Annotated in this window: 51 protein-coding genes and 1 pseudogene (2 of these 52 running past the window's edge); 23 read left to right on the plus strand and 29 right to left on the minus strand. The window is 53.3% G+C overall.

Annotated elements, in window-relative coordinates:
• Positions 1 to 617, plus strand: the 3' portion of a protein-coding gene (hemW, locus tag IPM28_13510; GenBank protein MBK9174000.1) for a radical SAM family heme chaperone HemW. 550 nt of this gene lie to the left of the window's left edge; 617 of the gene's 1,167 nt are visible here — the last part of the coding sequence; its start codon lies off the left edge, out of view; it ends in the stop codon at positions 615 to 617.
• Here hemW and IPM28_13515 read toward each other — a convergent pair.
• Together IPM28_13515 and IPM28_13520 are read right to left on the minus strand one after the other, a co-directional pair.
• Positions 614 to 2,137, minus strand: a complete 1,524-nt coding sequence (locus tag IPM28_13515; GenBank protein ID MBK9174001.1) for a bifunctional metallophosphatase/5'-nucleotidase — start codon at positions 2,135 to 2,137, stop codon at positions 614 to 616. The two genes, hemW and IPM28_13515, sit on opposite strands and share 4 nt — an antisense overlap.
• Entirely contained in the window at positions 2,130 to 2,936 is an 807-nt protein-coding gene (locus IPM28_13520; GenBank protein MBK9174002.1) for a tryptophan 2,3-dioxygenase, read from the minus strand. The genes IPM28_13515 and IPM28_13520 overlap by 8 nt, the downstream gene beginning before the upstream one ends.
• Positions 2,937 to 3,279: 343 nt before the next feature.
• Here IPM28_13520 and IPM28_13525 point away from each other — a divergent pair, with 343 nt between their 5' ends.
• Positions 3,280 to 3,489, plus strand: coding sequence for a cold-shock protein (locus IPM28_13525; protein MBK9174003.1), 210 nt, complete (start codon positions 3,280 to 3,282; stop codon positions 3,487 to 3,489).
• Positions 3,490 to 3,577: 88 nt separating this feature from the next.
• Here the strand turns inward: IPM28_13525 and IPM28_13530 are convergent, their stop codons facing one another.
• On the minus strand, positions 3,578 to 3,898 hold the full coding sequence (locus tag IPM28_13530; protein MBK9174004.1) for a hypothetical protein: 321 nt from the start codon (positions 3,896 to 3,898) through the stop codon (positions 3,578 to 3,580).
• Between the two features lie 107 nt (positions 3,899 to 4,005).
• Between IPM28_13530 and IPM28_13535 the strand changes: the two genes are divergently transcribed.
• Positions 4,006 to 5,439 carry an L-seryl-tRNA(Sec) selenium transferase gene (locus IPM28_13535; protein ID MBK9174005.1) on the plus strand — a complete coding sequence of 478 codons (1,434 nt, stop codon included), beginning with the start codon at positions 4,006 to 4,008 and terminating at the stop codon, positions 5,437 to 5,439.
• Between the two features lie 26 nt (positions 5,440 to 5,465).
• Here IPM28_13535 and serC read toward each other — a convergent pair whose 3' ends face one another.
• A complete protein-coding gene (gene serC, locus IPM28_13540) occupies positions 5,466 to 6,554 on the minus strand; it encodes a 3-phosphoserine/phosphohydroxythreonine transaminase (protein ID MBK9174006.1) in 1,089 nt (362 codons plus the stop codon).
• Positions 6,555 to 6,783: 229 nt separating this feature from the next.
• Here serC and IPM28_13545 point away from each other — a divergent pair, with 229 nt between their 5' ends.
• The 3 genes from IPM28_13545 (at position 6,784) to IPM28_13555 (ending at position 10,967) form a co-directional block, all read left to right on the plus strand.
• Positions 6,784 to 8,088 (plus strand): hypothetical protein, encoded by a 1,305-nt coding sequence (locus tag IPM28_13545; protein MBK9174007.1) that lies wholly within the window; start codon positions 6,784 to 6,786, stop codon positions 8,086 to 8,088.
• A 162-nt stretch (positions 8,089 to 8,250) separates the two neighbouring features.
• Positions 8,251 to 9,126 carry a hypothetical protein gene (locus IPM28_13550; GenBank protein MBK9174008.1) on the plus strand — a complete coding sequence of 292 codons (876 nt, stop codon included), beginning with the start codon at positions 8,251 to 8,253 and terminating at the stop codon, positions 9,124 to 9,126.
• Positions 9,127 to 9,275: 149 nt separating this feature from the next.
• Positions 9,276 to 10,967 (plus strand): polysaccharide-degrading enzyme, encoded by a 1,692-nt coding sequence (locus IPM28_13555; GenBank protein ID MBK9174009.1) that lies wholly within the window; start codon positions 9,276 to 9,278, stop codon positions 10,965 to 10,967.
• A 10-nt stretch (positions 10,968 to 10,977) separates the two neighbouring features.
• Here the strand turns inward: IPM28_13555 and IPM28_13560 are convergent, their stop codons facing one another.
• A complete protein-coding gene (locus IPM28_13560) occupies positions 10,978 to 11,634 on the minus strand; it encodes a YceH family protein (protein MBK9174010.1) in 657 nt (218 codons plus the stop codon).
• Between the two features lie 114 nt (positions 11,635 to 11,748).
• Here IPM28_13560 and IPM28_13565 point away from each other — a divergent pair, with 114 nt between their 5' ends.
• Complete coding sequence (locus IPM28_13565) at positions 11,749 to 12,354, plus strand: hypothetical protein (protein ID MBK9174011.1); 606 nt, start codon at positions 11,749 to 11,751, stop codon at positions 12,352 to 12,354.
• Here IPM28_13565 and IPM28_13570 read toward each other — a convergent pair.
• Positions 12,342 to 12,827 carry a PaaI family thioesterase gene (locus IPM28_13570; GenBank protein ID MBK9174012.1) on the minus strand — a complete coding sequence of 162 codons (486 nt, stop codon included), beginning with the start codon at positions 12,825 to 12,827 and terminating at the stop codon, positions 12,342 to 12,344. The two genes, IPM28_13565 and IPM28_13570, sit on opposite strands and share 13 nt — an antisense overlap.
• A 27-nt stretch (positions 12,828 to 12,854) precedes the next feature.
• Positions 12,855 to 13,886 carry a TerC family protein gene (locus IPM28_13575; protein ID MBK9174013.1) on the minus strand — a complete coding sequence of 344 codons (1,032 nt, stop codon included), beginning with the start codon at positions 13,884 to 13,886 and terminating at the stop codon, positions 12,855 to 12,857.
• A gap of 287 nt (positions 13,887 to 14,173) precedes the next feature.
• Here IPM28_13575 and IPM28_13580 point away from each other — a divergent pair, with 287 nt between their 5' ends.
• On the plus strand, positions 14,174 to 15,874 hold the full coding sequence (locus IPM28_13580; protein MBK9174014.1) for a carbon starvation protein A: 1,701 nt from the start codon (positions 14,174 to 14,176) through the stop codon (positions 15,872 to 15,874).
• A 68-nt stretch (positions 15,875 to 15,942) separates the two neighbouring features.
• Entirely contained in the window at positions 15,943 to 16,674 is a 732-nt protein-coding gene (locus tag IPM28_13585) for an MBL fold metallo-hydrolase (protein MBK9174015.1), read from the plus strand.
• Here the strand turns inward: IPM28_13585 and IPM28_13590 are convergent.
• The 10 genes from IPM28_13590 to IPM28_13635 all read right to left on the minus strand — a co-directional run bounded on the left by IPM28_13590 (position 16,671) and on the right by IPM28_13635 (position 24,725).
• Positions 16,671 to 17,132, minus strand: a complete 462-nt coding sequence (locus IPM28_13590) for a zinc ribbon domain-containing protein (GenBank protein MBK9174016.1) — start codon at positions 17,130 to 17,132, stop codon at positions 16,671 to 16,673. The genes IPM28_13585 and IPM28_13590 overlap by 4 nt on opposite strands.
• A gap of 6 nt (positions 17,133 to 17,138) precedes the next feature.
• Positions 17,139 to 17,489, minus strand: a complete 351-nt coding sequence (locus IPM28_13595; GenBank protein MBK9174017.1) for a hypothetical protein — start codon at positions 17,487 to 17,489, stop codon at positions 17,139 to 17,141.
• Positions 17,490 to 17,609: 120 nt separating this feature from the next.
• The gene (locus tag IPM28_13600; GenBank protein ID MBK9174018.1) at positions 17,610 to 18,248 is read right to left on the minus strand and encodes a hypothetical protein; all 639 of its coding nucleotides are present in this window, start codon (positions 18,246 to 18,248) and stop codon (positions 17,610 to 17,612) included.
• A gap of 130 nt (positions 18,249 to 18,378) precedes the next feature.
• On the minus strand, positions 18,379 to 20,247 hold the full coding sequence (gene aspS / locus IPM28_13605) for an aspartate--tRNA ligase (GenBank protein MBK9174019.1): 1,869 nt from the start codon (positions 20,245 to 20,247) through the stop codon (positions 18,379 to 18,381).
• A 109-nt stretch (positions 20,248 to 20,356) separates the two neighbouring features.
• Complete coding sequence (locus tag IPM28_13610) at positions 20,357 to 21,196, minus strand: phosphatidate cytidylyltransferase (protein ID MBK9174020.1); 840 nt, start codon at positions 21,194 to 21,196, stop codon at positions 20,357 to 20,359.
• 2 nt (positions 21,197 to 21,198) lie between these two features.
• Positions 21,199 to 21,966: an isoprenyl transferase gene (locus IPM28_13615; protein MBK9174021.1), complete on the minus strand. Its 768-nt coding sequence runs from the start codon at positions 21,964 to 21,966 to the stop codon at positions 21,199 to 21,201.
• A 25-nt stretch (positions 21,967 to 21,991) separates the two neighbouring features.
• Positions 21,992 to 22,330 carry a DUF952 domain-containing protein gene (locus IPM28_13620; protein ID MBK9174022.1) on the minus strand — a complete coding sequence of 113 codons (339 nt, stop codon included), beginning with the start codon at positions 22,328 to 22,330 and terminating at the stop codon, positions 21,992 to 21,994.
• A gap of 213 nt (positions 22,331 to 22,543) precedes the next feature.
• The gene (gene truA / locus IPM28_13625; protein MBK9174023.1) at positions 22,544 to 23,293 is read right to left on the minus strand and encodes a tRNA pseudouridine(38-40) synthase TruA; all 750 of its coding nucleotides are present in this window, start codon (positions 23,291 to 23,293) and stop codon (positions 22,544 to 22,546) included.
• Positions 23,283 to 24,140, minus strand: a complete 858-nt coding sequence (locus tag IPM28_13630; GenBank protein ID MBK9174024.1) for a hypothetical protein — start codon at positions 24,138 to 24,140, stop codon at positions 23,283 to 23,285. The genes truA and IPM28_13630 overlap by 11 nt, the downstream gene beginning before the upstream one ends.
• Positions 24,141 to 24,143: 3 nt before the next feature.
• The gene (locus tag IPM28_13635) at positions 24,144 to 24,725 is read right to left on the minus strand and encodes an orotate phosphoribosyltransferase (GenBank protein ID MBK9174025.1); all 582 of its coding nucleotides are present in this window, start codon (positions 24,723 to 24,725) and stop codon (positions 24,144 to 24,146) included.
• Positions 24,726 to 24,901: 176 nt separating this feature from the next.
• Between IPM28_13635 and IPM28_13640 the strand changes: the two genes are divergently transcribed.
• Together IPM28_13640 and queF are read left to right on the plus strand one after the other, a co-directional pair.
• A complete protein-coding gene (locus IPM28_13640; GenBank protein ID MBK9174026.1) occupies positions 24,902 to 25,723 on the plus strand; it encodes a 3'-5' exoribonuclease in 822 nt (273 codons plus the stop codon).
• Positions 25,717 to 26,136, plus strand: coding sequence for an NADPH-dependent 7-cyano-7-deazaguanine reductase QueF (gene queF / locus IPM28_13645; GenBank protein MBK9174027.1), 420 nt, complete (start codon positions 25,717 to 25,719; stop codon positions 26,134 to 26,136). The genes IPM28_13640 and queF overlap by 7 nt, the downstream gene beginning before the upstream one ends.
• Positions 26,137 to 26,141: 5 nt before the next feature.
• Here queF and IPM28_13650 read toward each other — a convergent pair whose 3' ends face one another.
• The 4 genes from IPM28_13650 to IPM28_13665 all read right to left on the minus strand — a co-directional run bounded on the left by IPM28_13650 (position 26,142) and on the right by IPM28_13665 (position 29,264).
• Positions 26,142 to 26,678: a CarD family transcriptional regulator gene (locus IPM28_13650; GenBank protein ID MBK9174028.1), complete on the minus strand. Its 537-nt coding sequence runs from the start codon at positions 26,676 to 26,678 to the stop codon at positions 26,142 to 26,144.
• Between the two features lie 135 nt (positions 26,679 to 26,813).
• The gene (locus tag IPM28_13655; GenBank protein MBK9174029.1) at positions 26,814 to 27,899 is read right to left on the minus strand and encodes a PAS domain-containing protein; all 1,086 of its coding nucleotides are present in this window, start codon (positions 27,897 to 27,899) and stop codon (positions 26,814 to 26,816) included.
• Complete coding sequence (locus IPM28_13660) at positions 27,896 to 28,582, minus strand: response regulator transcription factor (protein MBK9174030.1); 687 nt, start codon at positions 28,580 to 28,582, stop codon at positions 27,896 to 27,898. The genes IPM28_13655 and IPM28_13660 overlap by 4 nt, the downstream gene beginning before the upstream one ends.
• 136 nt (positions 28,583 to 28,718) lie before the next feature.
• A complete protein-coding gene (locus IPM28_13665; GenBank protein MBK9174031.1) occupies positions 28,719 to 29,264 on the minus strand; it encodes a histidine phosphatase family protein in 546 nt (181 codons plus the stop codon).
• 97 nt (positions 29,265 to 29,361) lie between these two features.
• On the opposite strand from IPM28_13665, the gene IPM28_13670 reads away from it, so the two are divergent.
• The 5 genes from IPM28_13670 to IPM28_13690 all read left to right on the plus strand — a co-directional run bounded on the left by IPM28_13670 (position 29,362) and on the right by IPM28_13690 (position 35,929).
• Entirely contained in the window at positions 29,362 to 31,260 is a 1,899-nt protein-coding gene (locus IPM28_13670; protein ID MBK9174032.1) for a histidine kinase, read from the plus strand.
• On the plus strand, positions 31,257 to 32,036 hold the full coding sequence (locus IPM28_13675) for a response regulator transcription factor (GenBank protein MBK9174033.1): 780 nt from the start codon (positions 31,257 to 31,259) through the stop codon (positions 32,034 to 32,036). Before IPM28_13670 ends, IPM28_13675 begins: the two co-directional genes overlap by 4 nt.
• 129 nt (positions 32,037 to 32,165) lie before the next feature.
• Positions 32,166 to 34,406, plus strand: coding sequence for a TonB-dependent receptor (locus tag IPM28_13680; GenBank protein MBK9174034.1), 2,241 nt, complete (start codon positions 32,166 to 32,168; stop codon positions 34,404 to 34,406).
• Positions 34,407 to 34,507: 101 nt separating this feature from the next.
• A complete protein-coding gene (locus IPM28_13685; protein ID MBK9174035.1) occupies positions 34,508 to 35,173 on the plus strand; it encodes a dienelactone hydrolase family protein in 666 nt (221 codons plus the stop codon).
• 60 nt (positions 35,174 to 35,233) lie between these two features.
• On the plus strand, positions 35,234 to 35,929 hold the full coding sequence (locus tag IPM28_13690) for a hypothetical protein (GenBank protein ID MBK9174036.1): 696 nt from the start codon (positions 35,234 to 35,236) through the stop codon (positions 35,927 to 35,929).
• Between the two features lie 64 nt (positions 35,930 to 35,993).
• Here the strand turns inward: IPM28_13690 and IPM28_13695 are convergent, their stop codons facing one another.
• Positions 35,994 to 37,214 (minus strand): GGDEF domain-containing protein, encoded by a 1,221-nt coding sequence (locus tag IPM28_13695; protein MBK9174037.1) that lies wholly within the window; start codon positions 37,212 to 37,214, stop codon positions 35,994 to 35,996.
• 239 nt (positions 37,215 to 37,453) lie between these two features.
• Positions 37,454 to 38,392 (minus strand): carbohydrate kinase family protein, encoded by a 939-nt coding sequence (locus tag IPM28_13700; GenBank protein MBK9174038.1) that lies wholly within the window; start codon positions 38,390 to 38,392, stop codon positions 37,454 to 37,456.
• A gap of 164 nt (positions 38,393 to 38,556) precedes the next feature.
• Between IPM28_13700 and IPM28_13705 the strand changes: the two genes are divergently transcribed.
• Positions 38,557 to 38,772 carry a hypothetical protein gene (locus IPM28_13705; protein ID MBK9174039.1) on the plus strand — a complete coding sequence of 72 codons (216 nt, stop codon included), beginning with the start codon at positions 38,557 to 38,559 and terminating at the stop codon, positions 38,770 to 38,772.
• Positions 38,773 to 38,790: 18 nt separating this feature from the next.
• Here the strand turns inward: IPM28_13705 and IPM28_13710 are convergent, their stop codons facing one another.
• The gene (locus tag IPM28_13710; GenBank protein ID MBK9174040.1) at positions 38,791 to 39,759 is read right to left on the minus strand and encodes a VWA domain-containing protein; all 969 of its coding nucleotides are present in this window, start codon (positions 39,757 to 39,759) and stop codon (positions 38,791 to 38,793) included.
• A gap of 290 nt (positions 39,760 to 40,049) precedes the next feature.
• Here IPM28_13710 and IPM28_13715 point away from each other — a divergent pair, with 290 nt between their 5' ends.
• Positions 40,050 to 42,638 (plus strand): diguanylate cyclase, encoded by a 2,589-nt coding sequence (locus tag IPM28_13715; protein ID MBK9174041.1) that lies wholly within the window; start codon positions 40,050 to 40,052, stop codon positions 42,636 to 42,638.
• Positions 42,639 to 42,668: 30 nt separating this feature from the next.
• Here the strand turns inward: IPM28_13715 and IPM28_13720 are convergent, their stop codons facing one another.
• The 3 genes from IPM28_13720 to ribB all read right to left on the minus strand — a co-directional run bounded on the left by IPM28_13720 (position 42,669) and on the right by ribB (position 52,312).
• On the minus strand, positions 42,669 to 45,902 hold the full coding sequence (locus IPM28_13720) for a BamA/TamA family outer membrane protein (GenBank protein MBK9174042.1): 3,234 nt from the start codon (positions 45,900 to 45,902) through the stop codon (positions 42,669 to 42,671).
• A gap of 138 nt (positions 45,903 to 46,040) precedes the next feature.
• A complete protein-coding gene (locus tag IPM28_13725; GenBank protein ID MBK9174043.1) occupies positions 46,041 to 51,158 on the minus strand; it encodes a translocation/assembly module TamB domain-containing protein in 5,118 nt (1,705 codons plus the stop codon).
• Between the two features lie 26 nt (positions 51,159 to 51,184).
• Entirely contained in the window at positions 51,185 to 52,312 is a 1,128-nt protein-coding gene (ribB, locus tag IPM28_13730; protein MBK9174044.1) for a 3,4-dihydroxy-2-butanone-4-phosphate synthase, read from the minus strand.
• A gap of 124 nt (positions 52,313 to 52,436) precedes the next feature.
• Between ribB and IPM28_13735 the strand changes: the two genes are divergently transcribed.
• Positions 52,437 to 53,585, plus strand: a complete 1,149-nt coding sequence (locus IPM28_13735) for an ABC transporter permease (GenBank protein MBK9174045.1) — start codon at positions 52,437 to 52,439, stop codon at positions 53,583 to 53,585.
• A gap of 4 nt (positions 53,586 to 53,589) precedes the next feature.
• Here IPM28_13735 and galU read toward each other — a convergent pair whose 3' ends face one another.
• Positions 53,590 to 54,462 carry a UTP--glucose-1-phosphate uridylyltransferase GalU gene (gene galU / locus IPM28_13740; GenBank protein MBK9174046.1) on the minus strand — a complete coding sequence of 291 codons (873 nt, stop codon included), beginning with the start codon at positions 54,460 to 54,462 and terminating at the stop codon, positions 53,590 to 53,592.
• Between the two features lie 99 nt (positions 54,463 to 54,561).
• On the opposite strand from galU, the pseudogene serS reads away from it, so the two are divergent.
• The 3 genes and pseudogenes from serS (at position 54,562) to IPM28_13755 (ending at position 56,459) form a co-directional block, all read left to right on the plus strand.
• Positions 54,562 to 55,844: pseudogene (gene serS, locus IPM28_13745) on the plus strand (serine--tRNA ligase).
• Positions 55,845 to 55,896: 52 nt separating this feature from the next.
• Complete coding sequence (locus IPM28_13750) at positions 55,897 to 56,145, plus strand: AbrB/MazE/SpoVT family DNA-binding domain-containing protein (protein ID MBK9174047.1); 249 nt, start codon at positions 55,897 to 55,899, stop codon at positions 56,143 to 56,145.
• The gene (locus tag IPM28_13755) at positions 56,139 to 56,459 is read left to right on the plus strand and encodes a type II toxin-antitoxin system PemK/MazF family toxin (protein ID MBK9174048.1); all 321 of its coding nucleotides are present in this window, start codon (positions 56,139 to 56,141) and stop codon (positions 56,457 to 56,459) included. The genes IPM28_13750 and IPM28_13755 overlap by 7 nt, the downstream gene beginning before the upstream one ends.
• Here IPM28_13755 and mazG read toward each other — a convergent pair.
• Complete coding sequence (gene mazG, locus IPM28_13760; GenBank protein MBK9174049.1) at positions 56,456 to 57,268, minus strand: nucleoside triphosphate pyrophosphohydrolase; 813 nt, start codon at positions 57,266 to 57,268, stop codon at positions 56,456 to 56,458. The genes IPM28_13755 and mazG overlap by 4 nt on opposite strands.
• A 172-nt stretch (positions 57,269 to 57,440) precedes the next feature.
• Between mazG and IPM28_13765 the strand changes: the two genes are divergently transcribed.
• A protein-coding gene (locus IPM28_13765; protein MBK9174050.1) for a DUF1844 domain-containing protein crosses the window boundary here: on the plus strand, positions 57,441 to 57,671 show its beginning. Its footprint extends 342 nt past the window's final position; 231 of the gene's 573 nt are visible here — the first part of the coding sequence; it begins with the start codon at positions 57,441 to 57,443; the stop codon falls past the right edge of the window.

Consider the following 57,671-nt stretch of genomic DNA (forward strand, 5'->3'; position numbering starts at 1 on the left):
GACAAACAATTGAGGATTGGTCGCGAAATCTCGATGAAGCGATAGCGATGGAGCCCGAACATCTCTCACTATATTTGCTCGAAATTCACGAAGGCACGCCGCTGGCCGAGCAGGTCCGCAGCGGCCGCCGGACACCGATCGACGACGAACTCGCCGCCGAAATGTACGAGATGATGCTCGACCGGCTCGCCGCAGCGGGTTACGAACAATACGAGATCTCAAATTTTGCAAAGCCCGGATTTGAATCGCGGCACAATACGAAATACTGGCGGCTCGATCCGGTATACGGCTTTGGCGTCTCGGCCCATTCATTCGATGGGCGCGAACGCTATGCCAACGAACGTGATACTGCGAAATACGTCTCGTCGATCGAAGAGGAAGGCTCTGCTGAAGTTTTCCGGGAAATCGTGAATATCGGTTCGGAAACTGCGTTCCTGGGCTTGCGGCTTAATGAGGGTGTCGACATCGAAGCGTACGAAAGGCGCTTTGGAGCGGAACTAAGCCTAAAGTCGTCTGAGCTGATTGAAAGAGGCCTCGTAGAGTCAGCCGACGGCCGTCTCCGTCTGACTCGCAAGGGCATGCTGTTCTCCAACGAGGTTTTTGCTGAGTTTGTTTAATTCAGTCTTCTGATCCGGCCTTCTACCCGCGGCGAGATCGTTGCATTTGGCGATTCTTTGATCGCTTTCTCAAAAACCTCAGAGTCCTTCGGTGCCTTGTCCGCGGCGATAAGCAATTTTGCGTCTTTGAACATCGTGTAGCCATCGCCTCCGCGTGAGACGAGAAAATCGGACGTCGCAACGGTATAGTTCGATCCAGGGTCGATAGGTTTACCGCCGACCATAGCCTCGACGATCCGCTGGCCGGGCAGCTTGCTTGCGTCGAATGTGAACCTCAGTCCCGATACTTGCGGGAAACGGCCGGGCTCGTTGTCTTCGCGGCTTCGGGCAACAGAATGCTCCAATATATCCAAAAGCAGCTTTCCTGAAACTTCGACCTTTACGATCGGGTTGTTGAATGGCAGCATCGAAAGTACATCGCGCTTCGTCAACGGGCCTGGATTGTATGACAGGTCTGCACGTATCGAACCACCGTTCACGAAACCAATGTCCGCGCCGACGGCGTTGCGATATGCGTCCGCAATGAAGTTGCCGATATCGGTCTCCTTCGTCCGAACCGAATATGAAAGCGCGTCAAGCGGGACGGCGGTCGCACCGACGCGAACCTCGAGCTGGTCAAGCAGCGATCTGTATTTCGAAACGGCAGGAGCGAACTCCGGAGCGTCCGGAATCTGATCGGTAACGCGGATGATCTGCCAATCCATGCTGGCCAGCTTCCCGCTCTTCGTATCGATATAGAGATCGAATTTGCCGACCTCGCGAGCGTCGGCCCACATTTTGAAGATCGGTGTACCATTTGCCGACGACTGCAGCAGCGTGTGTTCATGGCCGCCGAGGATAAGATCGAATTTCTCGCATCCCGCGAGTTTCTTGTCCTGAGCCATGAAAAGATGCGTCAGTCCGATGATGACATTCGCCCCTTTTGCCCGCATTTTAGGGACCAGCTCTTTTGCGGTTTCGCAGAAGTCCGTGACCTTCAGTGATTCTTCGATGGACGACGTTTCCTTCGTTTCGGGAAGCAGAAAGCCGACGAACCCGATCTTAACCCCGCCAAATTCGCGGATGATGTAGGGCGGAAGGTCAGCGAATATCTTTCCGGTCCTTGAATCGATGACATTCGAGCCAAGCCAGGTGAATTTTGATTCCTTTATACGGTCGATCAGTTCTGGCGTCTTAATGTCGAACTCGTGGTTGCCGAGTACTGAATAATCGAGTCCGACAGCGTTCCACGCATCGATCATCTGCGCTCCGCGATAGGTTCGTGTCTCGACTGACGGCGAAACCGTGTCACCGCCGAGGGTCATCAGGGTGTTCGGATTGTCCTTCAGGGCATTTTTCTTAAGCGTCATCACGCGTGCCAGACCGCCGTATTTTCCGCCGTCGACCGGTGTGAACTGATAAGTGTCGTTAAGGTGAAGGATCGTGACCCGGACCGTTTCGCGCGTTTGCCCGAATGCCGCCGCGGGCCACAACACGACGATGAACAGGAACAGCAGCCTTGCCGACACTCTTTCAAGCATTTTCATTGCGAATATCCTCGATCTTCAGATGCGTACGGGCCTCCCAGAGTTCGGGAAAGAATTTCTTTGTCAATGTCGATGTCAGGTACCCGACGCCTTCCGAGCCGCCGGTGCCGCGTTTCATCCCGAGCATGCGTTCGACCATCTGAATGTGGTTGTATCGCCATGCGATGATCAACTCATCGTGTTCGATGAGCAGGTCCTGCATATTGTAGAGTTCAGCGTATTTCTCAGGATGGGCCAGCATCTCGACAGTCGCTTCGATCCGTTCGTCGTGGCTTGCAGCGGCCAGACCGCTCCTTCCAACGAGTTCCCAGAAACAGTCCGCGAGGGACGGTGAATCAAATCGCACCTTAAGTCGCGCATGAGCGAATTCGTCCTGTTCGAACGAGGCGAGTATCTTTTCGTCTTTGGCTCCGGAGGAAAATTCGAGCTCGCGGAACTGCATAGATTGGAAACCGCTGGCGGGGTTCAGCTTGTCGCGAAATTCGAGGAAGCCGATGGGCGCCATCGATTCGAGGATGTGGATCTGCGTCACCAATATTCGCTCGATCGATATCACACCGCGGAGCGAGTGGTTGGCGCGAAACAAGCGGCCCTCGTTCATCCATCCGATGCACGCGTCTAATTCGTGCAATATCTGCTTGAACCAAAGTTCGTACGTTTGATGAATGATTATGAATAGCAGTTCATCGTGGCTTTGAGGTTCAGATAGAGGGCGTTGAAGATCGATGAGCCTGCTCACCTGCAGATATTCGTTGTACGAGAGCGGCGGTTCTTCCCCGTATTCATTTGCCATTTATTATGTGAAATCGACGGCCCAATTTAACCCAATCATCGTTCATGAGGCTATTTATGTCAATTTTCAAAAAAATAGCTCAAAAGGCCCAAATAGTTCTTGACAGTGGCCGTAAATATAAGTAAATTCTCATTCGTCAATCAAAACGCACACACGATAGTTTCTAATAATCTTGCAGTTTAAGATTTGATATTTGGCTTTGGTTGTTGTCTCCGACTCAGGTTAGGGCTACACCTGCGCCCGCCCCATTTTTTTGCGGCGGAACTGTTTCCCTCAAAGGTCGATCGACAGATTGTATTTTAGATTCAGGGATCTTTTTGAAGTTGTAGGAGGAATTCGCAAAATGTCTAAAACTGTAGGTATGGTCAAATGGTTTAACAACGCCAAAGGGTATGGCTTTATCGAGCAACCCGGCGAGCAGGATATTTTCGTGCATTACAGCGCGATCACCGGAGATGGCTACAAGACCCTAATTCAGGGTCAGGAAGTCGAGTTTGAGGTCACCAATGGTCCAAAGGGGCCGCAGGCCGAAAACGTGATGAAAGTGGCCTGACTGTTATTCCAATTGTACCGTCTTCGATTCTCCTACAGAGTCGGTAAACACGAAAAAGCGAATCCGGACTTGGATTCGCTTTTTGATTTTAGACAAGTTCCTCGCCTCTGGCTCTGAGCGTCCGCCGCCATAACTCGCGGTACGACGTGAATCGTGAGATCAGCCCGTTAAGCTGATATCGCTGAGCGAATGTCAGCGTGCGAATGTCAGAGAGCCGCTTGATGTTGGCCTCGAGCCTCGCTCGGGCCTCGAGCGGCGGACGACGAACCGCACCATTGAAGAAAATATCGAATTCGATCTTCAGCCTTCTGATCGAGTCTTCTAAACGCGATAGTTCCTGATCGATCGCAACCGTAGCTTCTATGCGGGATGAGGTTTTTCTTTCGAACGAATTTCCAAGTGGACGCATTGTTGTAATATTGAGTCGGAAGGTATAGAGGGTGGAAGCCCACCAATAAATAAATAGGCAATAATGCCGTCGTTTCAGAAACGGCGTGCGGAAGTTGGAAGGATGCGATGAGCAAGCCTGGTGAGCGGTCAATGAAGGATGTACTTGTGAATCTGCCGTCCGTTGACGAGGTCTACAGGACTGCTGTAGGAAATGGGGCATTGGCGTCGGTCGGTTCGACCCTTGGAGCTGCTTTGGTCCGCAGGGTCATCGCCGATGTCAGGGATGAAATGCTTGAGAATCGCGAACAGGGAAAGGACGGTCAGCAAAAATACGATCGCGATTCATTAAAGGAGCTGATAATCGGGCGTCTTGATCGGGAGATCAGGTCAGAAATGGAGCCAAGTGTTCGTCGGGTCATCAACGCGACCGGCGTTGTTATTCACACCAACCTCGGCCGGGCGCCGTTGAGCGTGGAAGCATCTGAAGCCGTCGATGCGGCCTCAAGATATTGCACGCTCGAGTACGATATCGGTACCGGAAAACGCGGAAGACGGGCAGCCGCCGCGGAGCGGATGATCTGTTCGATAACCGGTGCCAACGCATCTCTGATAGTCAATAACTGTGCGGCAGCCGCTTTATTGGTGCTCACGGTTTTCGGCAAAGGGAAAGAGGTAATCGTTTCACGAGGCGAACTTGTCGAGATCGGAGGTGATTTTCGCGTTCCTGATGTGCTCGAACAATCGGGGGCGATCCTTCGAGAAGTTGGAACAACGAATCGAACGAAAGCAGCCGATTACGAGAGAGCGATAGGGGCCGATACATCGATGTTCCTTCGCGTACATCCGTCCAACTACGTGATCCAGGGATTTACGTCTGCACCCTCGGTCGAAGAATTGGTCGCGATCGCTAATAAACACCAGATCTTGTTTGTTGAAGACCAGGGTTCGGGTGCGCTGGTCGACCTGAAGGAATTCGGATTGGGAGGCGAGCCGCTCGTCGGCCGATCGATCGCAGCCGGTGCCGATCTGGTCACCTTCAGCGGCGATAAGCTTCTCGGTGGACCTCAGTCGGGGATAATCGCCGGAAAGACCGAACATATAGAAAAGCTGCGTAAACACCCGCTCTATCGAGCCTTGCGTCCAGGAAAGCTTGTTTACGCCGGGCTCGAGGCTACCCTCGCAGCATATTTGCGTGAAACACATTTTCGCGAGATACCTGTATTACAGATGCTATCGATGTCGGCCAGCGAGATCGAGGACCGCGTGCTCCGATTCGCCGAAACACTTTCTCATTCGCTCCCAGCGGACACGAAAATTCGCATTGAAGTGATTCGCGGCTCGTCGGTCATCGGCGGCGGTTCCTCTCCGGGTATCGATCACGATACGAGCCTTATCGCACTAGACAGCGATGAGATGTCGGCGTCAAAGATCGAAAGCCGCCTGCGGCGATCCGAGTTTCCGGTAATAGCACGCATAGAGGATGAGAGGGTATTGATAGATCTGCGAACCGTGGCTATTGACGAAGAACCAAGCCTGGCAGCGGCGATCTGCGCGTTCTAGTCCGAGACGGATCCCGAAGAGGCATGTCAGCCATTCCTGGAAGTGAAGTCCTGCATGAACTCTGACAGCAGGTCGGCGCCTTCTGTCGGGAATGCATTGTAGATCGAAGCTCTGATTCCGCCAACCGAGCGATGTCCTCTTAGGCCGTCCATTCCCATTTTTTCGGCTTCGGAAGCGAAGCGCTCTTCGAGCTCCTGATCCCGCAGCCGAAAGGTCACGTTCATCAGCGACCGGGCGGCTCGTTCGGCGTGCCCGGTATAAAATCCATCGCTCGCATCGATCGCGGCGTAGATCTTCGCCGCCTTTGCCCGGTTCCGCTCCGCAATTGCGTCGAGTCCGCCTTCATTCATCAGCCATTCACAAACCAGGCCAATAAGGTAAATTCCCCACGTGTTCGGCGTGTTCGGCATCGAATCGGCGTCTGCAAAGGTGCGGTAATCGAGCAATGATGGAAGGCCCTGAGGCCGGCGCTCGAGAAGATCGTCACGTATGATCACGACCGTCAAACCGCTTGGGCCTATATTCTTTTGTGCGCCGGCATAGATCAATGCATATTTGTCGACCTCTATCGGTTTCGAAAGTATGTTCGACGAGGCGTCGCAAACGACCGGTATTCCGCCGGCGTCAAGATCGCGTCCGAACTCGACGCCTTCGATCGTCTCGTTCGATGTGTAGTGAACATACGCGGCGTCGCGGCTAAAGGTCAGTGATTCGATATCCGGAACGCTGCGGTAACCTTCTTCGCGCGTCGAAATCACGGTGTTTGTCCGACCAAACTTGCTCGCCTCAGCCAGAGCCTTTTCGCCCCATGCGCCGGTGATGACGTAATCTGCGACATTGTCACGATCCAACAGGTTCATAGGAACCATCGAGAACTGCAACGAGGCACCGCCCTGAAGAAAAAGAACACGATAGTTACCCGGAATACCAAGAAGTCGTCGCAGGCCGGACTCTGCGTTGTGTAGCACACGCTCAAAGTGCGACGATCTATGGCTGATCTCCATTACACTCATTCCGAGGCCATTCAAAGAGAGGATCTCGTCGCGAGCCCGCTCCAATACGGGCAGAGGCAACATCGCCGGCCCTGAACTGAAATTGAAGATCCGATCGCTCATAGCGCTTTAGACGTTTATCCGGCCCCTAGGCCGAAGTTGCTAAATTAGCACACACAAGCGGGTATTTTCATGCCTTAACGTAAGAAATTCCGGTCCGATCAGGCAGGTGAACTTCGGAAATCCAGCCTACTTGAGATAAAATGGCAGAAAGTAAATAAACGCCGGCCGAAAATATTGCATCATAGGAAATCGTTCGGCAATGTCTCGGCAGACGTTCGGAGGTAGAGTTATGAATCGAAACAAGATTTTTGCGGCAGTCGGCGGGCTGTGTCTTTTGTTGGTCTTCGGGTCGGTCGCTTTTTCGCAGACTGCGATCGTTCGAGGCGTGGTCAAGGCAAAGCAGGCTGACGGAACTGAAGTGCCCGTCGCCGGAGCCCTTGTTGAGCCTTACCGCGTTGATGTTCAGAGCGGTAGAGCCCCGTCCACAAAGACAAATCGCCGAGGCGAATTTAACTTTGTCGGATTCGGGCTCGCTTACAAATATGTGCTTGCGGTAAGCGGCGAGGGAATTGCTCCGACGGTCTACCAGAACGTTCGTGCCGGGATGGAGGATATCTCCATTCTGGTTGTCGCTGGTGATGGCAAGGTATATACCGAGGCCGAGGTGCGAAGCCTGGCGTCGCAGACGGCACCTTCGTTGGATGGTAAGAACGCCGAGCAGTTGAAGAAAGAAGAAGAGGAATATCAGAAACAGCTTGAAAAATATAATGCCGAAAAGGCGAAAGCAGAAAATGTGAACAAGATCGTGAACGCAGCCCTGAAAGACGGTGACGCGGCATTCAAGTCGAAGAATTACGATCTTGCGATATCAAAGTTTGACGAGGGCATAAATGCCGATCCGGAGTTCGAGGGTAGTGCACCGGTATTGCTCAATTACAAAGGGGCAGCATTGCGAACACGCGGTTTCGAGGCGTACGAACGCTCGGCAAAAGGCGATCCGGCCAACAAAGCAACGGAAATGGCAAAAGCGAAGGCCGACTTCCTTGGCGCGATCGAAGCTTTCGAGCGTGGGCTGACGGTAATAAAGAATGCGAAAACCACCGATGCGGCCGTATTGGCGAATCTGGAAGCAAATCGCCGAAATATCCTGGCGAATGCGGTCGAGACGTATCGACTCGTCGTTAGGACAAAGGCAGATGTGACGAAAGCGATGGATGCGATCCCGATCTACGATCAGTATTTCATAGTCGAAAAAGATCCGGCATTGGCGCTCAAAGCAAGAGTCAACCTAGGCGACATCCTGCGCGAGGCTGGTGAATCTGAACCATCGATCGCTGCATATCGCGTCGCTCTCGAGGCCGCGCCGGATAACGCCGACGCGATGGCAGGTATCGGCCTTTCGCTTTTTAACCTTGGCGTTATCGAAGACGACAAAGCGAAGATGCAGGAAGGGCTGAATTTCATGCAGAAGTTTGCTGATACTGCCCCCGATTCGCATCCGCTAAAGACAAGTGTCAAAGAAGCGGTCGAATATCTAAAAACAGAGCAAAAGCTCGCACCTCAGAAAGCGGCACCGGCTCGACGCCGAACCTGATCGTGCGGTCACGTTTACACGTATGCCCGGGCCGCGTGCCCGGGTTTTTTTGATTCCAAGGTGAAAGACGCGTTCAATTTTATTGTCACAATTCCCCAGATCACGGTGTTCTTCTGGCGTAGGGCAACCAAACAAAAAAGAAATGATCTGCGGAGGCATCTAATGAACAACTCATATTTCAGAACCATTGCCGGCTCGGCGATGGCATTTATTATCATCGTTTTCGGCTCGTATGTGATCGCAGCACAGAGTGCAACGACCGGCAATTGGCGGGCCTCGACAAAGGAAAAGCAGCCCGGAGAACTGCATATCTCTTTCGAACGAAAGTCCGAAAAATATGGTAAAAATTCTCACGGATCGTTCTTTTCGTACGACGATCTCAGAGGCCTGACGCCGGAACAGACAAAGAACGGGCGTGTACGATTCAGCATCGTCCGTGAGGCCGGAACACTTGATTGCGAAGGCTCGTTCACCGACGGTGTAGGAACCGGAACGTTTCAATTTAACGCAAACGAAAGTTTCGTTCAGGGAATGCGAAGCCGTGGTTTTGAGTTCAATGACGAGAGGCTCTTTTCGGCTACGACTCTGAACCTAACGCTCGCATTTGCCGACAACCTTCTGTCAGCGAACTTCGGAAAGCTCGATACAGACGACCTATTCAAGGCGCTGATCTTTAAGATCACCCCGGAATTCATGGCTGAGATGAAGGCAACCGGATTTCCGAATCTCGGAATGGAGGAACTCGTCAAGGCACGTATCTTCAAGATCGACGCTAAATACGTTCGTGAGATCAAGGACATGGGATTTGGCGTCACCGATTTCGAGAATCTGGTCAAATACCGGATCTTCAAAGTAACGCCCGAATTTCTTGCGGAAATGAAGAACGAAGGCCTCACTGACATTGATCCTGAAGATGTCGTCAAACTACGGATCTTTAAGATCGATGCCGCTTACGTTCGCCAGGCTCGTGCCGAGGATCCTAATATCTCGGTGGAGAAGATCGTGCAGAAGAAGATAGGTGCGTGGTCGCGAAATTAGTCACATTGCGACGTTCACTTCAGCTTGAGCCGGCACGATGCCGGCTCTTTTTTGTTTACTCAATAAAGTCGGGCGTGATAGACTTCGAAGATGCAAAATAAGTTTTAACATCACCTAATTCCAGCCTTTCTCCCAAGAAACCCCTCGCTATGAAGCATTTCAACAAGTTCGCTTTCGTTCTGGCATTACTGATATCGTCAACGACCGATGCCGCATCGGCTGTCTATGAAGTGAGAGAAGGTACGGCGATGACATCGATCGGCCAGGTTCCGTGGGCGACCCTGCAGCCGGGTGATACCGTTCTTATCCATTGGAGGGCCCAGCCCTACAAAGAAAAATGGGTGATCTGCCGGCAGGGAACGGCCGAAAGCCCAATAACGATAAGCGGCGTTCCAGGGCCGAATGGCGAACTTCCCGTGATCGACGGCAATGGCGCGACGACGCCGAGCAACCTTAACTTTTGGAGTGAGCAACGCGGCGTGATCAAGATCGGCGGATCGAACGTCCCGGCGGATACAATGCCGCGACATATAATCATCGAGAACCTGGAGATCCGCGGGGCACACCCGGATTATCAATTCACCGGCCGAAACAATGTCGTTCAGAACTACACATCGGCAGCTTCACCGATCTTTGTCGAGAAAGGCGAACATATCACCATTCGCAACAACATAATAACCGACGGCGCAAATGGTTTTTTTGTCGCATCGAACGACAGCGCAGTCTCGCGGAATATCCTTGTTGAGGGCAATTACATCTACGGCAACGGGATCGTCGGCAGCATCTTTCAACACAACAATTACACCGCGGCGATCGGCATTACATTTCAATACAACCGGTTCGGGCCGCTGCGGTCAGGTTCGCCCGGGGTCAATCTGAAAGACCGCTCGGCCGGGCTTGTCGTCCGTTACAACTGGATCGAAGGCGGAAACCGTAACATCGACATGGTCGACGGCGAAGACACGGCGATCATCCGAAATGATCCGGCCTACCGAAAGACGTTCGTGTACGGCAATGTCCTGATCAAACAGGACGGCGGAAATAATCAGGCGGTTCACTATGGCGGCGACAGCGGCACGACCGCTAATTATCGCAAAGGCAAGCTCTATTTTTACAATAACACGTTGTATTCGATCAGGGCCGGGACGACCGTTGTGATGCGGCTTTCGACAAACGATGAGACCGCTGATTCGCGCAACAACATCCTCGTTAACACCGCCGCCGGAACAAACATGGCGATGCTTGCCGAGGCAGGTACGCTTGCCCTTGCAAATAACTGGGCGAAGACCGGCTGGCGAAATTCGCATGAAGGCGGGGCATTCACAGGCAGTGTGACCGGGGGAACGACCATGATCACAGGCACGTCACCCGGATTCGTCGATACGGCGACACAGGATCTCGCTCTTGCGGCTGATTCGGCGGCGATCGATGCAGGGACCGCGCTCCACCCGGATGCGATACCTGATCACAACGTTGTTCGGCAATATGTGAAACATCGAATGAGCTTATCGCGGCCGGTCAGCGGTCCGTTCGATCTTGGTGCATTCGAATTTACCTCAACAGCCCCGGTGCAGATGGTCACCACCGCACTGCCCGATACCCTTTATCTGAGGCACTTCTATCAAACACTAGCGGCCGCTGGCGGCTCCGGGAATTACGTCTGGACGGTTTCGGCCGGTACCCTGCCGCCCGGAATTCAGCTTGACGCAACGACGGGAATACTTCGCGGAAGGGCACGTCTGAAAGGCATTTGGGTATTCACACTTACGGCGAGAGACGAGCAAAATTCCGCACTTTCTGCGAGCCGGCAATTCACGATCGAAAGCGATCTTCATCAATGAATTGAGCCGATCATTCGAATTGTTTTTTGAAGTCGTCGACGGCGCTTTTGATCGTTTCGATCTCGGCACGCAGTTCGGCTACTTCGTTCTCGAGCCTTTCGATCCGCGACGACGTGCTGCCAGAATTTGCCGGAGCATCAGACCCCGAACTCGAACAAGCGACAACCTCGACCGGACCCGACAATAGATGAGCGAAACGCGATTCTTTCTGTCCAGGCTGACGTTCGAGTTTGACAATAAGCGGTTCCGGGCGGCTGGCGAGTTCGTCGAGCGTTTCCTGAACCTCGCCCAAACCGCCAAATTCATAAAGCCTGTCAGACCTGCCGCGAAGCTCGCCGACCGTCTGCGGCCCGCGAAGCAGCAGAAGTGCGACGACGGCGACGCCGGCAGCATCCAGATCGAAGACGGTCGGCAACATGTGTTTGTACTTTACCGTCCGGCTCGAACTTCCGTAATAGAGATAGACAAGGTTCTTGTCGCGAAGGCTGTCGATGGCGGCGAGTATCTCGCTCTCGCCGAGCGACATCACCGGTTCGCGATTGCTCTTCTGATTGCACGCGGCCGTCAGGGCGTTGAGTGTGAGCGGATAATATTCGGGCGTGGTCAGCTGCTTTTCAACAAGACTGCCAAGAACTCGTGCCTCGGTTGCGTTAATGATCGTGGACATAATGCGTACTCAGGCTTTCATAATACTCCGCATCGATCAAAGACGGTAAGTCATCAGCCCGGGAAAACGCGCCTTTGCGTCATCGGCGGCTTTGCGTGAAAATGTAATGAACCTGTGGAAGTTCTTATCACCCGCACAACCCAAGAGATCGCCGAAGCCTGCGATCGCCTGTCAAAGGCCGGAGCGCTCGGGTGCGATACAGAAACGTCGGGGTTCAATTCGAGCGTAGGAAGACTCTTCTCTATCCAGTTCTCAGACGGCGAGTTTAACGTTCTGGTCCCTTTAAGCGAAGGCGTCGATATTGGCGGATTTGCCGATCTGCTGGCTGACGACAGTATCGTAAAGATATTTCACAACGCCAAGTTCGACCTTGAATTCCTTTACGATGCGGGCCACGCGGTACGAAATATTTATGACACAATGATAGCCGAAAAGGTTCTGACCCGCGGGGCGAACCAGTCGGCTTCGCTCGCCGAAACGCTCTACCGCTACTTCGCCGTCGATCTGGACAAATCGCAGCGTGCAAAATTTACCCGCAAATGGGACGGTGTCTGGACGCCTGAACTCGTTGACTATGCGCTTTCCGACGTCGTTCATCTTCCGCAGCTGATGATCGAACAAAAGAGCTGGCTTGCAAAACTGGGGTTGATCGATGAATGCGAAAAACAATTCGCGAGAGTATTCGACACCGATCAAATCAAGGTCGATCACCACCGGTGATATGCCGGATGCCCTTCTTTGACGGCGACGAATGTTCCGCGGCATGTGTCGCAGACCTTGCCCCCGGCGATCAGTTCAGCTTCGACGGTCGCTCGATCTTCGCTCGCTTCAACGACGCGGGCCTTAAGCGTGATCGGCCCGTCAACAGGTGTCGGCCTCAGCAGTTTTACATGGAAATCGGCAGTCACGGTGCATGGTGCTGCGGTCTCACCGCGTTGTTTCATCAGATGGATGGCTGCCGCCCAATTTGAATGGCAATCAAGCAAGGCCCCAATTATGCCGCCGTTCAAAACGCCTGGAAATGCTCGATGATGGGGTTCCGCGAGCCATTCGGCGACGAACTCACCGTTCTCTTCAAAACTCCGTATCTTCAAGCCTTTTTCATTGGCGGGGCCGCAGCCGAAGCAGATCCCTTCTGGCGAATAGATCTCCTGTATCGATTTACCGGTATGCATACCAACGAAGTCTAGCATAGCTTCGGCAGCGGTTTAAGACGGGCCTTATTCCGGGACGGCCTCGTCACCGGGAATTGACTCTATCTTTACCGGGAACATCAGCGACGCCGCGACCGAGGCCGCGATCGTCGTAATTATGAACCCGAGCGACCAGGTCACCGGAAACTTCCCGCCGAATGCATCGTTGAGCCAGACCATTTTGAGCCCGACGAAAACAAGAACCACCGCCAGGCCGTATTTGAGCAGGTGAAACTTGCTTACTGCGCCGGCGAGCATGAAATACATCGATCTCAAACCGAGGATCGCGAATATGTTCGACGTAAAGACGATCATTGGTTCGGCCGTTATGGCAAAGATCGCCGGAACCGAATCGACGGCGAATATAACGTCCGTCATTTCCAGGAAAAGAAGAGCTATGAAAAGGGGCGTCGCCGCGAGCCGGCCGTTTTCGCGGACGAAGAATCGCTTGCCGTGGAGCTGAGGTGTAACCGGCATGAACCGTTTGAATAGCCGTATCGCGAAGTTCTTTTCCGGATCGATCTCTTTCTCGGCGCCGAACATCATCTTGAGGCCCGTGAGGATCAGGAAACCGCCAAAGACGTAAATGACCCAGTGAAACTGCATCAGCCACGATCCCGCACCGATAAAGATCGCACGGAAGATCAGGGCGCCGATAATGCCATAAAACAGCACTCGGTGCTGATAGACCGCAGGTATCGCGAAATATGCAAAGACAATGACGAAGACAAAGATGTTATCTACAGAAAGCGATTTCTCGACGATGTAGCCGGTAAGGAATTCGAGAGAGACGTTCCAGGCGGCGACGTCCGGAACAAAACCCGGCGTCGCCATCAGGCGTTCGTCCTGCGGAAACCTCCAAAGAGTGTATTGATAGAGAAGGAAATTGAAGAAAAGGGCAAGCGAGACCCAAACGGCGCTCCAGATCGTCGCCTCTTTGATCGATACCTCGTGCTCTTTTCGGTGAAACACACCGAGGTCGAGCGCAAGCATCAAAAGAACAAAACCGGTGAATGCCAGGTAAAACCACCAATATTCGGCAAACGGAAACAGACTCATACGTGATCCTCCACGAAGTGAACTCACGTCCGCAAAGAAAAAACCCTGCGCGGACATCAACATGTCGCGCAAGGTCTTGATACTTTGCCATTGGGCCGGAGCATTGCTGCTCGTATTGACGACCTAAAGGACCGCGGAGGGCTATCTACTCCCCTTGCCAAATTGTTATGAATAAGAGTACTTAATCCGGAAATTATTGTCAAGATTCTGCGGGCTTGAAACCTGATGTTATGCTGTCGTAGATTTTACCGTCATCTCTTTAGTTATTTCTATTGTCCGCACAGCCTATGCTTACACTTCTCGCCGTCGTCTTTATCGGTTGGCTCGTCTTCGGCTATTTCGGATACGGCCGCTGGATCGCAAGGCAATTTCAGCTGGACGATGCCCGGGCGACGCCGGCGAATACGCATAAAGACGGGCTCGATTTCGAGCCGATCAGACCTTTCTATCTTTTTGGCCAGCATTTCTCCGCGATAGCGGCGGCCGGACCAATAGCCGGACCGATCATTGCCTGTATGGCGTTCGGCTGGCTGCCGTGCCTTTTATGGATCGCATTCGGCGTAGTGCTTATCGGCGCCGTTCACGATTTCTCAGCTTTGACGTCATCCGTCCGTCACGGCGCTCAGAGCATCGCCGAGATCACTCGCGACAAACTCGGTGGTGCTGCCGGCAGAGCGATGATGGCATTCATCTGGCTCGCGTTGGTTTACGTGATCGTGGCGTTTACCGATATCACGGCCGGCACTTTTGTATCGGGTGACGAGGCATTAGCCGGTGAAACCAGTTTCAACCCCGGTGGAGCGGTCGCATTCGCCTCGGTCGCTTACCTGCTCCTTTCCATTTTGCTTGGTCTGGTCGAGCGCTATTTAAGACCGCCGCTCTGGCTTTCGACGGTCGTCTTTGTTCCGGCCGTTTTCGGGGTTGCGTATCTGGGGACGAATTTCTCGAACGTATTAAGTTATAGCCATCAAACATGGGGCATCGTCATTTTGCTCTATTGCATAGCGGCGTCGCTAGTCCCGGTTTGGGCCCTTCTTCAGCCAAGAGGCTATCTGGGTGGGTTTGTCCTTTATTCGGCGATCGCGGTCGGCATCGTCGGGATCTTCTTTGGCGGATACACGATCGAGCAGCCCGCGTTCAAGTCGTTCGACGTAGGCGGAATGACCGGAATGCTCTTTCCGTTCCTATTCGTAACGATCGCCTGCGGGGCCTGTTCGGGCTTTCACGGACTGGTTTGTTCGGGCACCACATCAAAGCAGTTGGACAAAGAGTCACATGCCCGTCCGGTAGGCTACGGAGCGATGCTGGCAGAGGGCTTTGTCGCATTCATCGCGCTGGTCGTCGTGATGATCGCAAGCAACGAGATGCTTTATGGCGCCGACGGCAAGGCATTCGCGGCCGGTAAGATCTATGGCAACGGCATTGGCGAATTCCTGACGCTACTGATCGGAAAGGAAAACCTCCCGTTCGCGGTTACGTTCGGAGCGATGGCATTCTCGACCTTCGTATTCGACACGCTCGACGTGGGCATGCGGCTCGGCCGCTATCTTGTTCAGGAGTTGATCGGCGTTCCAGGCCGTGTTGGTGCTGTGATCGGAACTCTCGCAACCGTCGCTTTGCCGTTCGTTCTGATCTTCTATGCAAAGCCTGGTTCGTGGGTAGAGTTCTGGACGCTTTTTGGGGCGTCAAATCAGCTGCTCGCGGCGTTGACCCTTCTCTCGATCACGGCGTGGCTATACCAAGCACGAAAACGTATAGCATTCACGCTGCTGCCGATGCTGTTCATTCTCGTCATTACGCTTTGGGCGCTTGGGTCACTGGTGATCGGCAATTTTCAGGCATCGACCGGCCTGGATATCAAGATGGTCAATGGTGTCGCCTCGCTTATCTTGATCGGGCTGGCAATATTTCTCATTATCACGGCATTTTTGAAACTCCGAGGCGAGAGAGGTGCAAAACCCGAGGCCGAGATCCCGGCCGTTGCATGACATTGTTTTCCGTCCGGGAACGCGTATAAGGTCGAGGACCTGCATAGGCCCGAGGAGCGTTTACGACGATGACAAATATTACCGAGATCGCACCGGACATTTTTAGGATCAACACTTTCATTTCAGAGGCAAACCTCGGATTCAGCCAATTCCTTGTCCGTGACGAGGAGCCGCTGCTGTTTCACACAGGAATGCGGGCATTATTTCCGGCCGTTCGCGAGGCGGTAGCTTCGCTGATCGACCCTTCAACGCTGCGGTGGATCGGATTCAGCCATTTCGAGGCAGATGAATGCGGCTCACTCAATGAGTGGCAAGCGGTCGCACCTCGTGCAACGGCGGTTGTCAGCATGGTCGGAAAGATGGTAAGTGTGGATGATTTTGCACCGAAGAATCCGGCAAAAGGGATGGTTGACGGCGAGGAGTTTTCGACCGGCAGACACAACTTCAGGTTTCTGGCGACACCGCACGTCCCGCATAACTGGGAGGCGGGACTTTTGTTCGATACGACAGCCGGTGTCTTATTCTCGTCTGATATTCTACATCAGAACGGCGATGTTGCTCCGTTGACCTCGGAGAGCGTTACGGATCGTGTGCGTCAGGCGATGTTGGAAATGCAGGCAAGCCCGCTGGCAGATTACTTGCCTTATACTCCGAAGACCGATGCGACGCTGAAGCGCATAGCGGCCTTGAAACCGAAGACCGTAGCGTCAATGCACGGATCGATCTACACCGGCAACGGCGAACAGGCAATAATTGAGTACTCCGAGGTCTTGAAAGAGGTGTTTGGCGGGAATGCCTAACGCTCGCTGACCGGGACCTTTTCGAGTGTTCGTGTTGTATGGTCCGTCACACTCGCCGGCTGCTGGAATTCGTCCAAAGGATTTGTCGCTTTCGGCGGGAGTTGGACCAGCGGAACCGATTCGATCGATGATGTTTTTGCCAACGGAGCGGGGTCGCCCAGCTTTCTGTCGATCAACTTCGATATCTGCCGCATGATCATGAAGCAAATACCGAAGAGCGTTGCAAGATAGAATATTGCGAAGATGAATACCGGTTCGGGGTTTGGAACTTTATCGAGCAGGATGGCCATTAACCCGACGAGTATCGCAAGGCCAACCACAGCGACGGCGATCAATGCCGAAACAAGCGATCCCAGGATCGACTTTGTCTGATCGTCGCCTTTTCTAAGCTGTGCACCACAGCTTTTGCAAAAGTTAAGGCTCTCGTCTATTTGTTTTCCGCAGCGGTCACAGTACATTCCGTTTTATTTTCTCTGGGCAGTGACTTCTTCAAGGTCGCGTGTTGTGTGGTCAACGATACTGCCGATCTCGGCCTCCGGGCGTTCGACGAGTTGTGCGGTCGCCGTGGGCCTCAGGTATACCGGAGCAGCCGGATCACCGTTAGCGTCTACTGATCGAGGCAATGTGCCGGTCGTTTTAAATGAACCTTGTCGAAGGATCAGGAAACAGATACCAAAGAGCGCGGCAAAATACAAGAAGGCTATCTTGGTCATGTCACCGGATGGAAATCCATTCTTCGCCAATATCAATACAACGAATATGAACGCGAGAAATCCAACACCACCGGTGTATGCGGCTATGACGGACGAACTCATTCCGGCGAGAGCGTCGGGCGTATCTCTATCGATCCGCCGCCCGCACCTGCTGCAGTAATTTAAGCCTTCTTGTATTTGGGTACCGCAACCAGAGCAAAACATCGTGAATTTTGTTCGAAATTACGACTTGATAGGGCCGATCTTTTCCTCGAGCCAATTCGTAAGATCATCGACGGATTCAATGTGAACCGGCTTTCCCTTCCACGCCTTGATCGCAAAAACGATGAGCATGATGGTCGTGACAAGCGTGAAGATGCCGCTGCCGAGTTCGGCAAGGTCGGTGACATTGCCGACCAAGCCCAGTATCGTCGTGACGATCAATATCCCGACGTGGGCGGCCAGGCCCTGTGCAGCGTGAAATCGGACCTTGGTCTCTTCTTTCGGCAGTATCAGAAGCAAAATAAGGCCTGCGACCAGCCCGATCGAAAAGGGCAGATACGGCAGGCCGATCAGCCACTTTTCCGGCAGGCCGGCTTTGGCGACCTTTCGGCTCGAAGCCTGATTCATATCGGTTAGGCCCACCGGTTGATAAACGGCCGGACTCTGACCGCCATGGAAAGCGTAAGAATTGAACTGCGGTCCCTCAAATCTGCGAGTCTCTTCTTCGGTCACACTCCCAGGCGAGCGAGGGAATTCGGCGGTACTGAAAGGGGATCTCTGGGGCGCGGTGTAAACCGCCGCCGGGCCTGTTTCAGCAGCCGTTCGTGCCTTTTCCGGGAATTCCGGATCGAGCGGATTTGTATCAAACTTTTTGGCCATCGTCACCGATATTCTACGACAAATTAAACTGATTGGTTCAATAAATCGAATTCACCCACGGCCTGAAACCAATTGTCATGTTAACATCGCCGCCGCCGCTATCCAGCTATAACATACCTTGCGAGAGAGGCTAGGATCGATCATTCTGATTCGCTTGTACTGCAACATTGATCCCAAGCTCGTCCAACTGCGAGCCATCCACCTCGCCCGGAGAGTCCATCATCAGGTCCTGAGCCGAGGCCGTCTTTGGAAACGCCATGACGTCGCGAATGTTCTCGGTGCCGACGAGGATCATGCACGTGCGTTCGATGCCGGCGGCGAAACCGCCATGCGGGGGCGTGCCGTATTCAAGGGCGTCGAGGAAGAAGCCGAACTGTGCACGGGCGCTCTCCGGCGTCATTCCGAGTGCTTTGAAATTTAAGGCCTGCACGTCCTTTTGATGGATGCGGATCGACCCGCCGGCGCATTCGTATCCATTGATCACGGCGTCGTACGCCTTGGCACGCACTTCACCCAGCAGATGATGGTCCGCATCGTTTTCGACCGCTTGTTTGAACTTCTCAAGGTCCTCGTCCATTGGCGAGGTGAACGGATGATGAGCGGCAGTGTAGCGGTCGGTCTCCTCGTCGTGCTCGAACATCGGGAATTCGGTGACGATAAGGGGTTCGTACTTGCTGCGGTCGATCAGGTTCTCGCGCCGGGCGATCTCGATGCGAAGGGCGCCGAGAGCTGCGGCCACGACCGACTTTTTGCCTGCGACGATGAGGACGGCATCTCCGCGCTCGGCACCAGAGGTCTTGGCGAGTTGGCTTACCTTCTCTTCTCCCAGGACCTTGAGGAGCGACGAGGTAATGACCCCGTCGCTCCCGGTTCCGACTTCTGCTGCCGCCTCGACGCCAACTTTTATCCAGGCGAGAGCACCGGCTCCGTATCGTTTGACGAACTCCTGCAGCTCATCGGTTTGCTTGCGCGAGTAATCGGCCTTACCTTTTGCCACGATACATTTGATCTCGCCGCCTTTCGCAAGGGTCTCGGCAAATGGAGCGAAATCCGTTTCTTTGAGCTCGGTCGACAGATCGACGAGCTCCATGCCGAATCGAAGGTCGGGTTTGTCCGAGCCGTAGCGTCGCATCGCCTCGGCATATGTCATTCGCGGCCATTCGGCCGGCAGATCGACGCCGATCAGTTTCAGAACGTGGTTGAACATCCCTTCCATTTCGCGATAGACCTGTTCGCGGTTGACGAAGGACATTTCCATGTCGAGCTGTGTGAATTCCGGTTGGCGGTCGGCCCGGAGATCTTCGTCGCGGAAGCAGCGGGCGATCTGGTAGTAACGGTCAAATCCGGCGATCATTGTCAGCTGTTTCAAGATCTGCGGCGACTGCGGCAGGGCGAAGAACTTGCCGGTGTGTATCCGCGACGGGACGATAAAATCGCGAGCGCCTTCGGGCGTCGATTTCAACAATATCGGTGTTTCGATCTCGACAAAACCGCGGTTATCGAAATACTCGCGGATCTTCGCTACGGCTTTGGCACGCATGCGAATGTTGTGCTGAAGCTGCGGACGGCGAAGGTCGAGATAACGGTATTTGAGCCGCGTGTCCTCCGCGGCAAGGTTTTCGCTGCCGGCAACTTCAAGTTGAAAGGGCGGAACGTTAGCGTCGTTAAGAATCAAGATCTCTGAGACCCTGACCTCAATATCGCCTGTCGCAAGCTTTCTGTTGTGCGTCCCCTCAGCTCGGCTCACGACTACGCCTTTCACCGCGATCACGAACTCGCCGCGGAGATTCTTCGCCTTAGCATGAGCTTCGGCCGCTGTCTCTTCGCTGACGACAACCTGTGTCACGCCCTCGCGGTCGCGAAGGTCGATGAAGGTGAAAACGCCGAAATCACGCTTCTTTGCGACCCAGCCCATCAAAATGACGTTCTTGCCGACTTGCGATTCGCGAAGCTCGCCGCACGAATGCGTTCTTTCTAAACTTCCCAATACATCATGCATAAAAATAAAAACGCCTTCCGGGTTGAGACAGTCGGAAGGCGGAACGTCGTGAAAAAACGTTTCCGTCCTTACGTATTATTGCCGTCAACTCGTAAAATGGCGTTCATCGCTAAAAATAAAACCGAGCAAAATAATACAAGATTGGTGCGTTGAATAGCAAACTGTCCAATCGGTCGAGCAGGCCGCCGTGGCCGGGAAGGATCGAGGCGGCGTCTTTGGTTTTGGAGCCCCGCTTCATCGCAGATTCCGTCAGGTCGCCGAGGACGCCGACAACGGCCATAACCACGGCGAGCGGGATCGAGAATTTGTACGGCAGCTCCGGAAAAAACATGAATGTACACAGCGCTGCAAAGCCGGCGGCGGCTACGAGGCCTCCGATCAGGCCTTCGACCGTTTTTCCCGGCGAGATCGACGGTGCGAGCTTGTGCTTTCCGAACGCACGGCCGGCAAAATATGCTCCCGAATCCGAGCCGAAGATCACCACAAAAAAGAAAAGCAATAGCTGGGTCGAGAGCCCCGGCGAACTTTCGAATCCGACACGTATCGAGATCAAGAATCCGCCGAGGAACGCCAGATACAATACACCTAGTATCGTAACTCCCGCACCCGTCAGCATTTTCGAGAAGTCTTTTTGAAACCGAAACGTCTGGGAGATAAGAACCGTTCCGACGAATGCAGCCAGTGTCAGGAGCAAAAGGTCCGGAGCCTTAGCCGGAGCGTCAAAAATGAACGCAACCGCGATCGCTGCGGCTCCGAGATAAGCAATACCGGCGTCTGCCTTTAATTCGAGCTTTTTAGTTAGAATAAACAACTCGAACAGCCCGGCCGCAAGTGCCAAAACGGCGATGCCGACGAAGATCCAAACCGTGCCGGGTACGTACGTCGGTAGGATTATTGAAGCAACAAGGATCGGCAGTGCAACTGCGGCAGTTAACAGACGTGTTTTCATGGCTATGACTTGAGGCCGCCGTATCGTCGATCGCGTTTCTGATATTCGATGATCGCTCGAAAGATCTCAGCCCGTCGAAAATCAGGAAAGAGCGTCGGGGTGACATAGATCTCGGCGTAGGCGATCTGCCATAAGAGGAAATTGGAGATCCGCAATTCACCGCTGGTACGGATCAAAAGGTCGACATCCGGAAGGCCCGCGGTGTAAAGATTCTGTTCGATATCTTTTTCGGTAATCTCGCCCGGCGAGCCGTTATGCCCCGCGGCCGCCTTTCGGCAAGCCTCGACTATCTCAAGCCGCCCGCCGTAATTTAAGGCAACGCTCAGTATCGTTCCGGTATTTGAAGCCGTTTGGGCGGTTGCCCAGGCGATCTCTTTCTGGACGTCCGGCGCGAGGCCCTGAATATTCCCGATCGCTTGAAACCGTATGTTATTCGCATCGACCTCGCGCATCTCGCTTCGGATATATCGTTTGAGCATCGACATCAAGCCTGATACTTCGGCTTTCGGCCGCTTCCAATTCTCAGTAGAAAATGCATACAGCGTAACCGCAGATATCTCGAGTCGCGTGCATGTATCAAGAATCGACCTGACAGACTCAGCTCCGGCTCTGTGCCCGAATATTCGCGGTTTTCCCCGCATTTTAGCCCAACGCCCATTACCGTCCATTATTACCGCGATATGCCTCGGCATCCGATCGAGATCGATCTCGTCGAGAAGTTCCGCGTCGGTCGGCGTAAGGTCAGGGATATGGGTAAAGTTTTTATGCATCTGCGTGCGAGCGGAAAGCCGCCACTCATTTATCCGACCAATAGTCGATCGTCGTATCTTTTGCGGCGACCAACCGCTCCTCGACGTTGACTATGGCATTGTGGTTAAGCCTGCCGTAAATGTGCGGGTACAATTCGCCGCCGGTCGAGGGTTCATTGACGAGCTTGGCCAGAAGTTTATCGGTTTCGATCGTGAGAATGACTATCTTCGGCCGCTGGCTGTAGTACCGCTTGATTACGGCTTCTAATTGCGTGTCGAAGCTGCAATGGATGAAACCCTCGGTCTGTAAGCTCTCGGTCTGAAACGACGGACGATCCTTGTATTTTTCCCAGTTTTCTGGAGTTGTGATGTGATAAATAAGCATGTACCAAAAGAATTGCGGCGAACTTTACCGAGGCCGCTCGTCGAGAACGCAATACGGCTAGTACGGGCCGGGTCAATGCGATCCCTTCCGAGCTAAGCTCAGATGGAAAACTGCAGCGATCAAAGAAACGCGAATAAAAAGATCCACATGTCAGCCGATCTGCGTTTCTTCGTTTCGGCGTTTAGCCGCACCATTCGCGAGCCGAAAAACGCGTCAATACTCGACCTTCATAAGCGTCAACCCATGTGCCGGAGCGGTCTTTCCGGCAAGACTTCGGTCACCCGTGACAATTGCCGTCTGAATTGTATCAGAATCCTTTTCGCCGCGCCCTATCTCGATGATCGTGCCAATTATCGACCTCACCATATAACGCAGGAATCCGTTCGCAGATATCGAAAATTCGATCATCGACGCACGAGCCCGCGGATCCCAAACGGTCTGAATGGTACAGTCAGTCACTGTTCGCACGCGGTTTTCGCCGTCGGCCTGGGCCGACGAAAAGGCTGTCCAGTCGTGTTCACCGAGCAGCATTCGAGAGGCAGCGGTCATCCGGCCAATATCGAGAGGACGTGATTCGTGGTGGGCAAACCGACGCCAAAACGGCGTCATGACCGGCGCATTCACGATGCGGTAGAGGTAGGTCTTGTTTCGGGCCGAAAAACGAGCGTGAAAGTCGTCCGGAGCAAGTTCGACATTCATGATGCGGATGTCACGCCACAGATTGCCGTTGATGGCCGCCCGGAGCCTATCGGGCGTGAATCTGCGATTCATGTTTACGTTGGCGACCTGGCCTTCAGCGTGGACGCCGGCGTCGGTTCGCCCTGAACCGACCACCTTGACCGGAGCATCCTCAAGCGTACCGATAACGCGCTCGAGTTCGCCTTGTATGGTTCGGTCATTTTCCTGCACCTGCCAACCGTGGAAGTCGGTGCCGTCGTACTGGATCAGAAACCTATAATTCATTAAATCGTTTGTTCAGGGCCATCGCAAATCTCGACGCCGAGCGGTCGTCCATTCGAAAGTACAAAGCAGGTTCGATCAATTCGAGTTCCATCAATCGGAACTTCGAGCCGTCACGCACAAGATCGATCCGGGCGTAGAGCGGTCGCGGCAGTAGCGAGTTTTCGATCGATCGGGCCGATGCGATAAGGTCCGCCTGCGGTTCTACTGCTTTGATCACGCCCCCGTGCTCCTCCTGGACGCGATAATCGTCACGTTTCGGGGTCTTCAGGATCGTGTGGCTATATTCGCCGTCGAAATAGAACACCGAGTATTCACCTTCGTCAACGATAGACCGCAAAAACGGCTGAACCATGTAGCCCCGGCCTTCAAACACGCTTGCGATATCGGGGTCGAACGACTTTGCCCGGAATGTATCTTTTGCAGTTGCGCTGATCGTCGGCTTGATAACGACCTCGTCGGTTCCAAGCGATGAAAGCCAGCCCGAAAACTCGGTTTTGGTAAATACCCCATTTCCCCAGATCGTCGGAACGATCGAATTGCCGTCGGCCTCGAGTTCGCACAAATAGCGTTTATCCAGATTCCATTCCATCAGCGCCAACGGATTCTCGAGACGTGCTGATGAGCTTTCGATCGATCTCAACACTTCAAGAAACCGTATCGGAGCATTTTGATAGTCCCAGGTCGTTCGAACCACGACCACGTCAAATGAGTTCCAGTCGACCTTCTCAGAACGCCACGAGACCTTTTCAACTTGCCATCCGAGTCTCTCAAGCGGTCCAATGGCCAGATCGTCGTCGCTGACATAGCCCGCGAGGTCGTCCATCGTAAGAAAACAGCACGTTCGCATCGTTCAGTTCGAAATGTTCGCTCGGCTTCCCGGCTTCACGGCTACGTCTCCGCGTTCGCATAATGGACAATCGGCTGCTGTATAACTAGGAACATCGAGCGACAGCAGCGACATGCGGTAGACTCCGACATCGGCCTTCCCGTTCGAGCGGTCGACGATCGATGCGGCCGAGACGACACTGCCGCCATTGGCTTCGATGACCGAAATACATTCTCGCGTCGATCCGCCAGTGGTGATAACGTCTTCAACGACCAAAACCCGTTCGTTACGCCTGATACCAAAGCCTCGTCTTAGCGTCATCTCGCCATTTTGCCGTTCCGTCCAAATGAACCGGACGTTCATCGCCGCTGCTACCGCATACCCGATGATCAGGCCTCCGATCGCCGGCGAGGCGACCGTATCGATATCAGAGCGGTCGAAGTTCTGAGCGATCAGGCGGGCGAAACGCGAGGCATCGGCAGGATATTGGAGCGCAAGGGCGCACTGCAGATACAGTGGGCTATGCAAGCCGCTGGAAAGTATGAAATGCCCGTCGAGAAGAGCGTTTGTGTCGCGAAAGTGCTGAAGTATCTGGTCCGGCCCCATCTTTGAATGTTGTTTGTCTTTACAGATCCGGTCTTTCCGATATTGTGTAGATCTGATGTTTTCGAACGACCAAAGACCGAATTATGTCAAAAAAAAGCGATTCTTCCCAATTCGGACTGCGGCCGCTTCGTTCGATTCCTTGCGGTTTGAAGTTTTGCCGATAGAATGATTAGTGAATGGCTCCTTCTGCAAATCTCATTTCGGAATCGCTTTTGATCAAAGATACGATCAGTTTGCTTGAGTCGCTTGGTGGGCGGGCTCCGGCGGTCAGGATCGTCGATCGGGTAATGAAGATCAAGAAACCGGAGCCTTTCATCGCACGCTTGCTTGTTCAGGAATTGGTCGAACGCGACTCGCGCCTGGCGATCGTAGGCGACGGTGACGATGTCGAGTTCGTCGGCCGCGACCATGGCGTGATCGATCTTTCGAACACGTCATTTGTTGTTTTCGATCTTGAAACGACCGGAGCTAAGGCTCCGCCTTGCCGTGTCACTGAAATAGGAGCATACAGGGTGGTCAACGGTGAGATCGAAGGGGAATTTCACACGCTGGTCAACCCCGAAACTCCGATACCGTCATTCATTACATCATTGACGGGCATCAGCGACGATATGGTTCGCGGCGCACCGGTCTTTTGTGATATCGCCGATGAATTTTTGGCATTTATCGGTGATTCGGTACTGGTCGCTCACAACGCTCGGTTCGACATGGGCTTCCTGAATCATGAGATCGGGTTGGTATACGAAGACTATTGTCTCGAGAATCCGTCGCTGTGTACCGTTCAGTTGTCGCGAAAACTTCTGCCCGATATCGAGAATCATAAACTGAACACGGTCGCACGCCACTATTCTATCGACCTGGTAAATCATCATCGTGCGAGCGATGATGCCCGGGCAACGGCACGGATCTTCTTGAATCTTCTGAGCGATCTGCGCTCACGCGGGATCGAAGATCTGGCGTCGGCTCGTGAATTCAGTAAAAAGAGAAAAGTATGTTAGACGACAAAATTCTGCCTCCGGAAAATCTCCAGAATCTTGACATCCGTTCAACACCGCGAGGCGAGATGGGGCTTTATCCGCTGGACACGTTCAAATACGAGTTTTCAGGCAAGCCGATCTGGATCGATTTCGAGATACCTGAATTTACGGCGATCTGTCCGTTTTCTGATTTTCCGGATTTTGCTGTGATCAGGCTCAGTTATGTTCCGAACGAAAGGTGCATCGAGTTGAAAAGCCTTAAGATGTATATAAACTCGTTTCGCGACGTAAAGGTATTTCACGAACACGTCATAAACATCATTCTTGAAGATTTTGTCGAGGCCTGTGACCCGTTAAGGGTCAAGATCGTCGGTGATTTTCACGTCAGGGGAAATATCAAGACCGTCGTCAAAGCAAAATATCGAAGGCCTTAATGGCCTCAATGTATAGCGGCTGACATTACGTTCAAATGCTCGGCCGAATGCTTGTTGCACGCGATCTCAACAAGTCTCTCGATCTCGTCCCGCAGCAGTTCTTCGTCAGCGGCATCGGCGTTCGTTATCTCAGAAACGATAAGAAACTTTGCTTTGTCCAGCAAAGTTTGCTCACGGAACGATAGTTTTTTCTCGCGGCTAAGAAACGTAAGTTTCTTGAGCACGTCAGCCGCCTCGAAGACGTCGCCGGACTTGAGCTTGTCGGTGAACTCACGCGACCTCGATTTCCAATCGCTCGATGCGCTTTCGAAGCTCGAAGAAAGTTTCTCGATCAGGGCCTTGCATTGAATTGACGATATTATCGGGCGCACACCAACGCTTTCGGCATTTTCCGTGGGGATCAAGATCGTTGAGTTATCGCTCAAAACTCGAAGAGAATAGAAACTCATGCTGCAGTCGCCGATCATCTTTCGTTCGATCTGCTCGACCATGCAAACGCCCTGACTTGGATACGCGACCTTCTGTCCGATGCTGAGATCCATAGGTGTTCTGCCCCCAAAAAACCTGAGAGTTGACCAAACAAAACGAACCCGTAAACCTGCGGTCCGCGTGACCTAAATTGCCTGCTTAATATAAGAATTATATCACGTTCTAGCTTATGTGGAAAGAAAAATCGATCACACGGTAAGTGTATGAAGAATGGGAAGTTGGATCGTGAAAACCGTTCCATGTCCGAGCGCCGAGTTTACGGAAATCTCACCACCATGGAGCCGTGCGAGGTGTTTGACTATCGCGAGACCGAGCCCGGTTCCGCCAACGTCGCGTGTGCGTCCGCGATCCACACGGTAAAAGCGCTCGAATATCCGGTTAAGGTGAGCAGCGAGAATACCTTCGCCCGTATCTGACACATTGAGGAAATAACTTTCGTCATTGCGGTCCATACTGACCGTAACGCGCCCACCCGAACGGTTGAACTTTATCGCGTTATCGATCAGATTCGTCAGCATCTGTTCCAACCGCATCGGATCGGCATCGATCCTTTCCTCGGACGAGATCACGTTGATGAGTTCCACATCATTTTCGGCGGCTTTTGACGAGAGCGTTGCAAAGACCTCGTCGATCAAATGCGATACCCTTACCTTTTTGACGTCGATCGAGACGTTGCCCGATTCGATCAGGGAAAGCTCAAGAATGTCCGCAATGAGTACGTGCATTCGTTCCGCGTTCCGCCTGATCGTGCTTAAGAAACGGCGGTTGTTTTCGCGGTCGTCGATCGCTCCGTCCTCGAGGGTCTCGACAAAGGCGAGTATCGAGGTCAGCGGTGTGCGAAGTTCGTGAGAGATGTTGGACAGGAATTCCTGACGGACCTTTTCGAGACGTTCGATCTGTGAAACGTCGTAGAACATACCGATGGCATAGACCTCACCTTCAAGCTCAAAAGGCGCGATATGGACATCGTAAACCCGCTTTTCGTTGCCTGTAAGCTCTATTTTCAGGTCCGTGCCGACCTTCTCTGTCGATGCACGGCGAAACGCCACGTGCAGATTTAGGTCGCGCATCACCTCGCTAAGGCGTTTGCCTTTTAGATCAGGATATTCACGGGAAAAAGCTCGGGTTGCAGAGGCATTTGAGGCGACGATCTTCATCGAGGGATCGACGACAAGAACGGCTTCGCGGATCGAATCGATGATCGAATGCAGCAATCGGCGAGAATGTGCGCCATGAAATTCGATGCTTTCGTCTCTGTTTTGAGGAGCGATCATTTGCAGCCGACGAACCGATAACCGACACCCACAACGGTCTCGATACAACCACCACATTCGCCCATCTTTTGACGCAATCGCCGTATATGAACATCTAGTGTGCGGGTATCGCCAAAATAACTATAACCCCAGACATTATCGAGCAGCTGCTGACGCGTAGCAACCCGGCCGCTGTTCTTGATCAGGTGTTCAAGCAGGGCAAATTCCTTCCTCGTCAATTTAACGTATTCCCCGTCTGCCATTACCCGCATGTCATCGAAATCGACGCTCATTCGTTCATCTTCGTAACGCGGAGGGGATTCCTTTTCGGCACGCCGAAGCACGGCACGGACGCGTGCGACAACCTCCTTGACCGAGAATGGTTTGACGATGTAATCGTCGGCTCCGGTGTCAAGCCCGGCGATCTTATCGGTTTCGGCCGCCTTTGCGGTCAGCATGATTATCGGCGTGTTCTCAGTTGCCTGCTCACGCCGGAGACGACGGCAAAGCTCCATCCCGCTCATCCCGGGCAACATAAGGTCAAGGATGATAAGAGACGGCGAATTCTTGTCATCGAGAGCGAGGCGGAGTCCTTTTTCTCCCGATTCTGCGATCATCGAGCGGAAGCCTTCTCGCTTGAAATTATAATGAAGACTCTCGGCGATATCGGCGTCGTCCTCAATGATCAGTATGTTTTGCTGCATAGATGCTGGTGGTTAACCGAATGAGAACAGAATTGTACGCAAAAGGGCAGTCTATGCCTGGCAACTTAAGGCGTCATTAACTCTTTGTTACCATTGTGTTAAATGTTACAGCTTCCTCGGGTGTAAGGTTCCCGGCCTATCCGCCGGCCTTTTGGGCCTCATCTTTTGGGCGAATGACCGACACCAAACGCCCGCAATTCTTTGCAAGCGAGGTCCATTGCTCGATCTCGAGATCGATGGTCGCGACGGCTGCGGTCGGCATGCTTTCATGCTCAGATGTAAGAAAATCGATGAAGCCCTCGAGTCCCGGATTGTGACCGATCAGCATTACCGAAGCGATGGCGTCGTCGATCTCGGAAACCACCTGTCGGAGCGTATTGGGGCTTGCTTCGTAAATGCGTTCGTCAAACCGGAGGACGGCATTCGAACCGGAACTTTCCTTGACGATCTTGGCCGTCTGCATTGCGCGGACGGCCGGCGAGCTGATAAAGAATTCCGGCAGCAAGCCTCGCCGAGAGATCAACTCGGCCATGAAGGGTGCCGTATTCAGGCCACGATCGTTTAGCGGCCGTTCAAAATCAGACAATCCCGGCGAATCCCAACTTGATTTCGCGTGACGCATTAGAAACAGTCGCTTCATATCATCCGATCGAATTTCTTTCTGGATAATACTACGCTTCATTCGTTTGCCGATACAACTGTCTGTTGGGCTGAAACGACTATCTGTTAATATGGCTTTTGGCGGATCATTGATGCGGGACTAAGGTATCAGCGACGAAATGAATTCCCTGAATGCGGCATTGTTGGTGAATTGCATTGGCTTTGCGGTCGGGATCGCGCTTTATGGCCTGTTAGGTGCGATGGTCCTTCAGCACCGCGGTCAGGAACGCGCTCGCTTTGCCCATAAGCTGCTACTGGTGACGTCCTTGCTGGGCTTGATCTGGAACGTGGGCGAGATGTCTGTTTTCGTTCTCGGAGACTTTGGCACGTCCGCAAATCTCGCGTTCTTGACCGCGACCGCTTATTCAGCTCTCGGCTTTTTGCCGTCCGTTGTTGTCCATTCAGCACAGAATGGTGAAGCGCGATGGACGCCGCTTACCTACATTGCCTACGCCGTAAGCTCGTTTGCGGCGACGCTTCATTTCGTCGCGGCCGCCAGCGGTTCGGTCGTACCCTCGAGCTTCGGGCTGATGGTACTGATTCTCGGGGCTGTTTCGCTCGCTGTCGGCCTCGTTTTCGTCTATTTTCGACAGACTTTGACGCAGCGGGCCATTTGGACGACCGCTCTGCTGATATTCGCTGTCTCGGGCCTTCATTTCGTCGACAAGCGAGAAGGAAGTTCGTGGCTGATCGAGCTCGTTGCACATCAATCGTCGCTGCCGCTCGCTCTTGCGATCCTTTATCAGAATTACCGATTCGCCTTTGCCGATCTATTCTTGAAGCGAGCCGTGTCGCTGATCCTGCTCTCGATGGTGGCGTTCGGGCTATACGTCCTGGTCGCGGCTCCGCTGTTGCGTTATCACGAAACCCACGATAGAAACGATGTTCTTGCCATAAGCCTCATATTGATCCTTTGGATCGCAACAGCGCTCGTTTATCCCTCGCTGCATAGGCTCGCGGTTCTGTTTGTAGACAAGGTTATCCTTCAGCGGATCGACTATGCCCAACTGCAAACTGAATTGACAGAGACCTTCGAAAATCTCGGTTCGAGCAACGACGTTCTCGATGTCGCCTCGGGCCGCCTGGCTGAGGCGCTTACGTCAGAAGGGTCAAAGTGGTACGAGATCGCTGAAAGACACGATCGTGGAACGGCGACATTCGTCGATTTTCAGCCCGATCTGGTCGAGGTGTTTGTTCCGACCGCAGAACCGCCGTATTTTCAAATTGAGCTGTCAAAGTTTCACGGCGGACGAAGGCTGCTTTCGGACGAGATCACGATGCTCGCTTCTATCTCGCTTGCGGCGGCACGTCGGATCGATGCGCTTCGGGTGATCCACGAGCGATGCGAGCAAGAATATCGCGAACAAGAAATATCAAAGCTCGCGGCCGAAGCTCAGCTGACGGCGTTGCGTGCGCAGGTGAATCCGCATTTTCTTTTCAATGCGTTGACCACGATCGGCTACCTGATAAGGTCGTCGCCCGAACGTGCGTTTGAAACGCTTCTGCAGCTGACAAGACTCCTGCGAGGGGTCTTAAGATCGTCCGACGAATTTTGTACGCTTGGCGAGGAATTGAAGATCATCGAAAGCTATTTGGATATCGAAAAAGCGCGATTCGAAGAACGTCTCACGGTTGAGATCGACGTTTCCGACGAGATCGCGAAAATGCGCATACCCGCGCTCATCCTGCAGCCGATCGTCGAAAACGCGATAAAACACGGCATATCGGAAAACAGGTCGGGCGGACACATCGGGATCTCCGCTGAGATGGACGACGCAGGCGAAAAACTTGTGATCGAGGTAAGCGATACAGGCTCCGGCAAAGGCGATCTCGATGTCGACGAACCGTACGGTGTCGGACTATCAAACGTTCGCGGCAGGCTTCGATCCTACTATGGCCCTGATGCCGGACTCGGGCTTGAGATCGACAAAAATGGCCACACGGTCGCAACAATCACATTACCCGTAACTAGTCCGACGGGGCGGAAAACGAGCAGGCCGAAAGTTGCAAGGATATGAGCAGGATCAGAATAGTCATTGCCGACGACGAACGTCCCGCGAGGGAATTCCTAAAATCGCTTCTGGCGGAGATCTCGAATATCGATCTGATCGGCGAGGCTGAAAATGGGATCGATGCGATCGATCTGATCAAAGCGAAAAAGCCCGATCTCGCGCTGCTCGATCTTCAGATGCCCGGAGCTTCGGGGCTTGAAGTCGTCGGTTCGTTGACAAAAAATGAGATGCCGCTCGTTGCGTTCGTGACCGCTTATGATGATCACGCGGTCAACGCATTTGAGGTCAATGCGGTCGACTATTTGCTGAAGCCGGTCGAGATCAAGCGGCTGCGAGAAACGATCGCTCGGGCGACAGAGAGGCTCGAGCGTGAGGATTGGCGGGCCACGGAGGCGGAAAAGCTCAAAAATGCGACAAGCGTCTACGGTCCGGCAACGCCCGGAGACTATGTCGAGCGCATCCCCGTGCGAATTAAGGAAGAGATCGTTCTGGTGCCGGTCGGTGATGTTTCATCGATCGTTGCCGACGGAGAATTGCTCAGGATCACAAGTCAGGACAATAAGCGGTACACGATCAATTTTCGACTGAAAGACCTTGAGGTCAGATTGGATCCGAAGAAGTTCATTCGCTTATCGCGAAGTGCTGTTGTCAATCTCGAATCGATATCGAGAATCGCGCCAATGCCCGGCGGCACATTTCTGGTAAGCATGAAAAACGGGCAGGAACTCGCCTCAAGCCGGATCCAGTCGAAGGTCCTGCGCACTAATCTGCTAAAGATCTGATAAGACAGGCCAATTGAAACCTACCGCTCATTGTCTGATTTCAGCCACTCATTAAAAACTTGTCGATCTTAAAGGCTGACCTCGCCGACAATATCTATTTGAAATATCAACGTTACGGAACGAAAACTTATGAGAACTTTTTTCGGTTTGATGATGCTGGCAATATGCACTTCGGCAGTCAGCGCTCAAAATGCATCTATCAGCGGTAAGGTCACTTTTGGCGGAAACACCGCCTTACACGACGCATCTGTTCAGATCATTCAGACAAAGCAGACAACAAGCACCGACACCGAGGGCAATTATCGATTGACCGACGTCGCCCCTGGCAGATATACGCTGCTTGTGCATATTGAAGGGTTTTCGGACGAAACACGTTTTGTTAATGTAGCGGCCGGTGCTGATCTGAAGATCGATTTTCAGCTCCAGATCGCGTCCCTAAAGGAACAGGTCACGGTTACTGCGTCAGGTGCAGAACAATCGGTCTTCGATTCGTTTCAAACGGTGAACTCGGTCGGATCGACCCGGATCACGGAACGTGCGTCAACGTCGATCGGGGAGGTTCTCGAGTTGGAGACCGGCGTTGCGAAGCGGAGCTTTGGGCCGGGCTCATCGCGGCCGGTGATCCGAGGATTTGACGGTGACCGCGTACTCGTCCTTCAAGACGGAGTGCGTAATGGTTCGGTCGGGTCGCAGTCGGGTGATCATGGAGAACCGATCGATCCGTTGAGCGCCGAGCGCATCGAGGTCGTAAAGGGGCCTGCGACATTGCTTTACGGCAGCAATGCTCTTGGCGGTGTGGTCAACGTTATCGGACACCATAATGACGACTATCATGACGGATTTCGAGGGTTCGCGACGGTTGTTGGCGGTACGGCGGATCGCCAAGGCGCATTCTCGGGCGGTGCCGAATATGGGATCAAACGTTGGCTATTTCGCGCGAATCTTGGTGCCGCGCGAACAGGCGACTATCAATCGCCGATAGGCCGCGTCGACAATTCTTCATCGCGATCCAATACTGCCTCGGGCGGAATGGGTTATTTCGGTGAAAAAGCATTCTTTAACGGCAATTACAGCTACGACGTAAGGCGCTACGGAGTTCCTTATGCGGCTTTGTTCGAAGGCGGAAAAAAGAAGGAGGTCCTAGGTGAGCTACCAGAAGTAGATGAAGAGATCGATCTCCGTTTGCGGCGTCACAACCTTCGCTTCAACGGCGGTTTTCGAGATCTGTCGAACTCGTTCGTGAACGGCCTGACCTACAATTTCGACTACACTGACTACCGTCATCAGGAGATCGAGACCGAGGACGGCTTGGATTCGATCGGTACGGTATTTTCAAACAAGACGGTTTCTTATCGGGCTGTTTTTGAACAGCAGGCATATAAGAAACTGACCGGCAGATTCGGTTTCGAAGGCTTTGACCGTGACTATCAGGTCGAGGGTGCTGAGCAGTTGATCGACGGAAAGGTGGGGCACACGGCGTTCTCCGCGTTCGGCCTCGAGGAGCTCAACTTTGGCCGGGTGAAGCTCCAATTTGGCGGACGTATAGAAAGGAACAGCTACGACCCTGAGAACACCGAGCTGCGTAAACGCGACTTCACTGCTTTTTCAGGCGGTGTCGGGGTAAATTTCGGACTGTGGCAGGGCGGGGCACTTGTCGTGAACTACACACATGCGAACCGAGCGCCGGCACTTGAGGAGTTGTACAACAACGGTCCCCATATCGGAACGGTAACGTTCGAGATCGGGAACGAAGATCTAAGGCTCGAACGAGCAAACGGGATCGACTTTTCGCTGCGTCACCAGTCGGGCAGGTTCAGGCTTACGGGTGACGTCTATTACTACCGTATCGACAACTTTGTATTTCTCGCGCCGCAGGATGAGGACGGCGATGGTGATGTTGACATCGAAGACGGCCTGCCTGTCGGACGCTACGAGCAGGCGGATGCCGCCTATTTTGGGGCGGAATTGAGCGCCGATGTCACATTCAACAACTACATCGGAGGATTTATCAGCCTCGATGCAGTAAGGGCAAAACTCACCGACAATGACTTGAACATTCCCCGGATCCCTCCGGCACGTGCAAGGATCGGGATTGATCTTCGATACAAAGATCTGAGCATAAGGCCCGAGGCCGTCTTTGCATCGGCTCAGACAAAGACGTTTCCGCTCGAAACACGAACTGCGGGTTACGGGATACTGAACATAGCGGGATCCTACACCATCGGCCGGCAGCATTACGCTCATATCTTTTCGTTTAATGCGTATAACCTGACCGATAAGCTCTATCGCAACCACGTCAATTTTATTAAGGATCTTATGCCTGAGATCGGCCGCGGTATTAGGTTCGGGTATTCGATCAGATTTTTCTAACCTAGATATGAGCCAATGGATCGAACAACCTCGGTCCATGAGTTACGTCCTCCCAAAGGTTCGTTTATAATCTGAAGAAACGAATTTTTGGGAGGATCTTTATGTCTGCTGAACATCTCTTGTTCTCGACGGCCGCGGGCGAAACCACAGCCTATGTAGCCAAACCCGTAAACCCGAATGGCCGTGCCGTTTTGGTGATCCACGAATGGTGGGGCTTGAACGACCACGTAAAGGAGATCGCCGATCGATACGCCGCAGAGGGATTTATCGCTGTTGCACCGGACCTGTATCACGGCAAGATCGCTGTAAACGCGGACGAAGCTTCGAAAATGATGCATGCCCTTTCGATCGAGGACGGCATCGCGACGATATCAGCGGCCGTTGAGAAGGCCAGGGAAGCATTGAATATCTCGCATTTTGGGATCACGGGATACTGCATGGGCGGCACCTTCGCGCTTCGAGCGGCCTGTACGCTTGAAGGCTTTAGTGCCGCTGCGCCGTTTTACGGCGATATTCCGAACGACGACGTCTTAAGTAAACTCAAAACGCCAACGATCTTTGTTTCGGGAACGCGTGACGGATGGATAACGCCCGAGAAAGTCGCCGCACTCGAAGATGCAGCAGAACGGTTCGAGCTTCCGGTTCACTCCGTAAAGTATGACGCCGATCACGCATTCTTTAATGATACGCGGCCCGAGGTCTATGATGCAGTTGCGGCAAGCGATGCATGGGCGTTGGTCGTCGGTTTCTTCAATGATAAGCTCTGAGCGAATCGGGCACCTTTTGAATTTGCTCCCACGTCTAAATGTCGATCTCGGAGGTGAGTTGTGAGACTTTCGTCATCTGCTTTCCTGCTTTTGGTGTTGACACCAGCCGTATCGTTCACTCAGCAAAAAAGCGACGCTCTTCCGGTCAGCGTGGTCGCTTTTGAATGGAAAAGCGAGCGGAGGTCATTTACCGGAAGTGCCGAAACAGCTGTTGCCGTGCCTCAAATGATCCCCGAAAATAGAAATTTTCAGAGAGCCGCCCGCGCCCAGCAAACACCCGGAGCACAAGATCCGAATGACCAAACGATCGACGGGCGCAGCTCTGCTATCGAGAAGAATGTTCAGGAATCGCGAAAGCGAAAGGCAGAACCTGTCAACGGTTTTGCCTATACGGTGAAGATCAGGAATGACGGCAGTACACTTGTAGAGGTCGTGTTCGTCGAGTTTCGCTTTGTCGAGAAAGCAAGGCCTTCAAATGTTGTTCGACGGCAGTTTGTATGTGTTGCAAATATAACACCCGGCGAAAAAAAGGAGCTGAGTGTTTTCAGCACGGCCGGGCCGAGCGACGTCATTAGCACCGATAGTCTCAGCGACCGCAATGCTAAGCTATTTACAGAAATCGCTTTTGTAAATCGGACCGAGGATTCGAAAGGGGTTATCGTGCAGCGAAGCGACTGGAAATTTGCCGAAGTGCGAAACGGGCTGCTTAGTGCGACGTCTACGCCCTGGGGAATGGAGAGTTGTCGCCCGATCTAAGACGCCCCGTCTCCGCGGCTGTTTTTGTACGCTCGTCCCGGCCCGGATCTCGGCCAGCGAAAGGCTACTGAGTGATGTCGATCGTCGGGATATTTCGTGAAGCCGTCGGTACAAAATTTGCCGGATCGATGCTTTGAGTCTGCCGCCCGCGTTTGCGCCGATACATCTCCGCATCGGCATCGCTTATCGCTTTCTCGAGGTCGGCAATATCGGTAAAATCGCGAAATCCCCACGAAACTCCTATCGTCATCGGTTCCTGGACGCCGTCGAGTTTTACGCTACGCAACAGGTTTTCAAGTCGGGACATCCGTGTCTCGGCCATTTCCGCATCCATGCTGACCATAATTACGAAAAATTCGTCGCCGCCCCACCTATAGATCAGGTCTTCTGCCCTTATTATGTCGCGTATCGAACGGACGACGACCCTGATCGCCGCGTCGCCCGCGGAATGTCCAAAACAATCGTTGATATTCTTAAGTCCGTCAATGTCAAAAAAACCCACACAGCCGGCAACCGTGGTACCGTCTTCGTTACCCTTGCGAACAAATCCATAGAACGCGTGTCGGTTGAACGCGGCAGTCAACGGATCGGTATGGACAAGCTCCTCGAGGCGCTTGTGTGCATCCTGTAAACGTTTATTGGCCGTCTGAAAATCTGCGAGCACCTTTTCAAGCAAAACGATCACCATTCCGAATCCGAGTGACGTCTGGAGGACCAGATTGACCGCCGAATTGTATGCCAGGATCTGATTGGCGAACGGGACCGCGTTGCGCATTGTGAAGACAAAGAAATATCCAGCGAAATTTATGGCCAGCATTGCCAGCGCGACGTGCAGTACGTGCCAGCCAAAGCTTCGCAGAGCGGACTTTCTTGCTGAATAGAATGCAAAAGCAAAAAACCCGGCGACGATCAAGAAATGGATCGGCAAGATCTCGTTGAAATCGGAAGCGAGCAGAGGCAGAATGACCGCGATGATCAAAAACGGTGCGATCATCATCTCGGTTCGCGGCTGCATCTCTTGCTCTGAATCAAGGCTGCGGATACCGGCGATGAGCATGAAGCCGAATATGTATTCGCCGAGGAAATAATAGGTAAACAACAGCGACCCAAGTTGGGTGTAATCGAAAGCGAGGCGAAGTGATATCAATGCAAACGAGAGGCATAGCCAGGCTATCGTCCAATATTTAAGCGCCGTAAGCTTTAGGGAGCGACGAAGGAATAGCGAGAGGATGGTGATCAGGAAGACACCATTAAGCTGAGCGATGAGGCCGATCTTCGAATCCATAGGTCAGAAGGCAAGCAGCGAATTAGGTTGCTGACGAAGGAGGGAAGCAGGGCTAATAAGGAAAGGGAGATGCCCGGAAGATTATAGTCCATTGCGAACCACAATGTCCATATATTTTTAATCGTGTTTAACATCGATTCTCAGGCCTAGAGCGGTTAACTGTGTGAGATCGAAACCGGCAAACCATAAGAGATCAATAGCCCTCAGCCTCGGATATCAACTGATGACCTATTGCGGTTTCATCTTCCGGTCATCAGGTCACGGAGTTCGGTTTTGTTCGGAAGCGCAGTTCTCGCCCCGACCGCACGGCATTTCAGCGCCGCCACAGCGTTTGCCATGCGAGCCGATTCCTCGACCGTTTCGCCGGTCAGTAGGCCATATATCAGACCTACCCGAAACGAATCGCCCGCCCCTGTCGTGTCCTTACATCCGCCGGGCACGGCGAAACCGGAGGTTTCGATGAACGAGCCTTCACATAATAGAAGGGATCCTGATTCCCCTAACGTAGTACCGACCACGCGCGCTCCATATCTGGAACGCATCTCGGTCAGTGCTTCCTTAGCGTCTCTGATCCCGAAAAGCTTTGAAGGAAATTCAGCTGAGGTGATGAGAATATCGATGTGCGGCAAAAGCTCGTCGAGCCCGTCAAAAACGTTATCGATGTCGAGCGACACGATGGTGCCGCTTCGGCGGGCGGCCTCGGCTAGCGTCCTGCAAGCCGCCGTGTCATGCGGGGACATGTGCAGGACCTTTGAGCAACCTGCGGCGGACATCGGAACGTCTTCGCTGGTAAACGCCAACCGATGGTCACGCTGCCAGATGACGGTCCGTTCGCCATTTCTAGTATCGATGATGATGAAGGCGATCTGTGTCGATGCGCCCTGGATCTTTTCGGAAAAACGAATATCGACGCCCTCTTCGATCAGACTCTTCATTCCGAAATCGCCGGCAGCGTCGCCGCCGAACCGCCCGACATACAACGATTTCAGGCCGAGTCGCTGTAGCCCGACCATTGTCGTGGCTATTTCTCCACCGGCGGCCTGGACGTAGTCGGTCAACTCGACCTTTTTTGAAAAATCGGGATATGCCGGAACACTGATAAGAAAGTCGACGGCATTAGTACCAAAGCCGGTAACATCAAAGTCAGTATCGTCCCTGATCGAGAATGGAAATTGCATGCGTTATCTTCCGCTGGCCATTCGAAATTTCTTCTTCAGAAAAATAGTTGGGGCGAGTCTTGCGGTGTCGCCGGATTTCAATGTAAATTTGAAAGGTTCTCAAATGAGAAAAAGATCGTTCCTAATAACTTCTAAATTTATTAGATTTTCGGAGAAAACCAAAAATGCCAACATCGATTTGCCCGGAGTGTGACGAAGAAGTTTATGTTGACGCAGAATCCGAACAAGGTGACCGTGTATCGTGCGACGAGTGCGGTTCCGACCTGGTAGTTGTCGGTCTTGATCCGTTCGAATTGGATCTTCGGGGTGATACGGATGACGAAGAATTGGGCGTCGACAAGGATTTCGATTCGTATGATTATGACGACGACCGCTACTGATCGCTCCGATTCTCTGAACTACTCCTGTCGTTTGAGTGTGTAACCCGTTCGGTTCTGCTTAACGACAAATCCGCTTTTTGATTCAACCTTGACCCTTCGATAGTCTTCAGGATCATTCTCGTCGGGATAAAACGCAACCACGTAGGATGACGTTATCTGCTCGGCCAGCGCTTTGAACAGCGGGTCGAGATCGTTTTCATTCGCATAAAAGCTTACGCCGCCGGTCCGAGTCACGATCCCTGACGATTCGAACGGGGTCATCAGCGGCCGTTTGCTTCCCTGCAGCCGGGAATAAGATGGCATGATCACTGAAAAGACACTTACATCGGCGGCCTGTGCCCGCTCGATCACGGTTCTCGGTGCAACCACATCTCCAACCGGAAATCCGTCAGATATCACCACGACCGCCCGTTTCGGAATGCGGCTGCGTATCGATCGCGGAGATCGACGTTCGATCATTCTGACCGCATGATCGACAGCGTCGTAGGCGTGCGTCGAAAGCCCCGAACGGTCTTTCGCGATCTTACCTAAAGATCTTTCTATCTTTTCACGGCGATTCGTTAAGTCCTGGACCGTTTTGACATCCATCGCGAAGGCTACCACCGCAAAATACGAATCAGGATTCGCAAGCCGTGCGATGAACTGATCCATTGCGGATCTGAGCCGATCGAGCTCGGCCTCGGTCATACTGCCGGATACATCTAATGCGAAGACGACAACCAGCGGACGCTGGAGTTCGACATTTCTGATCGGCTGAAAAAAATCGATCTGCCTTTCTTTGCCGTTCTCGAGGATCCGAAAATCGCTCGACTGCAGGCCGTTTATCGGTTTCCCTCGCGGATCGGTAACGGTCACCTCAAATGAAACAAGCTCGGTTTCGACACGGATCACTTCGGTTTTGTCCTGAGCGAACGCGACGCCCGCCACAAAGATCGCAGAAAGAGCGACCAACAATACTCGAAGATGACGATCGTGGGATTTGAACATACGCGATCTCGGGTCAGGGGATTCGTCCTTTCTTTCAATTTGAACGTTCGCGGTCAATATGAGCATTCAATATGACGGCATCATCGAACGATTCCTTACGGGTAAGACCGAAAACCCAACAAATCAAGTAGATTTAGGATACCAAATAATTGGCACAACGTTTGATATTCCTATAGCAGAGCACGTCAGGCCGAAAGCCTTTCGCTGCTTCGTGCTGAAACCCGGCGAGGGTCGAATGATCATCCGACTACCGATCTACGCTGGCAGGATAAGGGGTTCTCAAACGTCAAATGGACGACATTAGCGGAAACAATCCAGGACTGAGGTCAAATCTGGCTCGATGGACGATATTGAGCGTCGCTGCCCTGTTTGCGGCCTTTTCGTTCTATCAGATCTTTAGTTACACGTTTGTGAGCTTTGTCGTGATCGCTGTCTCATCGATCGTTGCCTCGTTGATCGGGAAGTACGAGATGAGCGTTCCCGGAACCGAGATCAAGTTTCGGCCTAAGGTCGTGCTGGCATTCTGGGGCGCGATGTGGCTGGGCGTCGGCGGGGCAGCAATACTTGGATCGTTGGCTTCTGCGTCGAAAAAGGAATCAGCTTCGAAATACACGATGAACGACGCGCTTCGGATCGCGTCTGACACGATCGCTGCATTTTTGGGTGCTCTGGCGTTTCAGGTTTCACTCATCTACTATGCTGGTTCAAAACCGGCCGCGATCGGCGGGTTCAATATTCCCAACGAGGTTGTCGCCGCGTCTTTCTTAATGGCGATCACTCACTTTGCAGTGAGTCTTGCACTTGCCGCGATCATCAATACGACATCTGATGTCGAACATCGGGTGAAAGATCTTCCCGTCCAACAGATCGCAAAGGGCTACTTCACGACCCTTTCGGCCACGATCGTTCTATTTCTGGTCTTTAACCACTTTGGCATCGAGTTCGGACTCGTGATCCTTCCGTTGGTGATCTTTGCCGATATTGCGTTCAAGATCCATATCCGAAGCCTTGAACTCAAGACCCGGCAGATCTCTGAAGCGAGCCGAGTTCATATGGCGACGGTCGAAGCCTTAGCAACGGCGATCGACGCTCGAGATCAGGTCGGGATCGGCCATGTTCGCCGAACGCAGATCTACGCTGTGGGGATCGGGAACGTCATGGGCCTGAGCGATGACGAAATAAACGCCTTGCGGACCGGAGCACTTCTTCACGATATCGGCAAACTTGCGGTGCCCGACCACATATTGAATAAACCGGGGAGGTTAACACCGGGGGAGATGGAGAAAACCAAGATCCACTCCTCCGTCGGTGCTTCCATACTCGAAAAGGTCGGGTTCCCATATCCCGTCGTTCCGATAGTAAAGTATCACCATGAATGCTGGGACGGGAGCGGATATCCCGAGGGTCTTCGCGGTAACAACATCCCGATAACTGCACGAATTCTAGCGATCGCTGATACGTTCGACACACTACGCGGAGCTCGGCCTTACCGGCACGCGGTGCCGCGCGACGAAGCCTGCGATTTCCTGCGGTCGCGAGCCGGCTCACAGTTTGACCCGACCATCGTTGATCTGTTTCTGCGAAACCTCCGTATTTTCGAGAACGAGATCGACGCGCAGGGATTGACGTACGAAAAGACGATCGAGGGACCCGCGGTCGGTTCGATAGTTCTTGATGAGAGTGCAACGCCAAATTACGTGGAGCAGATCAAGCGCGCCAATCACGAAGTCTTCACGCTTTACTCGCTTGCACGCGATTTCAGCGGTTCATTGAACCTTGACGAGACGTTGTCGCTTTTCACCCGAAAGATCGCCGAGTTCATTCCGTTCGATACCAGCGTTGTGTATTTGCTTGACGAATCGGGCGAGACCGCAACGGCTGCCTATGCCCATGGTCTGAACAGGTCCGTTCTGAGCAACAAACAGATCAAACTAGGCGAAGGAGCAACCGGATACGCACTGAAAAAGCTCAGACCGGTCGAGAACGTAGATCCGGCTCTCGATTTTGCGTTTTCCGATACTGAGATCGGCCGCGACTATTCGGCGATGCTTTCATTGCCAATACTTGCCGACGAAAAGCTGATAGGCGCGGTCTCCCTCTATTCCTGCGAACTCTCAAACTATCAGGACGAACACGTTCGGCTTCTTGATACCGTTTCGAGAATAGCGGCCGATGCGATCGAGAAAGCACTGAAACATGCAGAGGCACAGATCTACGCGTTGACGGACCCGATGACCGGACTCCCGAATTCGCGCAGCCTGCAGATCGAATTTGATAAGGAAGTCACGCGTGCCAGCCGAACTGATTCGAGCTTTCAATTGCTGGTTCTCGATCTAGATGGCTTCAAGAGTGTCAATGACACCTATGGCCACAAGACCGGCGACAATATGCTGAAAGAGGTAGGACGCGTGATAAGGGAGCAGCTCCGCGAGTACGACTTCTTATCGCGGTACGGCGGCGACGAATTTGTTGCGATCATTCCCGAGACCAATCTTGCGGATATCAAACGCCTGAAGCGGAGGATCGTCGAAGCCGTGAGCAATTTCGTAATGCCGGTGAACGACGAAGCCTTTGCCGGCGTTGGAATAAGCCTCGGGTCAGCAAGCTACCCCAGCCAGGGCGAGACCTTTGACGAGCTGATCGTAGCAGCCGACAAAGCAATGTACCTGACGAAGGCTATCAATCGTCAGAGAAAACTCGTCACCATCCCGACCGAGATCCAAGCTGGGTTGCAGCCGCCTGGTGAATCAAGCAGCACAACGATCGACACCATCATCGATCCGATCGAGGTCACCGCAACCCATGACCGGAAAAACATATCGGATCAGATAGCCGATGCAGAGGAGCTAAGGATGATCGCTTCGTCGGCTATCAACTAGACGTTCTTCGAAAAATCACAAACCGACCGATCAAAACGCCTGCGAAAATCGAAAATGAAGCTGTCCCTGTCCGAGCCGGTAAAACGCGTTCGGAGCATTGCCTTGCGGGATCAGAAACGTTGGCGGATTAAGAAGAAATCCATAGTCGATGCCAAATTCACCACCTATCGGCGTGCGGATCCGAAAGCCGAGTCCGACGGTATGCGACCATGCTGAAATTGCATTCTGGCCGGCAACATCGTTCGGGGCGGCAGATGGCTTGGTGAAGATATCGCGCGGCCTTTTGAATACATTGCCGCCATCGTAGAACGGGACAGCTCGAACGGACTTCGAAAGCGGGATACGGGCCTCGACATTGATCACGGCGAGAGCATTTCCGCCAAACGGAATAGTGAACGGATCAAGAAAGACCACCTCTCCGTCGCTGTTTCGAAACTCGCCCTCGGGAACGATCACTACTCGCGGACCCGCAGATTCGAATTCGAAACCGCGAAGCGTGTTCGCTCCGCCCGCAAAAAATCGTTCACTTATCGGCAAGAGTCCGTTCAGCTGAGAGTACTCGGCGGGAAATCGGTTGCCGTTCGAGAAGACACTTGCGAGCCCGAGAATTCCGCGGGCGGCAATCGTCGTATTCTTGAGCCTAGGGAATGTGTAGTAATAGTTGTAAGAAGCCTGAAACTTGTGAAAGCCGATATTGGCGCCCAGAGCCGGAACCGATCCGCTGTACTCGGCCGTGAAGTAGTCGCCGTTGGTCGGATCGCTGGCATTATACCGACACTTTTCGCCGACATCCCCACGGGCGATGATATCCAGGATCGAGTATTTGATATTGCAGTTGCGTCTTGTATCACGCACATAGGTCGTGCTGAAACCGGAAATTCGGATCCGCGAATCCGGCTCCAGAAGATCGCTTATCAACAGACTCTGAGTATTGAAAAGACGGACGTCCTCATACCGGTATCGAAAGAACACAATGCTCCGGTCGCGCCTGCTGATAGTTCGATTTGTTTCGGCCGAAAAGCTGAGCCGATTCAGTGTTGGATCACCCGCGGCATTACCGAATTCGTCGATAGGTACTCCGTTTTTATCGACTCGCTGGACTATGCCAAATGTTCCGCGGTCGAACGCGGAACGAAAGAAGCGTGTCACCGTCGAATCGCGTTGATACTGGATCGAGATCGTCAACGGAGCGAATTTCGCCTTGCCGTCCCGGATGAAACGCGGATTGATGAAATCGATCTGCGCTATCTGCTGACGCTGGCTCCAACGCAGCCTTGAACCGCCCTGCCACAGGTTGCCCAAGAGGTTAAAGTGACGGAGATCAACAAAACCACTCCATCCCAGGTCGGTGGAATAGCCGCCGCCATACTGAAGCAGCCGCGGCTTCTGTTCCTGGACGTCAACGATCACGTCAGTCAGTCGGCCGCCATCGGCCCGGTCGCCGACCGGCTGGGGTTTTATGTCGATTCGTTCAAATGCGTCGGTTCCGTATAAGTTCTGTTCACTTGTATAGATGTCGGCGGTTCTGAGTAATTCGTCATTTTCCAAAGCTAGCGCCCTTAGGATCGCTTCAGTTTTGGTCCGGACGTTCCCATTTACAAGAATGCGATTGATATAGACGGGTTTATTTTCGTTTTCGATGTTGTAAATGACCTTGAAACGGTTTTCACCGGACACGGCGTCGGTCGGCAACTCGTCAACGGAGAAATCTATCTTTGCGTCGTAATAACCTCGGTTTGAATAGAATTCAGCGAGAAGACGCTGCCCGTTCCGGACCCTCGCACGGGAAAAATTCTTTCCGACGATCTCGGGAAGCTGACCTTTTAACTCAGCCTCGCTGAATGCGATATTCCCCCGTATTTCGACGTCGGAAACACGTGTCGGGACACCCTGTTCGACGATAAAGGTTATGATCAGGTTCTCACCATCGGGAGAGACACCCTGGTTTATCCGCACCTCGGCTTGACGGTACCCGAGTTCGCGAAGCAGCGAACGGATCGTCGCGGCGTCCTCGTCGAGTATCGCCTGGCTCGTATAGCCACGCCCATAACCAAAGATCGGTATGATCCCGAGAATATTGGCTTCCTGAGAATCAAGCACTGAGAGGATCTCGTCGATCGTAAATTGGTCGGTGCCCCGCAGCCGAATGTCCACGAGCTTTAGACGGCGGTTGAGGTCGACGCGATAATCGATCTTCACCTCACGTCCGGTAAGATCAGTCCCAGTCAGCGTCGAGCAGCGATAACTCGTCTCGCCGGCCGCGGTCACCCCCTCGTCACCGGCCAATGGAGGGTTGACCGAACAGACAGAAACGACGTTTGCAAAGAAATAGCCTCGCTCCTGATAAAAGTTCTCAAGCCGGCGTTCACCTTCAATGATCGCCGAGTAATCGAGCGTGCCTTCACGTTTGATCGGAAGCAGCCTGTTTTGGGTCGAGTTCCCGATCTTCTCTTTGTCGGTTTCTACATTCACGACGATCTTCGGCCCCGCCGAACCGGTCAATGTGACCGTTATAGCATTGGTCTCGCTATCGAAAATGATCCGCGGCTCGTTGATAAGCGGGGCGAGGAAATCCTTAGAACGCAGGGAATCGCGGACGGATTCGATATCGCGTGCAAGGCCAGCGCGTGAGAATCGCTCGCCCGGCTGTAAGCGGATGACCGACTTCAGTTGGGAAGAATCGGCACCATCGATCGAAACATCGAAGGCTTCGATCCTGGCCTGCGGCCCAGGTGTAACGCGAAACGTCACTTCGACATCGGTCGTGGCGGCGATCGGCTTTTGTTCGAACCGAGCTTCAGCACGATAGAAGCCGCGATCACGAAGATATTCGACGATCAGATCGGCATTGCTCTGGAGCGAGCGCTCGTTTATCGCCGTGCCCGGATCGAGCAAATTCACCCGCAGAAGCAATTCCTGTTCGGTAACCCCGGATTCCAATCCGTTGACCAACGCGATCGAGACACGCTTGGCGACGGTCTTACGGCGGATCAGGAATCGAACGCCAACGCGATCATTGGCTGCATCGGCGGCCTCGACGGTGACCGCTGCGATCTGTGCAGTGCTATAAAGATCGGCGATCGCATCACGCACGCCGACGGCCGAATAGCGGCTTCCGAGTGCGTCACGCGCAATGACCCTGTATTGCTCTGCCGAGGAAATACTGGTATCGGTTCCCTCGAATGCTATCGAGATATCAGCGATCTCGCGGCCCTCGAACCGATCTTGACCGCGAACGAACAGTATGACCCCCAAAATGACCACAATAACAGCGGGAACGCGAAAAAAAGGCGACCGGTATCTTCGCCGCGCCGAGGAAAGGCGAGCAACCGGTTGCTTATTTATCTGTTCAAAGCCGGGCATCGTCGTTCGGATCAGAAATTACAGCCGTGCTGCGAGACCTTAGAACCTCCTCCTGAGACGAACTTCGAAGCTGAAATTGTCGCGATTTCGCGTCACGTTGCTCAGTGCTCTCTGCTCGTATTGAGCAACAACGGACAATCTATTCGAGACCCTGTATTCGAACGCCAGTACCTGATTCTGATCCTGTGAAAGATTGGTGGCGTACGTGACGCGTAAGTTGTTATTTATCTGCCGACCGACAGTAAGGCGAGCAGATGGATTGATGCGTTCGCCCGAGATGATCGGATCTATCTCGAAAACGTTCAAACCGAACAGCTTGTCGGTAGCTCGCCTTGCCGGATTGTTAATTATCGAATCGGTCAAGATCTCGGCCGCCGTGTTGAGCCCGGTCGATGCAAGCGTTGGGATGCCCGCAGCCGTGTTCGAGAGGCTGCCCGTCGTGATGAGCGAAACGACATCCTGCTCGGGTAACGCCGGGCTTGAACGCAATGCGGCCGTAAGACTCTCGGTATCGGTCAATGGGCCTGCGAGATTCACGAAGATCTGATAGCCCTGTATCTCGGTCTCAGCCTGCAAGTAGATGATGGGTTCGATCGCGGTATTTGGCGGAAATTCGAGGACGCCTCGCTGCACAACATATCGGTCCTTTCTGAAAAACACGGTTCCACTATTAGCCGTGATTCGTCCTGACAGCTGCGGAGCCGCCGTGGTACCCGTCAGCCGCAGCGACACTGACGCGGTCAGGTCGGCGATGTTATTTCGAACTACCAAAGCATCACGGCCCTCGATCGACAGGTCGAATCTCGGCACAAACCCCGATGACGGGCCGCTTGTCAATGTACCTTCGCGACGCGCGCCAACGACATTTGCCAGGTCGATGTCGCGACTATAGAGGCTTCGCCTTGCGAGGATCGATCCCGCGATCAAGGTCGTCAGATCTGTACCGATCCGGCGGCCGGATATCTCGAGCCGTGCATCGCCGGTCGTAACAAAATTCTCAGGAAGCGGAACGGTGATGTTTGTACCATTCAGCGAGATCTGATACGCAGCAAGTCTCAGATCGTCACCGATCAAAGCTCCGCCGCTGGCGACAAATCGGCCGCCGCCGAGGTATCCGGTCGCCTGTTCGATCTGCGCCTGATTAGATGTGAAGATCACGCGTCCCTGAAGCCGATCGAGGGTAAGACGGCTTGTCCCGATAAAGGTGGCGATCGCTCCATTATCAATATTTGCGGTCCCGGTAACCCGCGCGGTCGTGTTGACGCCGGCAAGCCGCATAGAAACATCCGCAAAACCACCGAAAAACGTATCTGCAGCGGATATTCCCGGAAATACGTTAAGGAGCGCAAGATTAACTCGTCCGTCGAGGGCCAGGTTGTTTATGCCGTCGTCGGTCAATGCCTTTGTGCCGGAAAGGGTCAAATTCGAACCGCCGCCGGCAAACCGGACACTTTCAAATGTTATTCCGCGCGTGTTGAATGTAACCGAAACGGGTTCGGTCGCGACGAGCGGTGTGTCCTGGAGCTGAAGCGAAAGCTGAGAAAACCGGGCCGAGCCCCTTAAGGCATCGGTCGAGAAGACCCTATCGCCCGATCCGTCAACGACGGTAAGATTGCCGCCAAATTCGACAACGCCGGTTCCCGTTCCGCCGATCGAGATCCCCCGAAGCCTCGGGACAAGAGCAAAAAATGGCCTTAACGGGCTCTGGTCAAGCCTGTGTTCGACACGAAACGGGAGTTCGTCTTTCGCAAAATCGACTGTCGCATTAAACACCTGCGCTTTTCCGTCGAGCGTAGCGGTCAGATCAGCGTTGAGAACCTGACGCTCGGTGATCCCCTTGAACGAAATATCTCCGAACTGATTTTCGTTGATAACCACCTCACGGGCCGTACCGGCAAAATTGACGTCGATCGACGAAGGCCGGTCGAAACTGCCGTTCGCCCGTAACGTAAAATCCGTATTTCCAAGGATGACCGGAATCGTCTCGTTCGCTGGCAGGAACGAAAGTGCAAGAGGCAAGGGGACGTTACTTCCAACAAAGTTCCCATCGAATAAGGTCGAAGCCCGGTCGTAACGTCCGCGTCCCGACACGATACCCGAATCGACGCGGATCTCCGCGGTCTCGATGTCGATCGCGGTGCCGGCAAAGACCGCCTTAGCTCGAAGCGAATCAAACGGCTGCCCTGCGATCATACCGCTTTCTGAAGCAAGATTGATCTCGCCTGTGGATTCGTTCGGTAAGCCTCGGAGCTCGACGCTGCCGGACGTCCTTCCCTGGAAATCACGAAGACGCTCGGGCAGCCAATCAGGGACGGCCGCGATCAGATTTCCGGCATTAACATCACGCAATACCGCGTTGACCGAAGTGTTGTTGCTGCCGCTTCGAGGAATGTTGACGTCAAATTCTACCGAGCCTCCGCCTGCTTCATTTAGTTCACCTTTACTCAGATCGATCGCGAAGGGAGTGACGATCACATCGGTCGCAACGAAACCGATCTCGCGGCCGCGGATTGCGACACGCTCGACGCTCGCACGGCCGTTGATGCTCGGATCAGTAAATTGACCAGTCAGCCTTCCCTCAAACTTCGCATTTCCGGCAAGCTGGACCTTCAGCGAATCCATTTGCTGTTCGATATCCGGTGAGATATCGAGGATTCGAAATAAGCGTTCAACTTCGCTTGCGTCGCCTGAGTTCAACGCGATGTCGAGAATTGAATCCTGGCCGCCAAGGTCGAATCGACCGGTCGCGCCCAGCGTACTCTGCGGCGTGGTCAGTCTCGCCTCGCGAATCGTAAACAAACCGCTATTGGCGTCAACGTCGATGCGGCCATTGACAGGGATCCGTCCGCTATCTGCACCTCCGGCACTGGCAGTGATGCCGGCATTTATCGAGCCGCTTGAGGAACCGAAATCGGTACCGTCAAATGTCAGGTCGACGTCTCCTGTAGTTTTGCCTTCGAACGGAAATACCCGACCTGACTGGATCGCAACGAGCTTTGAAAGGTCGAGGTCGACGAACGCAGCCTTAACAACTGAGCGGTCACGGTCGCTATACGAGATCCGCGCGGCACCATCAAGACGGCCGTCCATCAAGTTTGCTCTCAGTCCCGTGAGCTCGATTCCTGCGCTGTCAACGACGACCGCCGAGGTTGCCGAGCCGAGCGGAATATTCCCAACTATTCCGCCGCCGATACTCATATCGGCACTGGCGCGATAGCGGCCCGAAGGTTCGACAACAAAGACAGGCTTTACGATCTTTACGTTCTCGAGCTTGCCACCGTCGGGCAGCCTCCCTGTTTTTGCAATGGTCACGTCACCGGCGTCAATGTCGGCTGACGAGCCTTCGACCCGCCCTTCGCGAATCGTTAGCCTGACCCCGGCGATATTCAGGCTCCCGAGCGTTGCTCCGCCGCCTTCGATCCGGGCGATCCGCAGGTCATCGGAATAGATCTTTGTGTCGATCGGGTCGTCTGTAATATTAACCGACGGAGCAACGACACCGGTTATCGTCGTGCCCGGGGCATCGACACGATCGGCACGGAGGTTCTTAAGCTTGATATCGGTTCGGTTCGGGATATCTTCGAGGACAAATGAATCGGCCCTGATGTTGGTCGCGCTGTTATCTTTCAGGAATGCCTTGTCCGCGGTCATTCCGTCGATCTTTACAGTTGTTTTGCCATTATTATCACGAACATCAACATTTTTTCCGGTTACCGCTTGAATCTTGAAATCCGGGGTTTTGAATGACTTCGCCGTTGCCGCCGGCCCGGACATCTGGAATGATCCGTCTCGCGCGGCGATCTTTAGGTCGCGGGCCCTGAGATCTTCAAATTCCGAGCTTGCGATCGAGAACATTTGTGCCCTGCCGTTGCCGACCTCGGCCAAGAGCTTTCGATCCTTGTACTCTGCGACAGCATCCGACAGAAATAGGCCGCCTAAAGACAGCGATCTCGATCTAGCCGAAATTGCCTGAAGTTCACCGACCCATCGAAAGTCCGTTCCGGTCCCGCGTACGTTGCCCGCGATACGCGGAAACTCGATCCGAAAATCTTCAAAAGTAAGGAGTTCAGCAACCGCTCGACCGTTTGCCTCGTAGTTGCTGTTTGTTCCTTCGAGGGTTCCTTCGACATCGATCGCCTTTAAGTAAATGCCGTCCGCGGCAAGTGATTCGGCGTCGACCGAGCCTTCGATCCTGTATGATTCGCCCTGTCCTGAAACTCGGCCCTTGAAATTACCTACCCCGCGAAGCGCAGTTCCCAGCGAAAACGTATTCGAGCTCTGGGTCAGGTCGACGGTCGATTCGATGTTCAGGTCATACCTCAGCGAGGCCCAGTCGTTCACACGACCGGAGATATTTGAACTGCCGATCGGAGTTTCGACGCGGAGTTCGGTTATATCGGCACCGTTACGATCGGCGATGGCTTTCAAACGGATATCAATATTCTCGAGAGACCGGCCATCATATATGAATCGGGAATCAGATGAAAAAAGATCGATCAGATAGCGAGCTTCGGAATCGATCTGACCAGGCTCAGGTTCGATCCGGAGCCTGACGTTGTTTGCGTCACCGGCAATGTCGCGTGAGAGGTCATTTATATGGACGACGCTGTTCTCGATCGATACACGAGCCGTTTCATATCTAAAATTCAGGTTTGAAGACGTGGTGTCCTCGATGAGGTTAGAGAAGTTCGATCGACCGTTTTCGTTGAACTTGACCCAGACCTCGGCTCCATTGATATCGGTCGATTCGACGTTGATGTCACGAGTGAGCTGCCAGGCAAAAAGGTTGGTCACCGAAAGGCCGATGCGGGCCTCGCGGATGAAAAAGAGCTTTTCTCCGCTTACTCGATCGTTGAACGTCGCATTTCGAAGTCGGAGCTCCAAAGGATCGAGCGTAAGGCTAAAGGCATCTGCATCGAAGACTATCCCGATGCGTTCCATTTTTGCCCGAAACTGTGACCTTACAAGGTCATCAACTACGCCATAGCGATAAGCAATGAACGAAATGACTCCGACGATCAGAACCAAAACGGCGGCGGCGGCGCCGGCAACAAAGACGCGTCGACGCCAACCGCGCCGTCGAGGTACAGTGTCAGGGCTGGGCTCATGGCCGCTTCCGCCGTCCGGATCTTCTCTGCCGATTTCCTGCTCAGACATCGAACTATTGCTTAAATGTGCCGGGCTCAAAGGCTTACGGTCTCGACGATCTCGAGCTCGAACGCCTCGAGTGCATTTATCTTCGGGGGATGGTTGGTCAAAAGGCGTATCTTTTTCACACCCAGATCCTTCAATATCTGGGCGCCGATACCGTAATCGTGGACATTACCGTAACCAGTTTCACGCTTTGCGGTCTGAAAATCAATGTCTCGTTCGCGCATCAGAGCGTAGGTTTTCAGTTGGTTGACGAGATCGAGGTTGTTCTCACGCTGCCTCAGGTAAAGGATCACGCCGCGACCAGCTTCAGCGATCTTCTTCAACGAACCCTGTATCGCTGGTGCCGCCTCGCCCAGAGTGCAGCCGAACATCGCGAATGTAACATTCTCGGTTTGGACGCGGACCAATACCGGGTCGGTTGTCCCGGAAATTTCGCCCATCGCCAACGCAACATGTGTCTCACCGTTGATCTCATTCCGGTAGATGGCTGCGTTAAACGTCCCAAATTCGGTTTGCAAAGCAGTCTCAACAACGCGCTGAACGAGCAGCTCTTTTTCTACCCTGTAGCGTACGAGGTCGGCAACCGTGATTATCCTGAGTTTGTGTTTCTCGGCAAACACTTCCAGTTCCGGCATTCGAGCCATCGTGCCATCGTCATTCATTATCTCGCAGATCACCGCTGCCGGCTGGAGCCCGGCGATCCGAGCGATGTCAACGCTCGCCTCAGTTTGCCCGACCCTTACAAGAACGCCGCCGCGTTTTGCCCGAAGCGGAAAGACGTGGCCCGGGCGAGCAAGGTCGGACGGCCTTGTTGCAGGATCTACCGCTGTGCGGATGGTCCTGGCCCTGTCCGCGGCCGAGATCCCGGTCGTCACGCCTTCACGAGCCTCGATCGATATGGTGAAAGCGGTGCCCATCGAGGAAGTATTCGCTGCTGTTTGGGGAAGAAGCTGAAGCTCGTCACAACGCTCTTCTGTAAGCGGCAGACATATGAGGCCGCGGCCGTGAACAGCCATGAAATTTATCATTTCAGGCGTCACCAATTCGGCCGCGCAGACCAGGTCGCCCTCGTTCTCGCGATCCTCATCGTCGACGATAATGATCATCTTGCCATCCCTTATATCGCGGGCGGCTTCTTCGATAGTTGCTAACGGCATTTAATGCACTGATGGCGTAACGGCTCCCGTGTCATTTTGATACTTGAATTCTAGCGAAAATCGATGTGTTTAGCGAATAAAAGACCGGGTTAACAATTGCGGCGATCGAGTTTACAATCAATGCGTGCTTTTACAGATAAAACTGCTCCGGCAAACGTTGTTTGCCCGGCGTCGAGGCCTGGTCCGCTACACTGCGGCGGTCGCTGTCGCAGGAATTGCGATCGGGATCGCATGTCTGATCGTGGCCCTCGCGGTCGCACGGAGCTTTCAACAAGAACTGCGCGATAAGATACTTGGGCAATCCCCCCACATCGCGATCTTTCGAAATGACCGCGAACCGATCGAGGACCCAGGAGCACTTGTCAGAACGGTCTCGGCAATTGAAGGGGTGGTTGCCGTGACCGGATCATCCACATCACCGGCGGTCTTGATCGGGCCCGGAAGTTCGCATCATATTTTGATCAGAACGATCGAAATGCCGAACGACGCCGAGGCTGGGGCCGCCGAGATAGGTTTCGAGCTGGCAGCGAATGCCGGAATCGTGCCGGGCGACGTTGTTGAACTGATGATCCTCGAGAATAACGAGACGCCCAGAATGCGGAAAATTCGCATCCGCGGGACTTTCAAAACAGGGCTCTTCGAGATCGACTCGAACGTTATTCGTGTTTCGCCCCCAGTTTTCGCTGCCATATTTGGTGACGAGCGATTTGCTGCATCGCAATTCGATGTGCGCGTTGCAGATGCTTACGCCGCTCGGCATATAGCATTCAAAATTCGCGAGCGATCAGAAAATGATCTTCGAGTTCTCGACTGGCAGGAAGCGAACGAACCTCTTTTCGCGGCAATGACCCTTGAGCGGCGGGCCGCTGTTATTATCATCTCGCTGATCATTCTGCTTGCGGTCTTTAATATTTCCACGACCCTGACGCTGCTGGTCAACGAGAGAAGGCTCGATATCGCGATCTTGCGTACTTGTGGCGCGAGGTTGCGATCGCTCGTCTCGACCTTCGTCATTGAGGGGCTTATGTTGGGGCTGATCGGGACCACAGCCGGAATCATTCTCGGCCTCGCGGCCTGCGAGCTATCGAACTACTTCGAAGTGTTCAGGCTTGATCAGCAAGTATATTCAGTCGGGAACGTCAGGCTTTCGCCGGGTTTCTACGATATTGCGATGCCATCCGCGGCGGCTCTGTTGTTGTGCACGATCGCGGCGATCTATCCTGCATTCAAGGCTGCCCGCACAAAGCCGATGGAAAACCTCCGAAACGGCTAAAAACCTAATCAAGCTTCAGCGATCGAAGGTATGTCAGGAAGTCGGATCCAAGGTCGTCACGCTTCAGTGCATATTCAACCGTAGCGATCAAAAAGCCGAGCTTGTCACCGGCATCATGCCGCGTGCCCTCTAACCTAACAGCATAGAAAGGCCGCTCCTTGAGCAGGAGCCTCATTGCGTCAGTGATCTGTATCTCGCCTCCGGCACCGGGCGTCGTGCGCTCGATCGCGTCAAAAATGTCAGGCGTGAAGATATAACGGCCGATTATCGCAAGATCCGAGGGAGCGTCCTTGAAGGCCGGTTTTTCGACCATGTCATTGATCTTGAAAATGCCGGGCTCGACCTCGTCGGCATCTATGACGCCAAAGCGAGAGATCGCTTCGCCTTCAACCTGCATCGTTGCGATCACAGGCGCCTGGTATTTTTCAAAGACCTCGATCATTTGCCTTAGTGCAGGCTTTTCGGCATCGACGAGATCGTCGGCCAATAGCGCTGCAAACGGTTCGTTTCCGACAAAGTCCTTCGCCTGGTAGATCGCATGTCCGAGCCCTAAGGCCTGCTTTTGCCTTGTGTAGCTGATCTTTGCAATGTCCGAGATCGCACGCACCTGTTCGAACATCTCTAATTTCCCTTTCTCTTTAAGCAATTGCTCAAGCTCGAACGAGATATCGAAATGATTCTCGATGGCGCTTTTGTCGCGGCCCGTAATTATCAAGATCGAATCGCATCCTGAGGCTACAGCCTCTTCGACCGAATACTGGATCAGCGGTTTATCGACCAACGGAAGCATTTCTTTTGGGGATGCCTTGGTTGCAGGCAGAAATCGTGTGCCGAGGCCGGCAGCCGGAAAAACCGCTTTTCGAATTGTTTGATGCATATAAAGATTGCTAAATTATGAGTTTGCCCGGGTCAAAGTCAATCCTAAAGTTTAGGGCGTTTCCGCCTGCGAGACAAATCTCGGGTTTGAACTCTAAATATGCTGGACCTCAATTTTGTACGTGAGAATCTGGATGCGGTTCGCGCGTCTTTAGCAAACCGCAACTTTTCGCCGGATATCCTTGACCGTTTCGCCGAAATGGACGCCGGTCGACGGCGGATCATCAGCGAATCTGACTCGATCAACCAACAGCGAAATGTTGCCAGCAAAGAGATCGGCGACCTCATCAAAGCGGGCGACCGCGAAACGGCCGAGGCGAAGAAAAAGGAAGTTGCCGGCCTAAAAGAGCGGCAATCCGAATTGGAGCGGCAGCGTGAGGAATCTGAGGCACAAATGAGCGAGCTGCTCGCTAACCTCCCGAACATGCCCGCGGATGACGTTCCGATCGGGCCGGACGAAACTGCAAATATCGAGGTTCGTAAATGGGGTGAACCGCGAGCGTTCGACTTTGAAATCAAGGATCATGTTGATCTCGGGGAAGCACTTGGGATTCTCGACCTTGAGCGAGCGACGAAGATCGCAGGCGCACGCTTTGCAATTCTGAACGGCGCCGGCGCCCGGCTTGAACGGGCGTTGGTGAACTTCATGCTCGACATCCATACGCGCGAACACGGATACACCGAAACGCTGCCGCCATATCTTGTCAACCGGACTGCGTTGTACGGTACAAACCAGCTTCCAAAGTTCGAAGCCGACCTTTTTCACACGACCGACGAACGCGGCTTTGCTCTAATTCCGACGGCCGAAGTTCCGGTAACCAATTATTTCGCCGATGAAATACTGGATGCGAACGAATTGCCAAAACGCTATACGGCGTATTCGATGTGTTTTCGCAGTGAAGCCGGAAGCCATGGGCGTGATACGCGGGGACTGATCCGACAACACCAATTCGAAAAGGTCGAACTTGTAAAGGTATGTCTGCCCGAAGAATCAGATAAAGAGACGAGACCCTGACTGCCGATGCAGAAAAGATACTCCAAATTCTCGGATTGCCCTACAGAACGGTCGTCCTGTCTACGGGCGACATGGGTTTTGGAGCACGAAAGACCTACGACATCGAAGTATGGGTGCCGTCACAAAACACCTACCGCGAGATCTCAAGTTGTTCGAACTGCGGTGACTTTCAGGCGCGCCGAATGAATATGCGGTTTCGCAGGGCGGGCGGCGTGAAACCGGAGTTTCCGCATACATTGAACGGCAGCGGGCTTGCGGTCGGTCGGACATGGATCGCGATAATCGAGAACTACCAGCAGGCCGACGGTTCAGTGATGGTCCCTGACGTATTGCGTCAATATATGGGTGGTCTTGAAGTGATCGCCTGACCTCGAAGTCCGAGAGGTTGATTTTTACGGCAATTGTAATTACATTGTAATAATGAAAGCCCAGATAATTCAGATCGGTAACTCGCAGGGGATCAGAATTCCGAAAATGATGCTCGAGGAAACGGGAATTTCCGGTGAGGTTGATCTTCAGCTCACTCCCGAGGGCATTCTGATCCGAAATTTAAATAAGCCCCGCGGAGACTGGGACGCGATCTTCAAGAAGTTCGCCGAGGCCGATGACGATCTTCAAGTGCAGGACGGATCTGGGGCTGAATTTGAACGGAAGGAGTGGCAATGGTGACGCGGTTTGAGGTCTATCTCATAAATCTGGACGACGAGATCTCGGATGACCCAAAAAATACGCGTCCTGGCGTCGTGATCTCGCCTGATGAAATGAACCGCAATCTTGGCCACGCGTTGATCGCTCCGATCGCCTCAACCAATGCTACCTACCCGACACGCATTCCGACCGATTTCTTAAATGCACAAAGGTGGATAATACTAGATCAGATCCGAGCCGTTGACCATACCCGGTTTGTAAAAAAGATCGGTGTTATCGACAAGAAATCCGCCGATCGTATCGTTGATCTTTTGTCGGAAATGTTTGCAGCTTAGTTTGACTTCGATGCCGTCTTTGCCTTGTCCCAAAGCTCGTCCATCTCATTCAGGGTCGAATCCGAGATATTCTTTCCCGCTTTCTTCAGCTCGTCTTCAATAAACCGGAATCTTTGCCTGAACTTGCGGTTCGTTCGCTTCAGCGCGGTTTCGGGCTCAACGTCCAGTTGCCTGGCGAGGTTCACGATCACAAATAAAAGGTCGCCTATCTCCTCCTCGATGTTCATCATATCGCCGGTTTCGATCGCCTCTCGGAGTTCGTCGATCTCCTCATCGGCCTTTTCAAGGATCTGGTCGGTGTTTGGCCAATCGAAACCGACCTTTGCCGCTTTCTTTGTTACTTTAAGGGCCTCGAGCAATCCGGGGAAATGCACCGGCACATCGTCAAGCACGGAGTCGCCGCGTCGTTCCTTTTTTCCGGAGGCCTTGCGTTCATTCGCCTTCAGCGTGTCCCAGTTGTCCAGAACGTCCTGCGCGCGGTCAAGCTTTACATCGCCAAATACATGCGGATGACGGAGGATGAGTTTGCGCGTCACGCCTTCGGCAACATCATCGATCGTGAATTCGCCGCGCTCAGCGCCGATCGTTGAGTGAAAAACGACCTGCAGCAAGAGATCGCCGAGCTCTTCGCGCAGATCGTTGATATTCCCCGTGGCGTCTGCCTCCTGGATTGCGTCGAAGGTCTCGTAGGCTTCTTCCAGAAGATACTGTGAAAGGGATGCGTACGTTTGTTCAGCGTCCCACGGGCAGCCGCCCGGCGCGCGTAACCTCGCCATTACCGCGACGAGTTCGTCAAACTTCTCAGACATATGTGTATTTAAGTCCAGTGACGCGGATAAGTCTAGACGGGCATTCTGGTTTCGGGCCATCGCTTAATGCCGCGACACGGCACTCTGATAGATCGACGTGCGGTTTCGTTGTCGATCCAGGCTTTCCCGACCGAATTTCAAAATGCTACTATCATGAAAAGGATCCTATTCTATGACCGGACACGAAGACAAACACGAAGACGTTGTGCTGAAAGTGGTCGACCGCCGTAAATTCAACCCCGACGGTTCATTAAAGGAAGGTGTCGAACTAGACAAAGATACGGCGCGGGCGGCAGAGCCGAGACCAGAGCCCGTTGCTGCTCAGCCGTCCGACGCTGCGATGCCCAAACATGAAGCATCAAAAACACCCGGGCATCAGACGGACTCAAATTCGGATGAGATC

Source organism: Chloracidobacterium sp. (assembly GCA_016716305.1).
In the GTDB taxonomy this organism is placed as follows: domain Bacteria; phylum Acidobacteriota; class Blastocatellia; order Pyrinomonadales; family Pyrinomonadaceae; genus OLB17.

What these genes read in the sequence shown, in the direction of transcription:
- IPM28_13545 (MBK9174007.1), top strand. Translation starts at nt 6,784, where the DNA reads ATGAATCGAAACAAGATTTTTGCGGCAGTCGGCGGGCTGTGTCTTTTG.
- IPM28_13575 (MBK9174013.1), bottom strand. Translation starts at nt 13,886, where the DNA reads ATGAGTCTGTTTCCGTTTGCCGAATATTGGTGGTTTTACCTGGCATTC.
- IPM28_13520 (MBK9174002.1), bottom strand. Translation starts at nt 2,936, where the DNA reads ATGGCAAATGAATACGGGGAAGAACCGCCGCTCTCGTACAACGAATAT.
- IPM28_13725 (MBK9174043.1), bottom strand. Translation starts at nt 51,158, where the DNA reads ATGTCTGAGCAGGAAATCGGCAGAGAAGATCCGGACGGCGGAAGCGGC.
- IPM28_13610 (MBK9174020.1), bottom strand. Translation starts at nt 21,196, where the DNA reads ATGAAAACACGTCTGTTAACTGCCGCAGTTGCACTGCCGATCCTTGTT.
- IPM28_13630 (MBK9174024.1), bottom strand. Translation starts at nt 24,140, where the DNA reads ATGCGAACGTGCTGTTTTCTTACGATGGACGACCTCGCGGGCTATGTC.
- IPM28_13695 (MBK9174037.1), bottom strand. Translation starts at nt 37,214, where the DNA reads ATGGATTCGAAGATCGGCCTCATCGCTCAGCTTAATGGTGTCTTCCTG.
- ribB (MBK9174044.1), bottom strand. Translation starts at nt 52,312, where the DNA reads ATGCCGTTAGCAACTATCGAAGAAGCCGCCCGCGATATAAGGGATGGC.
- IPM28_13665 (MBK9174031.1), bottom strand. Translation starts at nt 29,264, where the DNA reads ATGAAGCGTAGTATTATCCAGAAAGAAATTCGATCGGATGATATGAAG.
- IPM28_13525 (MBK9174003.1), top strand. Translation starts at nt 3,280, where the DNA reads ATGTCTAAAACTGTAGGTATGGTCAAATGGTTTAACAACGCCAAAGGG.
- galU (MBK9174046.1), bottom strand. Translation starts at nt 54,462, where the DNA reads ATGCATCAAACAATTCGAAAAGCGGTTTTTCCGGCTGCCGGCCTCGGC.
- IPM28_13560 (MBK9174010.1), bottom strand. Translation starts at nt 11,634, where the DNA reads ATGTCCACGATCATTAACGCAACCGAGGCACGAGTTCTTGGCAGTCTT.
- IPM28_13655 (MBK9174029.1), bottom strand. Translation starts at nt 27,899, where the DNA reads ATGATCGCTCCTCAAAACAGAGACGAAAGCATCGAATTTCATGGCGCA.
- IPM28_13710 (MBK9174040.1), bottom strand. Translation starts at nt 39,759, where the DNA reads ATGTTCAAATCCCACGATCGTCATCTTCGAGTATTGTTGGTCGCTCTT.
- IPM28_13590 (MBK9174016.1), bottom strand. Translation starts at nt 17,132, where the DNA reads ATGTACTGTGACCGCTGCGGAAAACAAATAGACGAGAGCCTTAACTTT.
- IPM28_13595 (MBK9174017.1), bottom strand. Translation starts at nt 17,489, where the DNA reads ATGAGTTCGTCCGTCATAGCCGCATACACCGGTGGTGTTGGATTTCTC.
- truA (MBK9174023.1), bottom strand. Translation starts at nt 23,293, where the DNA reads ATGAATTATAGGTTTCTGATCCAGTACGACGGCACCGACTTCCACGGT.
- IPM28_13685 (MBK9174035.1), top strand. Translation starts at nt 34,508, where the DNA reads ATGTCTGCTGAACATCTCTTGTTCTCGACGGCCGCGGGCGAAACCACA.
- IPM28_13650 (MBK9174028.1), bottom strand. Translation starts at nt 26,678, where the DNA reads ATGGATCTCAGCATCGGACAGAAGGTCGCGTATCCAAGTCAGGGCGTT.
- serC (MBK9174006.1), bottom strand. Translation starts at nt 6,554, where the DNA reads ATGAGCGATCGGATCTTCAATTTCAGTTCAGGGCCGGCGATGTTGCCT.
- IPM28_13680 (MBK9174034.1), top strand. Translation starts at nt 32,166, where the DNA reads ATGAGAACTTTTTTCGGTTTGATGATGCTGGCAATATGCACTTCGGCA.
- IPM28_13660 (MBK9174030.1), bottom strand. Translation starts at nt 28,582, where the DNA reads ATGCAGCAAAACATACTGATCATTGAGGACGACGCCGATATCGCCGAG.
- IPM28_13515 (MBK9174001.1), bottom strand. Translation starts at nt 2,137, where the DNA reads ATGCTTGAAAGAGTGTCGGCAAGGCTGCTGTTCCTGTTCATCGTCGTG.
- IPM28_13530 (MBK9174004.1), bottom strand. Translation starts at nt 3,898, where the DNA reads ATGCGTCCACTTGGAAATTCGTTCGAAAGAAAAACCTCATCCCGCATA.
- IPM28_13675 (MBK9174033.1), top strand. Translation starts at nt 31,257, where the DNA reads ATGAGCAGGATCAGAATAGTCATTGCCGACGACGAACGTCCCGCGAGG.
- IPM28_13640 (MBK9174026.1), top strand. Translation starts at nt 24,902, where the DNA reads ATGGCTCCTTCTGCAAATCTCATTTCGGAATCGCTTTTGATCAAAGAT.
- IPM28_13585 (MBK9174015.1), top strand. Translation starts at nt 15,943, where the DNA reads ATGACAAATATTACCGAGATCGCACCGGACATTTTTAGGATCAACACT.
- IPM28_13715 (MBK9174041.1), top strand. Translation starts at nt 40,050, where the DNA reads ATGGACGACATTAGCGGAAACAATCCAGGACTGAGGTCAAATCTGGCT.
- IPM28_13600 (MBK9174018.1), bottom strand. Translation starts at nt 18,248, where the DNA reads ATGGCCAAAAAGTTTGATACAAATCCGCTCGATCCGGAATTCCCGGAA.
- IPM28_13620 (MBK9174022.1), bottom strand. Translation starts at nt 22,330, where the DNA reads ATGCTTATTTATCACATCACAACTCCAGAAAACTGGGAAAAATACAAG.
- IPM28_13750 (MBK9174047.1), top strand. Translation starts at nt 55,897, where the DNA reads ATGAAAGCCCAGATAATTCAGATCGGTAACTCGCAGGGGATCAGAATT.
- IPM28_13755 (MBK9174048.1), top strand. Translation starts at nt 56,139, where the DNA reads ATGGTGACGCGGTTTGAGGTCTATCTCATAAATCTGGACGACGAGATC.
- IPM28_13550 (MBK9174008.1), top strand. Translation starts at nt 8,251, where the DNA reads ATGAACAACTCATATTTCAGAACCATTGCCGGCTCGGCGATGGCATTT.
- IPM28_13670 (MBK9174032.1), top strand. Translation starts at nt 29,362, where the DNA reads ATGAATTCCCTGAATGCGGCATTGTTGGTGAATTGCATTGGCTTTGCG.
- IPM28_13615 (MBK9174021.1), bottom strand. Translation starts at nt 21,966, where the DNA reads ATGCATAAAAACTTTACCCATATCCCTGACCTTACGCCGACCGACGCG.
- IPM28_13705 (MBK9174039.1), top strand. Translation starts at nt 38,557, where the DNA reads ATGCCAACATCGATTTGCCCGGAGTGTGACGAAGAAGTTTATGTTGAC.
- mazG (MBK9174049.1), bottom strand. Translation starts at nt 57,268, where the DNA reads ATGTCTGAGAAGTTTGACGAACTCGTCGCGGTAATGGCGAGGTTACGC.
- IPM28_13570 (MBK9174012.1), bottom strand. Translation starts at nt 12,827, where the DNA reads ATGCTAGACTTCGTTGGTATGCATACCGGTAAATCGATACAGGAGATC.
- aspS (MBK9174019.1), bottom strand. Translation starts at nt 20,247, where the DNA reads ATGCATGATGTATTGGGAAGTTTAGAAAGAACGCATTCGTGCGGCGAG.
- queF (MBK9174027.1), top strand. Translation starts at nt 25,717, where the DNA reads ATGTTAGACGACAAAATTCTGCCTCCGGAAAATCTCCAGAATCTTGAC.
- IPM28_13700 (MBK9174038.1), bottom strand. Translation starts at nt 38,392, where the DNA reads ATGCAATTTCCATTCTCGATCAGGGACGATACTGACTTTGATGTTACC.
- IPM28_13580 (MBK9174014.1), top strand. Translation starts at nt 14,174, where the DNA reads ATGCTTACACTTCTCGCCGTCGTCTTTATCGGTTGGCTCGTCTTCGGC.
- IPM28_13635 (MBK9174025.1), bottom strand. Translation starts at nt 24,725, where the DNA reads ATGGGGCCGGACCAGATACTTCAGCACTTTCGCGACACAAACGCTCTT.
- IPM28_13535 (MBK9174005.1), top strand. Translation starts at nt 4,006, where the DNA reads ATGAGCAAGCCTGGTGAGCGGTCAATGAAGGATGTACTTGTGAATCTG.
- IPM28_13555 (MBK9174009.1), top strand. Translation starts at nt 9,276, where the DNA reads ATGAAGCATTTCAACAAGTTCGCTTTCGTTCTGGCATTACTGATATCG.